The 55433-nt window shown below is 61.6% G+C and carries 58 protein-coding genes and 1 pseudogene (2 of these 59 cut by a window edge); 33 read left to right on the forward strand and 26 right to left on the reverse strand.

What is annotated here, in order from left to right; translation table 11 throughout:
• Both GR197_RS22380 and GR197_RS22385 read right to left on the reverse strand, forming a co-directional pair.
• On the reverse strand, positions 1–268 hold the 5' end (the start) of the coding sequence (locus GR197_RS22380) for a response regulator (protein WP_018073989.1). The gene continues 434 nt to the left of window position 1, outside the view; 268 of the gene's 702 nt are visible here — the first part of the coding sequence; its start codon is at positions 266–268; its stop codon lies beyond the left edge, outside the window.
• Entirely contained in the window at positions 269–760 is a 492-nt protein-coding gene (locus GR197_RS22385) for a MarR family transcriptional regulator (RefSeq protein WP_164013532.1), read from the reverse strand.
• Between the two features lie 166 nt (positions 761–926).
• Between GR197_RS22385 and GR197_RS22390 the strand changes: the two are divergent.
• Positions 927–1514, forward strand: a pseudogene (locus GR197_RS22390) (aminotransferase class IV); the annotation flags it as partial.
• A gap of 91 nt (positions 1515–1605) precedes the next feature.
• Here the strand turns inward: GR197_RS22390 and GR197_RS22395 are convergent.
• Together GR197_RS22395 and GR197_RS22400 are read right to left on the reverse strand one after the other, a co-directional pair.
• Entirely contained in the window at positions 1606–1875 is a 270-nt protein-coding gene (locus GR197_RS22395) for a hypothetical protein (protein ID WP_164013534.1), read from the reverse strand.
• Positions 1876–2064: 189 nt separating this feature from the next.
• The gene (locus GR197_RS22400; protein ID WP_164013536.1) at positions 2065–2682 is read right to left on the reverse strand and encodes a DUF1236 domain-containing protein; all 618 of its coding nucleotides are present in this window, start codon (positions 2680–2682) and stop codon (positions 2065–2067) included.
• 287 nt (positions 2683–2969) lie between these two features.
• Between GR197_RS22400 and GR197_RS22405 the strand changes: the two genes are divergently transcribed.
• Positions 2970–3614 (forward strand): MBL fold metallo-hydrolase, encoded by a 645-nt coding sequence (locus GR197_RS22405; protein ID WP_164013538.1) that lies wholly within the window; start codon positions 2970–2972, stop codon positions 3612–3614.
• 62 nt (positions 3615–3676) lie between these two features.
• Here the strand turns inward: GR197_RS22405 and GR197_RS22410 are convergent, their stop codons facing one another.
• From GR197_RS22410 to GR197_RS22425, 4 genes are all read right to left on the reverse strand, one after another.
• On the reverse strand, positions 3677–4018 hold the full coding sequence (locus GR197_RS22410; RefSeq protein WP_164013540.1) for a tRNA-binding protein: 342 nt from the start codon (positions 4016–4018) through the stop codon (positions 3677–3679).
• A gap of 10 nt (positions 4019–4028) precedes the next feature.
• On the reverse strand, positions 4029–4856 hold the full coding sequence (proC, locus tag GR197_RS22415) for a pyrroline-5-carboxylate reductase (RefSeq protein WP_164013542.1): 828 nt from the start codon (positions 4854–4856) through the stop codon (positions 4029–4031).
• Position 4857: 1 nt separating this feature from the next.
• Positions 4858–5358 carry a YbjN domain-containing protein gene (locus tag GR197_RS22420; RefSeq protein ID WP_003541709.1) on the reverse strand — a complete coding sequence of 167 codons (501 nt, stop codon included), beginning with the start codon at positions 5356–5358 and terminating at the stop codon, positions 4858–4860.
• A gap of 492 nt (positions 5359–5850) precedes the next feature.
• Positions 5851–6111, reverse strand: a complete 261-nt coding sequence (locus GR197_RS22425) for an accessory factor UbiK family protein (RefSeq protein WP_164013544.1) — start codon at positions 6109–6111, stop codon at positions 5851–5853.
• A gap of 202 nt (positions 6112–6313) precedes the next feature.
• Here GR197_RS22425 and lgt point away from each other — a divergent pair, with 202 nt between their 5' ends.
• The 6 genes from lgt (at position 6314) to GR197_RS22455 (ending at position 12297) form a co-directional block, all read left to right on the forward strand.
• Positions 6314–7162 (forward strand): prolipoprotein diacylglyceryl transferase, encoded by an 849-nt coding sequence (gene lgt, locus GR197_RS22430; protein WP_164013546.1) that lies wholly within the window; start codon positions 6314–6316, stop codon positions 7160–7162.
• A 19-nt stretch (positions 7163–7181) separates the two neighbouring features.
• Positions 7182–8282, forward strand: coding sequence for a class I SAM-dependent methyltransferase (locus GR197_RS22435; RefSeq protein ID WP_164013547.1), 1101 nt, complete (start codon positions 7182–7184; stop codon positions 8280–8282).
• Between the two features lie 111 nt (positions 8283–8393).
• On the forward strand, positions 8394–9188 hold the full coding sequence (pgeF, locus tag GR197_RS22440) for a peptidoglycan editing factor PgeF (RefSeq protein WP_164013549.1): 795 nt from the start codon (positions 8394–8396) through the stop codon (positions 9186–9188).
• A 5-nt stretch (positions 9189–9193) separates the two neighbouring features.
• Positions 9194–10345, forward strand: coding sequence for a M24 family metallopeptidase (locus GR197_RS22445; protein WP_164013552.1), 1152 nt, complete (start codon positions 9194–9196; stop codon positions 10343–10345).
• 86 nt (positions 10346–10431) lie between these two features.
• On the forward strand, positions 10432–11259 hold the full coding sequence (locus tag GR197_RS22450) for a hypothetical protein (protein WP_164013554.1): 828 nt from the start codon (positions 10432–10434) through the stop codon (positions 11257–11259).
• Positions 11260–11364: 105 nt separating this feature from the next.
• Positions 11365–12297: a ribose-phosphate pyrophosphokinase gene (locus GR197_RS22455; RefSeq protein WP_007631088.1), complete on the forward strand. Its 933-nt coding sequence runs from the start codon at positions 11365–11367 to the stop codon at positions 12295–12297.
• Between the two features lie 346 nt (positions 12298–12643).
• Here the strand turns inward: GR197_RS22455 and GR197_RS22460 are convergent, their stop codons facing one another.
• The gene (locus GR197_RS22460) at positions 12644–14182 is read right to left on the reverse strand and encodes a hypothetical protein (protein WP_164013556.1); all 1539 of its coding nucleotides are present in this window, start codon (positions 14180–14182) and stop codon (positions 12644–12646) included.
• Positions 14183–14527: 345 nt separating this feature from the next.
• On the opposite strand from GR197_RS22460, the gene GR197_RS22465 reads away from it, so the two are divergent.
• The 5 genes from GR197_RS22465 to GR197_RS22485 all read left to right on the forward strand — a co-directional run bounded on the left by GR197_RS22465 (position 14528) and on the right by GR197_RS22485 (position 19681).
• Positions 14528–15136: a 50S ribosomal protein L25/general stress protein Ctc gene (locus tag GR197_RS22465; RefSeq protein WP_164013558.1), complete on the forward strand. Its 609-nt coding sequence runs from the start codon at positions 14528–14530 to the stop codon at positions 15134–15136.
• A 187-nt stretch (positions 15137–15323) separates the two neighbouring features.
• Positions 15324–17675, forward strand: coding sequence for an EAL domain-containing protein (locus GR197_RS22470; protein ID WP_164013560.1), 2352 nt, complete (start codon positions 15324–15326; stop codon positions 17673–17675).
• A 13-nt stretch (positions 17676–17688) separates the two neighbouring features.
• On the forward strand, positions 17689–18402 hold the full coding sequence (locus GR197_RS22475; RefSeq protein WP_164013562.1) for a substrate-binding periplasmic protein: 714 nt from the start codon (positions 17689–17691) through the stop codon (positions 18400–18402).
• An 89-nt stretch (positions 18403–18491) separates the two neighbouring features.
• Positions 18492–19223, forward strand: a complete 732-nt coding sequence (pth, locus tag GR197_RS22480) for an aminoacyl-tRNA hydrolase (protein WP_164013563.1) — start codon at positions 18492–18494, stop codon at positions 19221–19223.
• The gene (locus tag GR197_RS22485) at positions 19220–19681 is read left to right on the forward strand and encodes a GNAT family N-acetyltransferase (protein ID WP_164013723.1); all 462 of its coding nucleotides are present in this window, start codon (positions 19220–19222) and stop codon (positions 19679–19681) included. The genes pth and GR197_RS22485 overlap by 4 nt, the downstream gene beginning before the upstream one ends.
• 8 nt (positions 19682–19689) lie before the next feature.
• On the opposite strand, the gene clpS is transcribed toward GR197_RS22485, so the two are convergent.
• On the reverse strand, positions 19690–20001 hold the full coding sequence (clpS, locus tag GR197_RS22490) for an ATP-dependent Clp protease adapter ClpS (protein WP_164013565.1): 312 nt from the start codon (positions 19999–20001) through the stop codon (positions 19690–19692).
• Positions 20002–20316: 315 nt separating this feature from the next.
• Here clpS and ychF point away from each other — a divergent pair, with 315 nt between their 5' ends.
• Entirely contained in the window at positions 20317–21420 is a 1104-nt protein-coding gene (ychF, locus tag GR197_RS22495) for a redox-regulated ATPase YchF (protein ID WP_164013567.1), read from the forward strand.
• An 18-nt stretch (positions 21421–21438) separates the two neighbouring features.
• Here ychF and GR197_RS22500 read toward each other — a convergent pair whose 3' ends face one another.
• Positions 21439–22518 carry a hypothetical protein gene (locus tag GR197_RS22500; RefSeq protein WP_164013569.1) on the reverse strand — a complete coding sequence of 360 codons (1080 nt, stop codon included), beginning with the start codon at positions 22516–22518 and terminating at the stop codon, positions 21439–21441.
• A gap of 193 nt (positions 22519–22711) precedes the next feature.
• Between GR197_RS22500 and GR197_RS22505 the strand changes: the two genes are divergently transcribed.
• Positions 22712–23176, forward strand: coding sequence for a MaoC family dehydratase (locus GR197_RS22505; RefSeq protein WP_164013571.1), 465 nt, complete (start codon positions 22712–22714; stop codon positions 23174–23176).
• On the forward strand, positions 23173–23640 hold the full coding sequence (locus tag GR197_RS22510) for a MaoC family dehydratase (protein WP_164013573.1): 468 nt from the start codon (positions 23173–23175) through the stop codon (positions 23638–23640). Before GR197_RS22505 ends, GR197_RS22510 begins: the two co-directional genes overlap by 4 nt.
• A gap of 125 nt (positions 23641–23765) precedes the next feature.
• Here GR197_RS22510 and GR197_RS22515 read toward each other — a convergent pair whose 3' ends face one another.
• The 4 genes from GR197_RS22515 to petA form a co-directional block, all read right to left on the reverse strand.
• Entirely contained in the window at positions 23766–24311 is a 546-nt protein-coding gene (locus tag GR197_RS22515) for an adenine phosphoribosyltransferase (protein WP_164013575.1), read from the reverse strand.
• Between the two features lie 110 nt (positions 24312–24421).
• On the reverse strand, positions 24422–25306 hold the full coding sequence (locus GR197_RS22520; RefSeq protein ID WP_164013577.1) for a cytochrome c1: 885 nt from the start codon (positions 25304–25306) through the stop codon (positions 24422–24424).
• Positions 25307–25331: 25 nt separating this feature from the next.
• Complete coding sequence (locus GR197_RS22525) at positions 25332–26612, reverse strand: cytochrome b (RefSeq protein ID WP_164013579.1); 1281 nt, start codon at positions 26610–26612, stop codon at positions 25332–25334.
• 14 nt (positions 26613–26626) lie between these two features.
• On the reverse strand, positions 26627–27205 hold the full coding sequence (gene petA / locus GR197_RS22530; RefSeq protein ID WP_164013581.1) for a ubiquinol-cytochrome c reductase iron-sulfur subunit: 579 nt from the start codon (positions 27203–27205) through the stop codon (positions 26627–26629).
• Positions 27206–27490: 285 nt separating this feature from the next.
• On the opposite strand from petA, the gene GR197_RS22535 reads away from it, so the two are divergent.
• Positions 27491–28423: an endonuclease/exonuclease/phosphatase family protein gene (locus GR197_RS22535; protein ID WP_164013583.1), complete on the forward strand. Its 933-nt coding sequence runs from the start codon at positions 27491–27493 to the stop codon at positions 28421–28423.
• Here the strand turns inward: GR197_RS22535 and GR197_RS22540 are convergent.
• Complete coding sequence (locus GR197_RS22540) at positions 28379–30292, reverse strand: ABC transporter ATP-binding protein (protein ID WP_164013585.1); 1914 nt, start codon at positions 30290–30292, stop codon at positions 28379–28381. The genes GR197_RS22535 and GR197_RS22540 overlap by 45 nt on opposite strands.
• A gap of 162 nt (positions 30293–30454) precedes the next feature.
• Here GR197_RS22540 and GR197_RS22545 point away from each other — a divergent pair, with 162 nt between their 5' ends.
• Complete coding sequence (locus GR197_RS22545) at positions 30455–30685, forward strand: ribbon-helix-helix protein, CopG family (RefSeq protein ID WP_164013587.1); 231 nt, start codon at positions 30455–30457, stop codon at positions 30683–30685.
• Positions 30686–30721: 36 nt separating this feature from the next.
• Here the strand turns inward: GR197_RS22545 and GR197_RS22550 are convergent, their stop codons facing one another.
• From GR197_RS22550 to GR197_RS22560, 3 genes are all read right to left on the reverse strand, one after another.
• Positions 30722–30940 carry a type II toxin-antitoxin system RelE/ParE family toxin gene (locus GR197_RS22550; protein ID WP_246724656.1) on the reverse strand — a complete coding sequence of 73 codons (219 nt, stop codon included), beginning with the start codon at positions 30938–30940 and terminating at the stop codon, positions 30722–30724.
• Between the two features lie 91 nt (positions 30941–31031).
• On the reverse strand, positions 31032–31301 hold the full coding sequence (locus GR197_RS22555) for a ribbon-helix-helix domain-containing protein (RefSeq protein WP_164013589.1): 270 nt from the start codon (positions 31299–31301) through the stop codon (positions 31032–31034).
• Between the two features lie 98 nt (positions 31302–31399).
• Positions 31400–33256 carry an ABC transporter ATP-binding protein gene (locus GR197_RS22560; RefSeq protein WP_164013591.1) on the reverse strand — a complete coding sequence of 619 codons (1857 nt, stop codon included), beginning with the start codon at positions 33254–33256 and terminating at the stop codon, positions 31400–31402.
• A 389-nt stretch (positions 33257–33645) separates the two neighbouring features.
• Between GR197_RS22560 and GR197_RS22565 the strand changes: the two genes are divergently transcribed.
• On the forward strand, positions 33646–34107 hold the full coding sequence (locus tag GR197_RS22565) for a tRNA (cytidine(34)-2'-O)-methyltransferase (RefSeq protein WP_164013726.1): 462 nt from the start codon (positions 33646–33648) through the stop codon (positions 34105–34107).
• 213 nt (positions 34108–34320) lie between these two features.
• Positions 34321–35967, forward strand: a complete 1647-nt coding sequence (locus GR197_RS22570; RefSeq protein WP_164013593.1) for a Na/Pi cotransporter family protein — start codon at positions 34321–34323, stop codon at positions 35965–35967.
• A 3-nt stretch (positions 35968–35970) separates the two neighbouring features.
• Here the strand turns inward: GR197_RS22570 and GR197_RS22575 are convergent, their stop codons facing one another.
• Positions 35971–36231: a hypothetical protein gene (locus GR197_RS22575; protein WP_164013595.1), complete on the reverse strand. Its 261-nt coding sequence runs from the start codon at positions 36229–36231 to the stop codon at positions 35971–35973.
• Positions 36232–36408: 177 nt separating this feature from the next.
• Here GR197_RS22575 and hemF point away from each other — a divergent pair, with 177 nt between their 5' ends.
• From hemF to GR197_RS22590, 3 genes are all read left to right on the forward strand, one after another.
• Entirely contained in the window at positions 36409–37320 is a 912-nt protein-coding gene (gene hemF, locus GR197_RS22580; protein ID WP_164013597.1) for an oxygen-dependent coproporphyrinogen oxidase, read from the forward strand.
• A 103-nt stretch (positions 37321–37423) separates the two neighbouring features.
• Positions 37424–37693 (forward strand): hypothetical protein, encoded by a 270-nt coding sequence (locus tag GR197_RS22585; RefSeq protein WP_164013599.1) that lies wholly within the window; start codon positions 37424–37426, stop codon positions 37691–37693.
• Positions 37694–37808: 115 nt separating this feature from the next.
• Positions 37809–37994: a DUF1059 domain-containing protein gene (locus tag GR197_RS22590; RefSeq protein ID WP_164013601.1), complete on the forward strand. Its 186-nt coding sequence runs from the start codon at positions 37809–37811 to the stop codon at positions 37992–37994.
• On the opposite strand, the gene GR197_RS22595 is transcribed toward GR197_RS22590, so the two are convergent.
• Genes GR197_RS22595 through GR197_RS22605 form a run of 3 tightly spaced genes read right to left on the reverse strand, consistent with a single transcriptional unit; the run spans position 37995 to position 40539 of the window.
• Positions 37995–39272, reverse strand: coding sequence for a CCA tRNA nucleotidyltransferase (locus tag GR197_RS22595; protein ID WP_164013603.1), 1278 nt, complete (start codon positions 39270–39272; stop codon positions 37995–37997).
• The gene (locus GR197_RS22600) at positions 39269–39919 is read right to left on the reverse strand and encodes a CoA pyrophosphatase (RefSeq protein ID WP_164013605.1); all 651 of its coding nucleotides are present in this window, start codon (positions 39917–39919) and stop codon (positions 39269–39271) included. Before GR197_RS22600 ends, GR197_RS22595 begins: the two co-directional genes overlap by 4 nt.
• Positions 39916–40539, reverse strand: coding sequence for a DUF1285 domain-containing protein (locus GR197_RS22605; protein WP_164013607.1), 624 nt, complete (start codon positions 40537–40539; stop codon positions 39916–39918). Before GR197_RS22605 ends, GR197_RS22600 begins: the two co-directional genes overlap by 4 nt.
• Positions 40540–40697: 158 nt before the next feature.
• Here GR197_RS22605 and GR197_RS22610 point away from each other — a divergent pair, with 158 nt between their 5' ends.
• The 5 genes from GR197_RS22610 to GR197_RS22630 are packed head-to-tail and all read left to right on the forward strand — an operon-like array spanning position 40698 to position 47944.
• Entirely contained in the window at positions 40698–41708 is a 1011-nt protein-coding gene (locus GR197_RS22610) for an AAA family ATPase (RefSeq protein ID WP_164013609.1), read from the forward strand.
• A gap of 13 nt (positions 41709–41721) precedes the next feature.
• Positions 41722–42642 carry a DUF58 domain-containing protein gene (locus GR197_RS22615; RefSeq protein ID WP_164013611.1) on the forward strand — a complete coding sequence of 307 codons (921 nt, stop codon included), beginning with the start codon at positions 41722–41724 and terminating at the stop codon, positions 42640–42642.
• Positions 42639–45452, forward strand: coding sequence for a DUF4159 domain-containing protein (locus GR197_RS22620; RefSeq protein WP_164013613.1), 2814 nt, complete (start codon positions 42639–42641; stop codon positions 45450–45452). The genes GR197_RS22615 and GR197_RS22620 overlap by 4 nt, the downstream gene beginning before the upstream one ends.
• Position 45453: 1 nt before the next feature.
• Positions 45454–47523, forward strand: a complete 2070-nt coding sequence (locus GR197_RS22625; protein ID WP_164013615.1) for a hypothetical protein — start codon at positions 45454–45456, stop codon at positions 47521–47523.
• Positions 47524–47527: 4 nt separating this feature from the next.
• Positions 47528–47944 carry a GNAT family N-acetyltransferase gene (locus GR197_RS22630; protein ID WP_164013617.1) on the forward strand — a complete coding sequence of 139 codons (417 nt, stop codon included), beginning with the start codon at positions 47528–47530 and terminating at the stop codon, positions 47942–47944.
• On the opposite strand, the gene GR197_RS22635 is transcribed toward GR197_RS22630, so the two are convergent.
• Positions 47945–48445, reverse strand: coding sequence for a GNAT family N-acetyltransferase (locus tag GR197_RS22635; RefSeq protein WP_246724657.1), 501 nt, complete (start codon positions 48443–48445; stop codon positions 47945–47947). It lies immediately after the preceding gene.
• Between the two features lie 290 nt (positions 48446–48735).
• On the opposite strand from GR197_RS22635, the gene GR197_RS22640 reads away from it, so the two are divergent.
• Positions 48736–49734 (forward strand): glutathione S-transferase family protein, encoded by a 999-nt coding sequence (locus GR197_RS22640; RefSeq protein WP_164013619.1) that lies wholly within the window; start codon positions 48736–48738, stop codon positions 49732–49734.
• A gap of 152 nt (positions 49735–49886) precedes the next feature.
• On the opposite strand, the gene GR197_RS22645 is transcribed toward GR197_RS22640, so the two are convergent.
• Positions 49887–50366 (reverse strand): NUDIX domain-containing protein, encoded by a 480-nt coding sequence (locus GR197_RS22645; protein WP_164013621.1) that lies wholly within the window; start codon positions 50364–50366, stop codon positions 49887–49889.
• Between the two features lie 70 nt (positions 50367–50436).
• Here GR197_RS22645 and GR197_RS22650 point away from each other — a divergent pair, with 70 nt between their 5' ends.
• The 4 genes from GR197_RS22650 (at position 50437) to GR197_RS22665 (ending at position 53607) form a co-directional block, all read left to right on the forward strand.
• The gene (locus tag GR197_RS22650) at positions 50437–51345 is read left to right on the forward strand and encodes a metallophosphoesterase family protein (RefSeq protein ID WP_164013623.1); all 909 of its coding nucleotides are present in this window, start codon (positions 50437–50439) and stop codon (positions 51343–51345) included.
• Positions 51346–51504: 159 nt separating this feature from the next.
• Positions 51505–52065, forward strand: a complete 561-nt coding sequence (locus GR197_RS22655; protein WP_164013625.1) for a tetratricopeptide repeat protein — start codon at positions 51505–51507, stop codon at positions 52063–52065.
• A gap of 187 nt (positions 52066–52252) precedes the next feature.
• Positions 52253–52762 carry an RNA polymerase sigma factor gene (locus GR197_RS22660; RefSeq protein WP_164013627.1) on the forward strand — a complete coding sequence of 170 codons (510 nt, stop codon included), beginning with the start codon at positions 52253–52255 and terminating at the stop codon, positions 52760–52762.
• A gap of 2 nt (positions 52763–52764) precedes the next feature.
• Complete coding sequence (locus tag GR197_RS22665; RefSeq protein WP_164013629.1) at positions 52765–53607, forward strand: anti-sigma factor family protein; 843 nt, start codon at positions 52765–52767, stop codon at positions 53605–53607.
• 336 nt (positions 53608–53943) lie between these two features.
• Here the strand turns inward: GR197_RS22665 and leuA are convergent, their stop codons facing one another.
• Positions 53944–55433, reverse strand: partial view of a 2-isopropylmalate synthase gene (gene leuA / locus GR197_RS22670; RefSeq protein WP_164013631.1) — the 3' portion only. The gene runs 241 nt beyond the window's last position; the window shows 1490 of its 1731 coding nt (coding positions 242–1731); its start codon lies beyond the right edge, outside the window; the stop codon is at positions 53944–53946.

Consider the following 55433-nt stretch of genomic DNA (forward strand, 5'->3'; position numbering starts at 1 on the left):
CCGTCAGCATGATGATCGGCACATTCTTGATGGCGCGAAGCCCGCGGGTGACGTCTATGCCCGATTCGCCGGGCATCATCACATCCATGATGATCAGGTCGAAATCGAGACCCGTAAGCTTGCGTTGCGCCTCGGCGCCGTCGGCAGCGACAGTGACGCGGAAGCCGTTCTCGGCGAGATAACGATTGAGCAGCGCGCGGATGCGCGAATCGTCATCGACCACCAGCAGGTGCGCCGCATCGTCGGAAATACCTGTCTTGACCGCCATTCAATCCGCCTTCTGTCTGTCCCGCATGCCCCTGAGGAAAGCTTTTACGCCCTCCCGCGACTCCGCAGAAGCCCCTTCGAATGCCCGCTCAATGCGGCGCGATTGCGGCTCGGCAAGAGCAAGCGCCAGCTCTCGCCCCGATTTCGTTGGATAGAGCTTGCGCTGCCGCCGGTCCTCGGGGCCTGCCACCTGGCGAATATACCCTGAATCGATCAGCTGTTTCAGCACCCTTGCAAGGCTCTGCTTGGTAATCCTCAGCGTATCGAGAAGATCGGCAACCGTCATGCCGGGGTTGCGGTTGACGAAATGCACGACGCGGTGATGCGCCCGCCCGAAGCCGCTTGTTTCGAGGATGGCGTCAGGATCCGAAACGAAGTCGCGATAGGCGAAGAAGAACAGCTCGATGATCTCGAAATCGATGATGTCGGTATCTTCCATCGGCATGGCCAGCGGCTCCGGCTTGCCTGTTTTCGGGCCGGTCTGTCGTGACACGCGGCATTTCCTTTCTCTTCCCGCCCCCGCGGGAAACTTTCGCCAAGATATGTCAGCTTGTTAGTTTTCCGGCCTCTGCGGGAGGCCCGCACGGGCTTTTATATCCTTAGCATTTCCCTGGAAACCAAGGCCCGCCCGGCACTCCGACGCAATACGTGATTTTCCCTTGCGTCTGTGGATAAAACGTAATGGGGACAACAATCAACAGGCATGGCGCGTGAAGCGCCGGAGGAGACTAGGGATGGCTTCAGTTAACCCGACCGAGAAGCTGAAGGGCATCCGCCTCGATGTCGCCGAATACCGCCGCCCCGATCCGAAGACGGCGCCCTGCGCCTCCAAGGCCACCGGTCTTTATGTGATCCGCACCATTTCCAAGCATGCTGCCGAAGCCAAGGGCTATGCCGATGCGATGATGCTCGATTATCGCGGCCAGGTCGCCGAAGCGACAGACGCCAACATCTTCTTCATCAAGGACGGCGTCATTCACACACCGACCCCGGATTGCTTCCTCAACGGCATCACCCGCCAGACCGTCATCGAACTTGCCAAACGCCGCGGCAGCGAGGTCATCGACCGCGCGATCCTGCCGGAAGAACTTCCCAGCTTCAGCGAGTGCTTCCTCACCGGCTCGGCTGCTGAAGTGACGCCGGTTTCCGAAATCGGCCCGCATCGCTTCACGCCGTCGACGATTTCCGAGACGTGGATGAACGACGACAGGAAGGAAGTCTATCCGGCGGCGGTTGCTGCCGGAGAGACCCTTCAAGCGATTAGCTCAGCAATTCAAAGCGTTACGGCGCCGCACGGCCCAAAGACGCGCGGCGCGAAGCTGAACGCCGGCCGGGCATTTACCGATGCGCCCGCGACATGACCAGTCCGGCGAGCGTCGACAGAATGCCGCCGCCGATCAGGCCGCCGATACCGTCGGCGATCAGGCCGGTCACAGCCGCCTCCCCGCCAACCATGCTGAGCAGCATGCCGCCGCCGATGCCGCCGATCGCGCCGGCGATCGTACGGGCGACGACGTTGATCGCATTCTGCTTCAAGGCGGCGCTCGCAGCATTGCCGCCGATGGCACCGGCAATCAACTGTGTGACGAGTGGAAGTAGCGCTTCCATGACTTTCCTCCTCTGGCGATCTCCCCGATCGCCGTTTATATGCCGAACCTTCGGCATGTTAGCATTTTATCATATTCAGGAGGAAAGCGTTAAGAAAAAATCAACCCATGCGGGAGGCAAGGGATGAAGCAGACGGGGCTGGAAACGAGGCTGCCAGCCGACCGCCTCGTTGTGTTTTTACCGGTTACATCACTGATAAACGTAGACGATCCGGCGTGTACCGGGATCGACCAGCACCGGCCGATCGTTGATCCTGGTATAGCGATACTCGTAATCCGGGATCGTCTGGAAGGTGACGTCGCCAGGGACTTCGGCGCCGACGACGACATCGCCGCCGAGCTGCACCGTCTGGCCGGGATTGGCGTCGATATAGGTGCGGACCGTTTCGGGCGGAGTAATGGTCTCGACAGCCCCGACCGGGCCGAGCAACTCATCGCCCGGCGCCGGCTGCGGATCAACCGGGACGACACTGGCGGTCGATTCGTAGGTCACGACGGGAACGCCGATCTCGGCGCGGTGCTGTTCGACGATGACCTGGCTGCCGCCTTGGTCGACCTGCAGATAATCGGCATACACCCAGCCGCGCATGCCGTTGACGTCGACACGGCACCAGCGGCTGCCTTCGATGCAGCCATCAAGCACCGCGGTCGAGCCGCGCGTGGCAAGACCAACTGCCGGATATTGCGGGCCGGGGCCGGCGCGGACGTTGAGATCGTTGACGGTCGTCGCCGTCATCTCCGCCTGCGCAAGGCCACCGGTCGCCAGGAGCGCGACCCCCGCCAGCAGAATGTTTCTCTTCAAGGTCATGTGAGCGTCTCCTTAGTTTCGATGGGCTGACAACGCGCGGCATTCCACGATGTTCCCAGGCGCTCCGCAGTGCAAAGCGCTACGCTCAGTCGGCATTAGGCAAGCGATTGAATTTTTAGGATAAAATCCGATTTCAATGACATCCAGCGACAGGGTGGAGATCCATAAACTCTTGTTTCAGCGCGTCTTTTTGCCGTGAACCGCGCCTCTAAGGCAGAAGATTCCGGCTGTCCTTCGCACGGTTTCGGACTATACCCTGAGCATCCGAGACACCAAGCGAGGCACTTATGGGCATGCTCCAGGCCGGCATCATTCCGGTGACACCCTTCCAGCAGAACTGCACGATCTTCTTCGATGCAGACACCAAGGAAGGCGTCGTCGTCGATCCGGGCGGCGATGTGCCGCTCATCCTGCAATCGATCGCGGAGAACGGTTTGGTCATCAAGGAAATCTGGCTGACGCATGGACATCTCGACCATGCCGGCGGTGCCACCGAATTGAAGGAGGCCCTCGGCATCGACGTTGTCGGCCCGCATCAGGACGACCTGCCGCTGCTGCAGCGGATCGAGACCCAGGCTGAAAAATACGGCATATCGGGCTTGCGCAACACCCTGCCCGACCGCTGGCTGAAGGATGGCGACAAGATCGCGTTCGGTACCCACGAATTCGAGGTCTACCACACGCCCGGCCACGCCCCCGGCCACGTCATCTATTTCAACCGGACGCAGAATTTCGCCCATCTCGGCGACGTGCTCTTCAATGGCTCAATCGGCCGCACCGACCTGCCGGGCGGCAATCATCAGCAGCTTCTCGATTCGATCCGCGACAAGGTGCTGCCGCTCGGTGACGACGTCGGTTTCATCTGCGGCCACGGCCCTGGCAGCCGCATCGGCGACGAACGGCGAAGCAATCCGTTTCTAAAGGGTATTTAAGCCGGTGAAGATCCGGCAAGAGCGCATCGGACGAAAAGCCGATGAATGGTGTGAGCTTACGCTCACATTATCTTGCTACCGTTCGGCACCGGCCGTTCGACGGCAGCAAGCACGATCGCGCCGCTCTCATCCTCGAAGCCCAGCGTCAGTACCTCCGAGCGGAACGGCCCGATCTGGCGTGGCGGGAAATTGACGACGCCGAGCACCTGCCGGCCGATCAGGCTTTCCGGCGTATAATGCACGGTGATCTGGGCCGAGGATTTCTTCGTGCCGATCTCGGGACCGAAATCGATCACCAGCTTGAATGCCGGCTTTCGCGCTTCCGGAAAGGGGCTGGCCTCGACGATCGTACCGACACGGATGTCGACACGCTCAAAATCGGCGTAGGTGATCTCTTCGGCCATATCGTCTCCGTCAGCCGGCCAGCTCTTCGGCCCGCTTGCGCGCCGCCGCCAGCGCTGCGTCGAACAGAGGCTGCATGCCGTCTTCGGCCATCAGCACGGCGAGTGCCGCCGCCGTCGTGCCGCCGGGAGAGGTCACATTCTGCCGCAGCCGCGAAGCGTCGTCGGGGGACTGGTGCAAGAGTTCACCAGCCCCCGCGACTGTTTCCCGCGCAAGACGCATGGCGAGGTCCGCCTGCAAGCCGAGTTTACGGCCCGCTTCCGCCATACATTCGACGAGATAAAACACATAGGCAGGACCGCTGCCCGAAAGCGCCGTCACGGCATCGATATCGGCCTCTGCAGGCACCCATTCGACCGGACCCGAGACGCTGAGAAGGGAATGGACACGCTCGCGCTGCAGATTGCTCACCCCCGAATTGGCAAAGGCGCCGGTGACGCCGCGCCCGACCATGGCCGGCGTATTCGGCATGGCCCGCACCATGGCGGCTTTGCCCAGATGTTTCTCGAGGAAACCGAGCGTCTTGCCGGCCGCAACCGAGACGACGACAGTTTCCGGCCCGACGACACTCTTCACCGCCGGCAACACCGTCTCCATTACCTGCGGCTTGACCGCCAGAAACAGCACGCTTGCCTTCAAATGCGCCGGAGCCGCGATCACATGGGTCGCGCCGGCCTCGTTGATCGTCGCCAGCATCGCCGGCGACGGGCTGGGATCGACGACAAGAACGGCCGAGCCCGGAACACCGCTTTTCAGCCAGCCGGAGAGCATCGCCCCGCCCATGTTGCCGGCACCGATCAGGACGACGGGGTTTGTCGAGGAAAAAGCGTTCGCCGGCATCTTATGCCTCGCCGACTGTTTCGAACAACACGGCTTCCATCGCCTTCGTCGCTTCCATGCCGGACCAGACGACGAACTGGAATGCCTGGAAATAGGCTTCGCAGGTGTCGAGCGCGCTGGAAAGCAGCACTTCGACCTGGCGATTGGTCGGCTCCGCGCCGCCGGCAAGCAGCAGCGATTGGCGGAAAATGACGACATCTTCCTGGCGCCAGAGGTCGAAATGCCCCATCAGCACCTGCCCATTGATCGCCGAGAGCAGCTTGACCACCTCGTTGACCCTGATGTCGGGAACTTTGATATCGAAGGCGCAGCCAAGGTGCAGCGCCTCGAATTCCTCCATCCAGGAGAAGGAGACGTGGTAGTCCGTCCAGCGCCCCTCGACCGTCATCGCGATCTCGTCCTCGCCGGACCGTTCGAACGACCAGTCGTTGTTGGAGGCAACGTACTCGATCATATCGACCGGGTTCGACTGACGCTCGACTTCCAATTCCATCAGGTTCATGCAGCACCTTCTTGACCGGAACGAATGCGACCTAACTTGGTGTACACACACAAGAAAAGACACACGCAAATACCGGAACCACCACTCGGATGATCGTTGAACCGCTGCCAGACTTAACGCAGATAACCTGCCCGGAGCTTACCAAGTCACTTCGAATCATCATTTAAAATCAGTGTATAATGCGCCTTGCCCCCTGCCAGCCCCCTGAGGGGAAAATAGGCCGGACCACTGTGGAAAGGCTCTTCGAAATTCAATTCAGAAGGGAGAATAAGCGACTCTGCGAATTGGCTTTTTTGGCAGTGTCCACAGGTGGAAAAACTCACCTGAATTTTTTGTGACGGATGCGGTGTGTGGCACGAAGGCAACGCCGCATCTGCGTCATATCGGGACTTTCAGCCATGTCGCGCAAAAGTGTTCAGCGGCTTTGCGCGACATGCGGGAAAACGAAGACCTGAAGCGCACGGAGCGAATCTAAAAAGACCGCGACGCGCTTTAGTGACCGTCGCCGGCAAGCCTCGCCTCGAGCGCCGCGATGCGGGCGGCAAGCGCCTCGTTCTCGTCGCGCGCCTTGATCGCCATCTCGCGCACCGCCTCGAACTCCTCGCGCTTGACGATATCCATGCTGTTCAGCCAACGCTCCGCCTGAGCGTTGAAGGCGGTCTCGATCTCCTTGCGGACGCCCTGGGCGGCGCCGGCCGCATCGGTCATCAGCTTGGCGAATTCGTCCATGATGCGGTTCGTTCCGGTCGTCATGGCGGTTTTCTCCCTTCGCATGAGGTGAATTCAGCCCTTCGGGGCCTCGAAGATTGAGGTAGGGCTTCGCTAGCCGCGATGCAAGCGCTTTGCATGGGATAACCGTGGCTGAACCGGCTGCGAAAGGGCCATCACGAACAATGGACTTGACCGTCCGGGATCGCGGCGGCATGTTCCGCGCAAACAAACAGGTGGGAAAACCTTGCCGACAGCAGCCAATCTCCTTGCCATCATGCCTTTCCCTGACATCGATCCGATCGCCTTTTCGGTCGGCCCGTTGGCGATTCATTGGTACGGTCTTGCTTATGTCGCCGGCATCCTGCTCGGCTGGGCCTATGCGCGCCGCCTGGCCGCCAATGACGGACTCTGGCCGGGCAATGTCTCGCCGATCTCACGGACGCAGCTTGACGATTTCATTGTCTGGGCAGCCCTTGGCGTCGTCCTCGGCGGTCGTCTCGGCTATATTTTCTTCTATGATCTCCCCGCCGTCCTGCGCAGTCCCGTGCGCGCGCTCGAGATCTGGAACGGCGGCATGTCCTTCCATGGCGGCCTCACCGGCACGACGATCGCCATGATCTTGTTTGCCCGCCGCAACGGCATCCCGATCTGGAGCTTGTTCGACATCGTCGCCACTGTCGTTCCCTTCGGCCTCTTCTTCGGCCGCATCGCCAATTTCATCAATGGCGAGCTCTGGGGCCGGTTGACCGACGTGCCCTGGGCCGTGGTCTTCCCGAGCGGCGGTCCGTTCGCCCGCCACCCAAGCCAGCTTTACGAAGCCGGCCTCGAAGGCATCGTTCTTCTGCTGGTGTTGGCCGCTCTCGTTTACGGCATGCGCGCGCTGAAAAGCCCCGGCTTTATCACCGGTGTTTTCGTCTGCTGTTATGCGCTGTCGCGCATCTTCGTCGAATTTTTCCGCGAGCCTGACGCCCAGCTCGGTTACCTCCTCGGCACGAACTGGCTGACTATGGGCATGGTGCTCTCCTCCCCGATGATCCTGCTTGGCCTCTGGGCGATGCTCAGAGCCCGCCGCCAGGCTGCGCTGCAGCTCTGAAAATTCCAGGACGCGCGACATGACCACCGCTCTAGGCGAAAAGATCAAGGCGATCATCCAGGCCAACGGCCCGATCAGCGTCACCGATTATTTCTCGCTCTGCCTGGCCGATCCCGAACACGGCTATTACCGCACCCGCGAGCCCTTCGGCCGTTCGGGTGATTTCGTTACCGCGCCCGAGGTCAGCCAGATCTTCGGCGAAATGATCGGCGTCTTCATCGTCCATGCCTGGCAACGTCATGGCGCGCCGGCGGGCGTCCGCCTCGTCGAGATCGGCCCCGGCCGCGGCACCATGATGGCCGACATGCTGCGCGTCATCTCCCGCATCGCCCCGCCGCTTTTCAACGCCATGACCGTGCATCTCGTCGAAACCAGCGAACGCCTGCGCGACGTCCAGGCCCAGACGCTCGAAGCTTACGGCGAAAAGATCGCCTGGCACGACGGCTTCGACGAAGTGCCGCCAGGCTTCACGCTGATAGCCGCCAACGAATTGTTCGATGCCATCCCGATCCGCCAGTTTGTCCGCATGCCGACGGGTTTCCGCGAGCGCATGATCGGCATTGATGCCGATGGCGCGCTGAGCTTTGCCGCCGGCGTCGCAGGCCTCGATCCGGCCCTTCTCCCCGAACCGGTGCAGAACCTGCCGCTCGGCACGCTCTTCGAGATATCACCTGCCCGCCAGGCCGTAATGATGGCGATCTGCGAGCGGCTGCGCGCCTCCGGTGGAACGGCGCTCGCGATCGACTATGGCCATCTCGTCACCGGCTTCGGCGATACGCTGCAGGCCGTGCGCATGCATGAATTCGACCCGCCGCTCGCCCATCCCGGTGAAGCCGATCTGACGAGCCATGTCGACTTCCAGCAGCTCGCGGAAACGGCGCTTGCGGCCGGCGTTCATTTGAACGGCGCCCTGCATCAGGGTGATTTTCTGAGCGGCCTCGGCATCCTCGAGCGTGCCGCTGCCCTCGGCCACGATCGCGAGCCGCAAACCCAGCAGGTCATCCAGACGGCAGTCGAACGGCTCGCCGGCGCCGGTGAAGGCCGGATGGGCGAACTCTTCAAGGTGATGGCGGTCTCTCATCCCGCAGTCGACCTCATGCCCTTTCGTCCGGTGGATTGACAGGGCGCACGCGGCTGGTTCAACATCCGCACGAACAAGAACTTGAAGCGCGCCGCCTGTGCGATGCGCTCGGGATAATAACAAACCCCTTAAAAAACCCCGGAATCACAGATGCAGGACGCGGCCTCTCCCGCACCGATCGAAAGCGCGCTGCTGAACGACGCGGCGGGCAGCACTATCCTCCACGGTTATTTCACCCGAGCCGGAGGCGTTTCCGAAGGGCTGTATCGTGGCCTCAATGTCGGCCTCGGTTCCAGTGACGAACGCGACAAGGTTTTGGAAAACCGCCGCCGCGTCGCCGCCTGGTTCGACCTGCCGGTCGAGCGGCTGGCAACCGTGCATCAGGTCCATTCCCCTGATGTCGTGACGATCGATGCCGATTACGACGGCGCTCGCCCCGAGGCGGATGCGATGGTAACGCGCACCCCCGGTATCGTGCTTGGCGTGCTTGCCGCCGATTGCGGGCCGATCCTGTTTGCCGACCCGGACAATCGCGTCGTCGGCGCCGCCCATGCCGGCTGGAAAGGCGCGCTGACGGGCGTGCTCGAAAATACCATCGCCGCCATGGAAGCATTGGGCGCCGACCGCACGCACATTGTCGCCTGCCTCGGCCCCTCGATCAGCCAGGCAAGTTATGAGGTCGGCCCCGAATTCGTCGAGCGCTTCGTCGCCGGGAACCCGGCGGACGCGCGTTTTTTCGTACCGTCCGAAACGTCCGGCCGCGCCATGTTCGACCTGCCGGCGCTGACCGTCGACCGGCTGACGAAAGCCGGCGTACGCGCCGAAAGCCTCGGCCTTTGCACCTATCCGGACAGCGAGCGCTTCTTTTCTTACCGCAGGACGACACATCGCAAGGAGCCGGACTACGGCCGCCAGATTTCCGCGATAGCAATCAGGGAGACGTAAGCAGAATGGCACTGCACTTCGAAAAGGCCGAATTCGCAAGCCGGCTTGCGCGCCTCACCGAGAAGATGAAGGAAGAAAAGCTCGACGCCCTGCTGCTCTTCGCTCAGGAAAGCATGTATTGGCTGACCGGCTACGACACCTTCGGCTACTGCTTCTTCCAGACGCTGGTTGTCAAGAGCGACGGCACCATGGCGCTGATCACCCGCTCTGCCGATCTTCGCCAGGCCAGGCATACCTCGATCCTCGAGGACATCCATATCTGGGTCGACCGGATCAACGCCGATCCGACACTCGACCTGAAGAACCTGCTGGTCGAGATGGATCTGCTCGGCGCCCGCATCGGCGTCGAATATGATACGCACGGCATGACCGGCCGCGTCGCCCGCCTGCTCGACGCGCAACTGACCACCTTCGGTCAGATCACCGACGCTTCCTACCTCGTCAGCCGCCTGCGCCTCGTCAAAAGCCCGACCGAGGTCGCCTATGTCGAGCGCGCCGCCGTCCTCGCCGACGATGCGCTCGATGCCGCGATCGGGTTGACAAAACCCGGCGCCGACGAGGCCGATATCCTCGACGCCATGCAGGGCGCGATCTTTTCCGGCGGCGGCGACTATCCCGCCAACGAGTTCATCATCGGATCCGGCGCCGATGCCCTGCTTTGCCGCTACAAGGCCGGCCGCCGCAAACTCGACGCCAGCGACCAGTTGACGCTCGAATGGGCAGGCACTTACGCGCATTACCATGCCGCCATGATGCGCACGATCGTCATCGGCGAGCCGATGCAACGCCACCGCGAGCTCTATAATGCCTGCCGCGAAACCATCGAGGCGATTGAGACCGTTCTGAAGCCCGGCTACACCTTCGGCGATGTCTTCGACATGCATGCCAGGATCATGGACGAGCGCGGCCTCGCCCGCCACCGGCTGAATGCCTGCGGTTATTCGCTCGGCGCCCGCTTCTCGCCCTCCTGGATGGAGCATCAGATGTTCCATGTCGGCAATCCGCAGCCGATCGAGCCGAACATGTCGCTCTTCGTGCACATGATCATCGCCGATTCCGACACGGGCACCGCGATGACGCTCGGCCAGACCTATCTGACGACGGCGGATGCGCCACGCGCGCTGTCCCGCCATCCGCTCGATTTCATCGGTCTTTGACCCTTGAGAATCCGGAATTGACAGACGCCTGCCCCCACCCGCATAAATTTGGGCGGGGCTGATGCGATGGGAAGGACGGAAAAGGGATGACGCGAGCTGCGATTGTGCCCACGCTCCTGGTCGTCACGGCGCTGCTGACCGCCTGCAATACCACCGATGCGCTGACACCGCAGGTCGATATCGGCGATTCTTCCGGCCGCGCGTCGTCGAGTCCGGTGACGCAGAGCGAGGCCGAGGATCTGGCGGGCTCCCGTCAACGGGTCTTCGCCGGAAATTCGCAGCCGCGCACCTACCATCCAGCCTATGATCAGTCGCAGCAAGCCTATCGGGCGGGCACCGGCGCACCGCCGACGACAATGCAGGAGCAGGCAGACGCCCTGTCGCGGAGCAGTTCCTCGCCCGCCGCCTCCGCCCCGATCGAGGGACAATCGCTGCCACCGCCGGCCTCCGACGGACAACAACTTCCCGCACAGTCGACGCAGCAACCGGCCGAGGCGCAACAGCCGCAACAGACCGCCGCTCTCAACGCCGGCGCCTCCTCTAGCCGGGGCAACACGGTGCGCTTCCTGCCGATCATCGGCGCACCGGTGCAGGCGGTGACGCCGCTCTCGCGCCAGCTCGGCGCCGAGGCCCGCGCGCACGGCCTTTCCATCAAGAGCTCGACAGACGCGAGCAGCGACTACATTCTCAAAGGTTATCTCTCCGCCTTCAGCGACGACGGCAAGGTCACCGTGGTCTATGTCTGGGACATTCTCGACAATGGCGGCGGCCGCCTGCACCGCATCCAGGGGCAGGAAAGCGTGCCAACGGCGGCGGCCGACCCCTGGGCGGGCGTTCCTGCCTCGGTGATGCAACAGATCGGCTCGAAAACCATCGCGGAATTCTCCTCGTGGCGGCAGGCGCAGGGCGGTTAGTCACAAACTTTTTGCAAATATGAATGCCTGTGGCGCCTTTCCCCTTGCATTCACGGGGAAGCTGGCTAAAAAGCGCGGCTATCAGCGCATAACAGGCGGACCAAAATGAAGGTTTTCGCAGGCAATTCGAACCGGCAACTCGCCGAAGCGATCTGCACCTATCTCAACGTTCCCTTGGGGAGAGCCAGTGTTCGAAGGTTTGCCGATCAGGAAATCTTCGTGGAAATCCAGGAAAATGTGCGCGGCGAGGACGTTTTCCTCGTACAGCCCACCGCCTTTCCCGCTAACGACCACCTGATGGAACTGCTGATCATGATCGACGCGATGCGTCGGTCCTCGGCCCGCCGCATCACCGCGGTGCTTCCCTATTTCGGCTATGCGCGTCAGGACCGTCGGGCTTCAGGCCGCACGCCGATCTCCGCCAAGCTGGTCGCAAACCTCATTACCGAAGCCGGCGCAGACCGCGTCATGACGCTCGATCTTCATGCCGGGCAGATCCAGGGCTTCTTCGATATCCCCACAGACAATCTCTTCGCCATGCCCGTGCTGACGCGCGACATCAAGAGCCATTACGACCTCAGCAACGTCATGGTCGTCTCACCCGATGTCGGCGGCGTGGTTCGCGCCCGGGCGCTTGCCAAGCGGCTGGACTGTCTTCTCGCCATCGTCGACAAGCGTCGCGATCGGCCGGGTGACTCAGAAGTCATGAACATCATCGGCGACATCACCGGCAAGGACTGCCTGCTGATCGACGACATCGTCGATTCCGGCGGTACGCTCTGCAACGCGGCCGACGCGATGTTGGCCAAGGGGGCCGCCAGCGTTACCGCCTATATCACCCACGGCGTTCTCTCTGGCGGCGCCGTCACCCGCGTCACCTCCTCGAAGCTTCGCGAACTCGTCATCACGGATTCGATCCAGCCGACCACGGCCGTGCTCTCGGCGCACAATATCCGCATCGTGACGACGGCGCCGCTGATCGGCGAAGCCATCAGCCGAACGGCCCAGGAAGAGTCCGTCTCCAGCCTCTTCGATTAAAAAGAGCCGGCATTTGACCGGCTCTTTCAATCTCTGCATCAGATGGATCAGGCTATTTCCGATTCTCCCCGCACGCGGGGCGAAAGGATGTGTCGCACCGGCTTTCCGTACCCTCGACGCTGCGTTTGGCACGTCCCCTCGCCCCGTTTACGGGGGTCCGAAGGACGGGTCGAGACCAGCGGCTCGACCCCGGTCGCGAGCTAGCTAGGGCGAGGGCAGCCATCCGCGAGAACCGGACAGCAGTCGCACTAGGCGGTGGATGACGCCGGGTAAAGAACGGAGTTGGTCAACAGGCTGAAGCCGGCACAAGGCCGGCCTCTTTATTTCTTATCCGGATTGATAACGCTCAGGGCTGCTGCGGCGGTACCGCGTCCTGACCCTGATCCGGCTCCTGCTCCTGGTCTGGCTCCAGGCCCTGCTCTTGATCCGGACCGTCCGGCCCCTTGACCACCTGCCCGTTGACGGCGATCGCGCCATCGCGGCTGATGCTGATATCCCAGCGCGAGCGTCCATCCGCATCGGTCTTGGCAAAGCCCTTCACCATCATGATGCCGAAGGAGACCTGGTTGAGATCAGGATCCGTCTTGGCAAGCTCCTGGACCGCGGCGATCGTCTTGTCGAGATCGCGGGCAAGGATGGTCGCCTCCATCGAATAGTCCTTCTGGCTATCGACTCGTCCTTCGATCTTGCCAGTCATGTCGATATCGTAGACATCCGACTTGGCGCTGATCTTCGGAAATTCGACTGTCAGCTGGCCGTCGCGGAAGAGCTTCTTGCCCATCTCCTCGCCGCTCGTCTCCGGTGCCTTGTCATTGAAATCCATCGCCATGAAGGCATCGCCAAAACTTGCGAAATCCAGGTTAGGAACAGCAAGCTGCAGATCGAAGCTGGTCGGCATGAAGGCCGAATAGCTTGCCGGCATCAACGGGCTGTCGAGGCTGATGTCTTGCGCATTCATGCCGAAGCCGAAACGCATGGCGTCGCTCGGCCCATCCATGGCGACGTTATAGCCGAACGCCTTGACGCCGCCATTGCCCATCTGGGTGTTGACGGTCAGATTGTTGACCCCGATCGTCTCACTGAACGAGGTGAGAAGTGGGAAGGCCTCCTTGAGGATTCCCTTGATCTTGCCGCTGTTTTCGGGGCTCAACTCCTTCTCTTCGACATGATCGAGAATGAAGAAGACCATCTCGCGGATCTGCTTAACCGGCAGGTCGTTCACCTTGGCCTCGACATTGATCGAGTCGGCACGGATTTCAACGGGCGGCATCTGCGCGCCGGAAACCTGCTCGACGAAAGTCGACATCGAGCCGCTGCCCGTAAGATCGATACGCCCGTTGCCGCCTGCGCTGTCCGTCGAACTCAGCTTCTGGTCCATGCTGGCGATGCTGGCGTTGACTTCGTCGGTGTCGGATTTGCTGGTGAGCTTGATGTCCTTGGCCGTAGAGGTGCCGGAGCGCAGATAGCTGATCGCAGGGTCGAAGACGCCGGCGTAAACAAGCGACGCGATGGAATAGGAGAAATCCGTCGGCTTCTCGTCCTTGCCCTTGAAATGGCCGGAGACGTTGAATTTGTTGTCACCCTCGATGTTCCAGAGGCCGCTATCGAGCGGTGTGGCGAACGTCGAGAACGGCGCCAGGCCGTTGATCGTGAACGTCGCCGGATCGACCTTGGTCAGCAGCTTCGCCAGATCGTAGATGATCTCGTAGCGCGTGCCCGCCGGATTGACGGTGACCAGGCCGCTCTTCGCCAACTCCTTGGGAAGCAGCTTCGTCAGAGTATCCTTGACCGCATTGGCGCCGTCCTGGTTGATCTCGACGCTCTGCGCCGTAGTGACAAGGCAAAGTGCCAGCAAGCTCGTTGCCGTGACAAGTTTGAGACGCATAGTCCGATTTCTCCTCAACCGCTTTTTGAATGCGGCATCCAAAGAGGTGAAGCGCGCCGATGTCAACCTCGACCGCAGTGGGAATAGCAATTTTGCCGCTTCCATCACCGTCGATGTCATCACTCGATGTCGAGTGCAGCTACGCTTGCCGAAGGGCGGATACCAGCGGAAAACACCCTCAATCCGTAACTTGCGTTTCCGAGCGACTTATAATATAGGCCACCGGTCCGCGTAGACACCCTTGGAGGCAATGCGGATGAGGTTGGGTCATACCCGCCTCCGGTTCGTCGGAGCAAGGCTTTTGCCCGCCGTCGAACTCTCCAAATAACCTCGAAAGGAATAGCCATGAGCCAGGAAACTTACGAGCTCAAGGCCGAGGCGCGCGAACGGGTTGGTAAGGGGTCCGCCCGTGAACTTCGCCGCAACGGTTTAATTCCCGCTGTCATCTATGGTGACAAGCAGGCCCCCATTGCCATCGCTCTCAACACCAATGAGGTGACGAAGCGCATTCATGCCGGTGGTTTCATGACCACCGTGGCGACGATCGAAGTCGACGGCAAGACGTACAAGGTTCTGCCGAAGGACTATCAGCTCGATCCGGTCCGTGACTTCACGATGCATGTCGATTTTCTGCGCGTCTCCGGCAACACCCAGGTGACCGTCGAAATCCCCGTTCACTTCATCAATGAAGCGAAGTCCCCGGGCATCAAGGTCGGCGGCGTTCTGAACATCGTTCGCCATGAAGTCGAAGTTCATTGCCCGGCCGATGCGATCCCTGAATTCTTCAACGTTGACCTCAACGGCAAGAAGATCGGCGACAGCATCCATATTTCGGAAGTCACCCTGCCGAAGGGCGTCACCCCGGTCATCGACCGCGACTTCACGATCGCGACCATCATTGCCCCGGCCGGCGGCATTGACGAGACCGCTGCAGAAGGCGGAGCCGAAGCCTGATCGCTTCGACCAATTTGTAAAGCATATGGCCCGCTTTCCCCTGGAGAGCGGGCTTTTCATTGCCCAGCAAAGGCCTGCGTTTCAGCAAATTTAATATATTCGTGAAAGCATGCCCCGTCAGCTGCGAAGAAGCCTGCCCGAACACGCAGCAGCAAATTTGGCCGGCCTGGGGGAGTAGACGGAACCGATGAACAATTCCGTTGAGAACAGATTTTTTGCGATAGTTTGCGGAGCGCTGCTTGTTTTTGTCGCTCCCCTCTTTGTTCTCTTCCTTTTTCTTTCCTCGGAACGAGCCGACAAGGAAATACGCGATCATATTTCCGTTCTTCTTGTCGCCAATGCCCAGGCGCTGGCAAAGCCGCTCTGGGATCTCGATGAGGAGAGCGTCACCCAGATCAGCGCGACGGTCGTTTCGCAGGGTGCCATCGTCAAGGTCGAGGTGCGCGACCAGTCGGGCCAGCTCGACATCAGTCAGTCCACCATTCCGCGCTCCTTCGACGGCAAGCTCGTCCAGGTGTCGCGTGCCATCATCTACAACACCGTCGACGGTCCGAAGAACCTCGGCAGCATCAGCGTCTATTATCCGGCGCTCGGTCTGTTTTCCGGCCTGAAGCAGGAAGAGGTCGTCTTCATCTCGATCTTCATCTTCGCGGTGCTGACCGTTTTCGGCACCGCGCTGATCGGCAACCGTTTCTTCGTCATCCAGCCGCTGATGCGGCTGACGGCAGCCATCGAGGCCACCCGCCAGCTGGGCTCCCGTCATCATGTCGACTGGCAGTCGAATGACGAGATGGGGCGGCTTGCCCGCAGCTTCAACGAGATGCAGACCAAGCTTGAAAGCGAGGAAAAGGAGCTGAAGCTCGCCCACCGCCGCGCCACCGACATCTATAATTTGACGCCCGCCATGCTCTTCTCGCTCGATGAGGAAGGTCGCATCACCGCCGTCAGCGATTACTGGCTGCTTGCCACAGGATATAACCGCGCCGCCGTCATCGGCCGCAACTTCGCCGATCTGGTCACATCAACCACCCGCGACAAGTTCCTCAAGCGCCGCTTGGCTGAGAGCGGCATGACCGTCACGGTCAAGTTCGTCTGCCTGGATGGCCGCATCATGGACGTCCTCATCATGGAATCGGAGGCGGAAGCCGGCGTTCACGACCGTCTCTCGCTATCGGTCATGACCGATGTGACCGAACTCAAGGCCTCCGAGGATCGCAACCACCGCCAGGCGATCACCGACCATTTGACCGGGCTTCTCAATCGCCAGGGCTTCGAAGCCGTCCTCGACAACAAGATCGCCGCCGCCGACGCGGCAGGCCAGGAGCTCGCCTGCCTCTTTGTCGATCTCGATCGCTTCAAATGGATCAACGACAATATGGGCCATGCCGCCGGCGACATGGCGCTGATCGAACTCGTCGAGCGTCTGAAGACCTATCTTGCCCCCTCCGATGAGGCGGCCCGTCTCGGCGGCGACGAATTTGCCATCTTGCTGCCGGCCAAAGACGCCGAAAAACGCGCCAAGGTGATGTGCGAGCAGATCGCCTCGATCTTCGAAACGCCGTTCGCCCCCGACATGCATCTGAGTGCCTCCGTCGGTATCGCCATCTATCCGCACCATGCTGCAACCGCGGCCGAACTGCTGCAGAAATCCGACCTGGCGATGTATGCCAAGAAACGCGACGGCAAGAATGGCGCGCAGCTCTTCGACAACGCCATGCTCGACCGGGCCCGCAGCCGCGCGGAGATCGAGGCCAATATCGAAGCCGGCCTCGTCGACAACTGGTTCGAGGCCTTCCTGCAGCCGATCGTCAATCTGAACGGTCGCGGTATTGCCGGCTTCGAAGCGCTGATGCGCCTCAACCATCCGCACAAGGGCTTGATGCCGCCGGCCGAGATCATCAGCGTCGCCGAAGAGACGGCAAAGATCGTCCGCGTCGGCAACGTCATCATGGAAAAGGCGATCTGCAATCTCGCCAAGATCTCCCGCATACCAGGCATGCAAGATACCTATCTCGCCATCAACTTCTCGCCGCTGCAGTTCGAGCCGGCGCTGCCGGCCCGCCTCGCTGCCATCGTCGGTCGCCATGGCATCCGCCCCGAGCGAATCGTCGTCGAGATCACCGAAGCCGTGTTGATGCACGACAACCCGCAGATCCGTATGATCGTCACCGAGCTTCGCCGCTTCGGCTGCCGCATCGCGCTTGACGATTTCGGCACCGGCTATTCGTCGTTGAGCTACCTCAACCGCTTCCCTGTCGACATCATCAAGATCGATCAGTCCTTCACCCGCGCCATCAACGACGGTGATGACGACGTGCGCCAGAAGAGCCGCATGCTGATCGAAGGCATTACCACGCTCTCCCACAAGATGAACTGCACCGTCATCGCCGAGGGCATCGAGACCGAAGAGGAATGCCGCACGCTTCACCAGATGGGGCTTGATTATGGCCAAGGCTACCTCTTCCATCGTCCGCAGCACGCAGCCATGCTGATCGAGCAACTGATGGCCTCGGAATCGGCCGTCGCACGCGCCTCATGAAGGAAATGATATGATGAAAAAGCTGCTGCTTCTCGCATGTCTGGCGCTGCCCGGCGCCGCCCACGCGCAAACGGTGACCTTCACCACCGAGGATTACGCACCCTTCAACTATCGCGACGGCAAGGAGATCAAGGGCGCGACGGTCGAGCAGGTCGAAAAGGTGATGGCCGCGATCGGCGTCGACTACACGATCGAGATCATGCCGTGGGCGCGCGCCTTCGGCCTCGCCCGCACGGCGCCGATGACCTGTGTCTTCGCGACCGCCCACAATGGCGCCCGCGACCCGTTGTTCAAATGGGTCGAGCCACTGCTCATCGATCGCAACATCCTGATCACCCGCAAGGGTTCGGGTGTCACCGCCAACAATCTGGACGAGGCGAAGAAATACACCATCGGCACGCAGCGCGAGGATTATACCGAGACGATCCTGAAGGAGAAGGGTTTCACCAAGCTCGATGTCGCCAGCGACTTCAACGCGACGCTGCGCAAGCTGCTCGGCGGACGCATCGACATGATGCCGATCTCCGAACTCTATTTCGAAAAGCTGAAGGCCGACCAGCCGGTGGAAATGGTGACCGTACTTTCCGCCCAGCCGATGAGCATCGCCTGCGAGAAGAACTTTCCGGACGATCTGCTTGTCAGGATGCAGGCTGCCCTCGACAAGCTCATCGCCGATGGCGACCAAAAACAGATCTTCCTGAAATACGGCATGAACCTTTCGGAGTGACGCGGCGGGCGGGCTTGCCCTTTCCGCTTGACTTTGCTTTCGTTTCCGGGTGGTGAACGTGGGCAAAAGTTAAGCGAGGACGACAGGCCATGCTGATCATCGCGGGTCTCGGCAATCCCGGCGGTAAATACGCCGGCAACCGCCACAATATCGGCTTCATGGCCGTCGACGCCATTCATCGGCGTCACAGCTTCTCGCCCTGGTCGAAGAAATTCAGGGCCGAGATCGCCGAGGGCGAGCTCGGCGGCGAGAAGGTTCTGCTGATCAAGCCGCAGACTTTCATGAACCTCTCCGGCGAGGCCGTCGGCGAAGCGATGCGCTTCTACAAGCTCCAGCCCGCCGATCTTGTCGCGATCTATGACGAACTCGACCTTCCCTCGGGCAAGGCACGGCTGAAGACCGGCGGCGGCCATGGCGGCCACAACGGCATCAAGTCACTGGATGCCCATTGCGGCAAGGAGTACCGGCGGCTACGCCTCGGCATCGGCCATCCCGGCATCAAGGAAATGGTGCAGAACCACGTGCTCGGCGATTTCGCCAAGGCCGACAAGGTCTGGCTGGAGCCGCTTCTCGATACCCTCGCCGACAATGCCGACATGCTGGTGCGAAACGAAGATTCGCAACTGATGAACAAGATCGCGCTGGCGCTCGGCGGCAAGGCCGAGGAGGAGAAGCCGCGGAAGGACACCAAGACGACCGAAAAGAAGCCGGCCGGCCAGTCGCATATCCACCAGGCCCGCAATCACAATCAGCCGAAGGTGCTGGCCACCGGCCCGATGGCCGATATTCTGAAGAAGATGTTCGGCAACAAGGGGGAATAAGGCCGGTGCCGGAGCAGAATGTCGCCATCCGCGCCGCCGTTGCAAGCGATCTACCGGGATTGACCCTCCTCTATCAGCATTTGAACCCGGCCGATCCGGTTCTCGACCAAGCCATGGCCGAAGAACGCTTCTCCGCCATCCTCGCTCAGCCCGGCATGACCGTATTCATCGGCTTTGCAGGCGATCTCGCCGCTGCCACCGCCACGTTGATCGTCGTGCCGAACCTGACGCGGAACGGCGCCTCCTATGCGCTGATCGAAAACGTCGTCACCCATGCCGATCACCGCCAGCGCGGTTATGCCGGCGGCGTCATCGGCCATGCTGTGACTGAGGCTTGGAGGGCCGGCTGCTACAAGGTGATGCTGCTCACCGGCTCGACGAACCCGGCAACGCATCGCTTCTACGAAAACTGCGGCTTCGTGCGAGGTAAGACCGGCTTTCAGATCCGCCGGCCCTGAATCCGAACTTATTCCTCCGGCTCCGTCGTGAACATCAACGGAAAGCCCATTTCCTTCGCAAGGTCTATGCCCTCCTTGGCCTTGGTCTCGGCAATATCCCTGGCGCAGACCACGACCACGCAGGAGCCGAGCTTGTGCGCAGTCATCATCACCCGGTAGCCAGCCTCCTCGCTCATACGGAAGACGGACTTCAGGATCACGATGACCAACTCACGCGGGGTATAATCGTCATTGACGAGAATGACTTTGTAGAGCTTCGGCTTGTCCAGCTTCAGCTTCACCTTGGTCTTCGGCTTAAGGGCAATGTCATTGTCACTCATCGGAAAAATCCACCCGTTGACATGGGTCAGGAAATGTCAAAACCATTTCGTCATTGTCGATGACGAGTTTTCGACGGACCGTCGCCGCAATTCCCCGTTTTAAATGCAGCAGCGCCAGTCTGGCATCGAGAGGGTCAAGTGGTAACCGGCATAGTGGCGACATACGCCGTGCGCCGAAATCCCCGTCGCCGTCAAGAATAGGTCAGCACCAATCCATCGGCAAGTGAGCAAGGTAAAAGCTCTCTAAGACTTGACCACATTGCTCCTTTATCCCATAGGCACCAGCAACGAATTTAAGAACAGCAGGTATTCGCCATGGGTTTCAAATGCGGCATCGTCGGCCTGCCGAACGTCGGCAAATCGACCCTCTTCAACGCACTCACCAAGACGGCCGCGGCACAGGCGGCGAACTATCCCTTCTGCACCATCGAGCCGAACACCGGCGAAGTCGCCGTGCCCGATCCGCGCATGCGCAAGCTTGCCGACATCGCCAAGTCGAAGGAGCTGATCCCGACCCGCATCTCCTTCGTCGACATCGCCGGCCTGGTGCGCGGCGCCTCGAAGGGTGAAGGCCTCGGCAACCAGTTCCTCGCCAATATCCGCGAAGTCGATGCCATCGTCCATGTGCTGCGCTGCTTCGAAGACAGCGACATCACCCATGTCGAAGGCCGCATCAACCCAGTCGCCGATGCCGAGACGATCGAGACCGAGCTGATGCTCGCCGACCTCGAAAGTCTGGAGCGCCGCACCGAGCAGACGCGCAAGCGCGCCACCGGCAAGGACAAGGAATCGATGGCGATGCTGCCGATCATGGACGCGTCGCTGAAGCTCCTGAATGAAGGCAAGCCGGTGCGCACGCTGCTGTCGACGCTCGATGCCGAGGAAATCGCAATCCTCAAGAGCCTCAACCTTTTGACCTCGCATCCTGTGCTCTACGTCTGCAACGTCGCCGAGGCCGAGGCCTCCACAGGCAATGAATTCACCGAGGCCGTCGCCGTCATGGCTCGGGAACAGGGCGCTGAGACCGTCGTCATCTCGGCGGCGATCGAGGCTGAGGTCGCTCAGCTTCCCGAGGATGAGGCCAAGGAATTCCTCTCCGCCCTCGACCTTGACGAGGCAGGCCTCGACCGGCTGATCCGCGCCGGTTACAAGCTGCTCCACCTCATCACCTATTTCACCGTCGGCCCGAAGGAAACGCGTGCCTGGACGATCGAGCGCGGCACCAAGGCGCCGCAGGCCGCCGGCGTCATCCATTCGGATTTCGAGCGTGGCTTCATCCGCGCCAATACCATCGCCTATGACGACTACATCAAATACAACGGCGAAGCCGGCGCCAAGGATGCCGGCAAGGCGCGTGACGAAGGCAAGGAATACGTCGTCCAGGACGGCGACGTCATCCACTTCCGCTTCAACACCTGATAGGAATTGGCTGCCGCCTCAACCCGGCGGCAGCCTGTTTGCGATCGCCTGCGGCAGTGCTCGCAGCACCAGCCGCCGAAGCGCCATCCAGCCGGTGCCGATGATCAATACGATCGCGCCGACGACGATCAGCGTCGTGAAGATGTAGGTATCGGCTGTGGCGCTTCCCTGCCGGAAGACGCTGAAGATCGCGACGCCAAGCGACAGCAGCCCCGACGTCACGAAGGCGCGCCGGTCGATGACGAGACCGATCAGCATCAGCGCCGCCACCGTCGTGACGACCACGGGTGTCCGCGCCGACATGTTCCCGACGTCAAAGATACGGACGCCTGCCCCGAACGACAGCAGGGAAACGGTGCTGTAGAGCAGCGCAGGCGCCGCGCCGAGATGCAGCCAGAAAGCGATATCCGAACGCGTTGTCCGCCGCAGCCGGTCGCCGAGATCGAAAAAAAGCGCCAGAGCAAACAGTCCGAGCGCGCACATCAGGGCAACCAGCGCCAGCACGACGGGATGATCGAGGAAAAACGCCGGATTGCCGCTTGCCCATTGCACCAACCGCAACAGCAGGGTGAGGACGAAAGCAAGCGCCGACATGATAGAGAGCGCCAGCGACAGCGGCACGCGGTAGCGGGCATAATAGGCGCCGAGAAGGATCGGGAAACCGGCAACGAACTGCGTCGCCTCCGCTCCGAAGGATTGGGAGGTCGGCGTCCACGGCGGGAAGAAATGGGACATCAGCAGTCCTGTCCAGCAGAACAGCGCGATCGTCAGGCTGACAGCCGGCAAAGCGAGACGCTGGCGGTGCACCAGGATTTCCGAAAGCACGATGATGGCAGGCAGCACAGCATAAAGTGCGGCAAGCCCCCAGAGGCCGCAAAGCGCCACGATGACTCCGATGGTGATCAGCACGTCGTGGAACCCTCGCACGAAGCGCGGCGTCTCCGTATCCGACCAGGCCGGCCCCTCGGCGCTCGTTGCCCGCTCTTCGACGACAGCGACGCCGCGCTCGCTCAAGAACGGCAAGAGGCGCCCGCCAGCCTCTGGCGAAATCAGGTCCTGGCGCACGGCCTCGTCGAGTATAGACCTTAGTTCCGTCATGCCGGTTTATCTCCCCGGAATCATTGAGCCCACGCGGATGCTATTGTAAGCAATAGAGCATGATGCCGAAAAGTGTGAGCGGTTTTCGGGCGACATCATGCTCTAACTCTTTAATGTACAACAGGATTCAGATTTTAGGCTGATCCGGCTAAAATCATCCTGTTCTAGGCGCTGCATATGGCGGGAGAAGCGAATGTCGGCAGAAAAGCTTTCCCTAGAGGATTTTGAGCCCGGTCGACGCTTCGCCCTCGGCCCGAAGTCGGTGCTCGCCGAGGAGATCATCGAGTTTGCAGCGGAATTCGACCCGCAGCCCATGCATCTCGACGAGGCTGCCGGCCGCGCCAGCATTTTAGGCGGGCTCGCGGCCTCCGGCTGGCACACCTCTTCGATGCTCATGCGCATGATGGCCGACAGCTACATCCTGAACGCGCTCTGCGAGGGAGCCCCGGGCATAGACCTGATGGAATGGCGCAAGCCGGTGCTGGCAGGCGACACGTTGCAAGGCCGCTCGACCGTGCTCGAAGCCCGGCCGATGCGCTCGCGCCCCGGTATGGGCATCGTCAAGTTCCGTCACGAGGTGGAAAACCAGCGCCGCGAACTCGTCTGCCTCTCGGAAAATTCGGTCATGATCCGCATGCGCACGGAGATTACAGCATGAGAATGTCCGAACTTTACGCCATCGGTGAAAAGGCCGAGATCGGCAGCTACACCTTCACCGAGGAAAATATCATCCGCTTCGCCAAGCGCTTCGATCCGCAGCGTTTTCACGTCGACAGGGAAGCAGCCAAGGATACCCTCTTCGGCGGCCTTTGCGCTTCGGGCTGGCACACCACCGCCGCTTGGATGCGGACCTTCCTCGCCTTCTGGAAAAGCCAGAGCGTCGCCCTCGCGCAAAGGGGCATGACGGCGCCGAACCTCGGCCCCTCACCCGGCTTCCAGAAACTGCAATGGCTGCGGCCGATCTTCCCAGGCGACGTCGTAAGTTACTCCGTCGCCCTCCTCTCCAGCCGGCCGCTCGCGTCGCGGCCGGGCTGGCACCTCAACGCCATCCTCTGCGAGGGCGTCAATCAAAACGGCGATCCCGTCATGCGCTTCGAAAGCGGCGTCTTGGAATTCGACTGACGCCGCGTGTGGAATGCCTAAAGCGCGTCGCGATCTTTCAGATTCGCTTTTCGCGCTTTAGCTCTGTGTTTTTGCGCATGTCGTTGCCGCAAAACCGCTACACACTTTTGCGCGATATGCTTTAGTCAATGGCCGGAGAATTCGACCAGCGTGTGAACGACGACGCCGAACTCTTCCAGCTTCTTGCGACCCCCAAGGTCCGGCAGATCGATAACGAAGCAGGCGCCGACCACTTCCGCGCCGATCTGGCGCAGCAGCTTCGTGGCACCCACTGCCGTGCCGCCGGTGGCGATCAGGTCGTCGACCAGGATCACCTTCTCGCCGGGCTGCACCGCATCGCGATGCATCTCCATCTCGTCGACGCCATATTCCAGGCTGTAGGCGATGCGCACGGTCTCGTGCGGCAGCTTGCCCTTTTTGCGGATCGGCACGAAGCCGGAGGAAAGCTGATGCGCCACCGCACCGCCGAGAATGAAACCGCGTGCCTCCATGCCGGCGATCTTGTCGATTTTCGTGCCCGCATAGGGTTGCACGAGTTCGTCGACCGCCCGGCGGAAAGCGCGGGGGTTGCCAAGCAGCGTGGTGATGTCCCGGAAGATGATGCCGGGCTTGGGGTAGTCGTGGATGGAGCGGATGCTGGCTGCCAGCTCCGAAGTCATATTCTTGTCCATCGAAAGTCCATATCTGCGAGCGAAATTCGCCGCACCCTATCAATTGCCAGGGGCGGAACCAACAAAAAAGGCGGCTCGCAAGCCGCCTCTAAGATTCCGGCAAGGAGCGCTCAATGCTCCTTGCTGGCGTAGACCGAGCGCTTCGTCAGGTAGATCAGCACAGTGAAGATCGCCAGGAAGATCATGACCATGAAGCCCATGCGTTTGCGCTCCTCGAGATGCGGTTCAGCGGCCCACATCAGGAAGGAGGAGACGTCCTTGGAGTACTGGTCAACGGTCTGCGGCGCGCCGTCGTCATAGGTCACCTGGCCATCGGAAAGCGGCTTCGGCATGGCGAGAACGGCGGCAGCATGGAAATACGGGTTATAATGTCCGCCCTGCGGCACCTGGAAACCGGCCGGCGGCTCTTCGTAGCCGGTCAACAGCGCGTGGATATAGTCCGGGCCGTTTTCCTGATACTGCGTGAAGATGTCGACGACGAAACGCGGGAAGCCGCGCTCGACTTCGCGGGCCTTGGCGATCAGCGAAAAGTCAGGCGGAGCCGCACCATTGTTGGAAGCGGCAGCCGCCTCCACATTGGCGAAAGGCGCCGGGAAGTGGTCGGAGGGAACCGCTTTGCGGGTAAACATCTCGCCGGCCGCATTCGGGCCGTCCTGGACCTCGTAGTTCGCGGCGAAAGCCTTTACCTGCGCCTCGGAATAGCCCAGCTCGTCGAGCATGCGGAAAGGCACGAGGTTCATCGAATGGCAGGCGGAACAGACCTCGGTGTAGACCTTGAGGCCGCGCTGAAGCTGAGCCTTGTCGTAATGGCCGAACGGACCGGCAAAACTCCACTCTTCCTCCTTCGGCTCCTTCAGCGGATAGTGCGGCGTCGCACCTTCCTCGTGATGGGCGGGTGCCGCGCCCTTGGCGGGCGTGGCTTCCTCGGCGAAGGCAGCGCTGCCGAGAACAGCAGCGACAGCGAGCGAAAGAATGCTTGTAACAAGCGTTTTCATATTTTTGTTCCCTTCCGCCGTGCGCTTACGCATTGGCCGCTGCACTGGCAGCAGCTGTCTTGTTGCGCTTTTCGAGCACCGCTTCGGTGATCGAGTTCGGAATGCGGCGCGGCGTTTCCACCAGGCCGAGAACTGGCATGGCGACCAGGAAGAAAGCGAAGTAGAGAAGCGTGCAGATCTGCGAAATCGTGGTGAACAGGCCCTCCGCCGGTTGCGAACCCAGCCAGCCGAGGATGATCGCATTGATAACGAACAGCCAGTAGAACAGCTTGTACCAGGGACGGTAGACGGCCGAACGGACCTTCGAGGTGTCGAGCCAGGGCAGGAAGAACAGCACGATGATCGCACCGAACATCACCAGAACGCCGCCGAGCTTGGAGTCGATCGGGCCGACGTTGAAGGTGATCGAACGCAGCATCGCGTAGAACGGCAGGAAGTACCATTCCGGAACGATGTGAGCCGGCGTCTTCAACGGGTCGGCCGGGATGTAGTTGTCGGCATGGCCGAGGAAGTTCGGCAGGTAGAAGACGAAATAGGCATAGACCAGCAGGAAGACGGAAACGCCGAGCGCATCCTTCATCGTTGCATAGGGCGTGAAGCGCACCGTGTCGGTCTTCGTCTTGACCTCGACGCCCGTCGGGTTGGTCTGGCCGGTGACGTGCAGCGCCCAGATGTGCAGGACCACCACGCCGGCGATCATGAAGGGCAAAAGGTAGTGCAGCGAGAAGAAGCGGTTCAGCGTCGGCTGATCGACGGCGAAGCCGCCAAGCAGGAACTGCTGGATCCATTCGCCGACCAGCGGGAAGGCCGAGAAGAAGCCGGTGATGACGGTCGCGCCCCAGAAGGACATCTGCCCCCAGGGCAGAACGTAGCCCATGAAGCCGGTCGCCATCATCAGCAGGTAGATGACCACGCCGAGGATCCAGAGGATTTCGCGTGGCGCCTTGTAGGAACCGTAATAAAGGCCGCGGGCGATGTGCAGGTAGACGGCGACGAAGAAGAAGGAGGCGCCGTTGGCATGCATATAGCGCAGCAGCCAGCCATGATTGACGTCGCGCATGATCTTTTCAACGGAGTTGAAAGCCAGCGTCGTATCGGCGGCATAATGCATGGCGAGCGTGACGCCCGTCAGGATCTGCACGATCAGCATGACGGCGAGCATGGCGCCGAAGGTATAGGCATAGTTCAGGTTCCTGGGAACCGGATAGGCAATGAAGCTGTCATAGACCATGCGCGGCAAAGGCAGGCGCGCATCGACCCATTTCTCAAGGCCGGTTGACGGCTCGTAGCTGGAATGGCCACTCATTAATCAGTCTCCCCTCAACCGATCTTGATCTTGGTATCGGATATAAACGAAAAGGTCGGAATCGCCAGGTTCTGCGGCGCAGGCCCCTTGCGGATGCGGCCGGCCGTATCATAGACCGAGCCATGGCAGGGACAGAACCAACCGTTGTATTCGCCGGCCTGACCAAGCGGCACGCAGCCGAGATGGGTGCAGGTGCCGATCATGACGATCCAGTTTTCCTTGTCCTTGCCACCTGAACGGTCGACACCCGTTGCCTGAGCGTCGGGCGGCAGGTTGGCATTGCGGGCGATCGGATCCTTGAGATCCGCCAGCGCAACATCGGCGGCAGCCTTCACTTCTTCAGGTGTGCGGTTGCGGATGAAGATCGGCTTGCCGCGCCACTTGACCGTCAGCGACATGCCGGGCTCGAGGCTCGCAACATCGACTTCGATGGAGGCCAGCGCCAGCGTCGACGCATCCGGGCGCATCTGGTCGACGAACGGCCAGGCAACCGCGACGGCGCCGACAGCACCCGCCATACCAGTGGTGAGATAAAGGAAATCACGGCGAGTAGGCTCTGTTGAAGCCTCGCTTGTCGTTACGTGTTCGCTCACGGCCTAACCATCCTCTGCGCAATTATCGCGGAATTCCGCCCTGCCCCCTCTGCCGGCGAATCGATCCAGACACAATTCGGCCATAGATTCCCCGGCAATCCGGCGCGTTCTAAGCTTGATCGCAAATTATGTCCAGCCTTGGCAAGGGGATGAGGGCACAATGTCGCGGGAATTTCCGATGAATTTTTTAAGGCAAACACAAGCTTGCTACTATGCTGCATTGCAACAAAAGGGTCGCCGTGATAGGCGCGATGGCAGCCACGCCAGCGAGCCGGACCGGAACGAATGAGAGACACGATTTTTTGCGTATTCAGCGTCCTCACGACGCTCGTCCTTGCCGTCGTCTCGCTGCGCTACGTCAGAGATTTCTATCTGCTTTCCTTCTTTTACAGCTTCCAGGTCCATCTGGCGGTGGCCGCAGCGGCGGCGTCTATCGCAGCCCTTCTCGTCAAGCGGCACTGGTATGGGGTGCTGACACTTAGCGTATCCGTGGTCCTTGCCGTCCACGGCGTCATGATGATGCGCGAATTCGCCGAGCCCGCTGTGGAAGAGAACCGCCCGGCCCTCTTCAAGCTAATGTCTTTCAATATCGAGAACGATAATTTCGCGAACGGCCGCGCAATCGCCGACATGGCCATCGCCTCCGGCGCCGATGTCGTCAACATCCTGGAGGCCGAACCGGTTTTGTCGGAACTGCCGCGGCTCTTGAAGACCTATCCCTATTACATCGGCTGTGGCGTCGGCATGCAGGAATGCGATACGCTGGTGCTGTCGAAGCGTCCGCTCATCGAACCCCGCATCCGCAACCTCGGCCTGCTCTGGCGCAACCGGCTGACGATATCGACCATCGATTTCGATGGTCAGAAGGTCAACTTCCTCGCGGCACACCTCACCAAACCCTATTATGACGAATTCCACGGCCTGGAGATCTGGGATCTCGCGGAGATAATTCCCTCCCTGCCAGGGCCGCTCGTCCTTGCCGGTGATTTCAATACGTCGATCCTGGCGCCCGACGTGCAGTGGCTCATGCGCGGCCAGGGCCTCGGCACGGTATCGCTGGAGCCGGCGACATGGCCGATTAAGGCAGGCGCCTTCGGCATTCCGATCGATCACGTCTTCAGCAAAGCACCGCTGCGGCTGAAATCTGTCCGCCGCATCCAGGACAGTTTCGGTTCAAATCATTTTGGCCTGATGGCGGAATTCGTCGTCGACCCCTGAGTTCTGATCGTCGCCCGCCGCCAGGAAGCCGCCGGACTGACGCGCCCAGAGCTCGGCATAGAGCCCGCCGCGGCGAAGCAGTTCGTCGTGGCTGCCCTCCTCGATGATCCGGCCGAGATCGACGACGATCAGGCGGTCGAGGGCTGCAATCGTCGACAGCCGGTGGGCGATCGCAAGCACCGTCTTGCCTTCCATGATCCGATGGAGATTGGACTGGATCGCTTCTTCCACTTCCGAATCGAGCGCCGACGTGGCTTCATCGAGGACGAGGATCGGCGCGTCCTTGAGCATGACGCGGGCAATGGCGATGCGCTGCCGCTGGCCGCCTGACAGTTTGACACCGCGTTCGCCGACATGCGCATCGAAACCTCTGCGGCCCTGCTGATCCTGCAGCCGCTCGATGAAGTCGATGGCTTCGGCGCGCCTGGCTGCCTCGACCAACCGCTCCTCGCCGGCATCCGGCCGTCCGAACAGGATATTGTCGCGCACCGAACGATGCAGCAGCGAAGTGTCCTGGCTGACGACGCCGATCTGCATCCGGAGCGATTCCTGCGTCACGGCCGCGATATCCTGGCCGTCGATGAGAATGCGACCGTCCTGAATGTCGTAGAGGCGCAGCAGCAGGTTCATCAGCGTCGATTTTCCCGCCCCCGAACGGCCGACGATCCCGACCTTTTCGCCCGGGTGGATGGTCAGTGAGAAATTCTCGACGACCGGCAGGTGACCCTTGCCGTAGCGAAAAGAAACATTGTCGAAGCAGATGCCGGGCTGCCGGATCAGCAGGCTCTTTGCATCCGGCCGGTCGACGAGCCCCAGAGGTTGGGATATCAGCTCGGCGGCGTTCTGAATGGTGCCAAGATTGCGCATGATACCGTTAAACTGTGTCATCAGCCGCCCGAGCAGGAAATTCAGCCTGAGCACCAGCGCCAAAGAGAATGCCACGGCACCGGAGCTGATCAGGCCGCGCAGCCAGAGATCGACGCTCAGCCCCGCCATCGTCACGATCATCAGGCCGGAGAGCAGCGCCATCGAAGCCCTGACGCCGGTGATGAACCGGGTGAAGCGCAGCACCGTATCCTGAAAGATATCGAAGCCCTGCCGCATATATCGATCGGTTTCCTCGTCGCGCGCAAACAGCTTCAGCGTCTGCATGTTGCTGTAGGAATCGACCATCCGGCCGTTCAGCATCGATCCGGCCTCCGCCGTTTCGCGGGAATGAAGCCGTATCCGTGGAACGAAGTGGCGGGCAAGCAGGCTGAAGGCGCCAAGCCAGAACAGCACGACGGCGGCAAGGGAAAAGTCCAGCCGGGCGACCAGCACCAGCGTCGTCACGGCATAAATTCCGACGAACCAGACGCTTTCCATCAGTGAAGTGACGAGATCCCCGGTTGCCTGCCCGGCCGACCAGACCTTGGTAACGATGCGTCCGGAGAAATCGCTCTGGAAGAACGATAAAGACTGCCTGGAGACATGGAGATAGGATTGCCAACGTGCTAGATTGTAGAAACCCGGCGTGATCACCTGCTGATCGACGAGCGCGATCAGGAACGCGACGACGAAACGCACCAGCCCGATGAGCGCGAGCATGCCGAACAGCTCGCCGCCATGGGCCGCGAGAAGACCGCTCCAGCCGGCGCCGGGCTTGATACTGCCAAGGATATCGACGAGCCGGCCGACGAACCAGAAAAGTGCGGCCTCGATGGCCGCCGATGTGCCGCCGAGAATGAGCATGGCGACGAACGGCATCTTCGCCTGGCCGATATAAAAACGGATGAAGCCGAGCGTCGAGCCCGGCGGCTGAAGATTGGCGCGCGGACGGAACGGATCGATCCAGGTTTCGAACAGGCGAAGGATGGGGCGCAGGAACATGGAAGCGATATAGGCGGATTGAGCCGAGCGGCAAAGGGAATGAAAAGCGGACGCAACCTTATATTTTGGTAATGAACGATAACATCGGCGGCATCGCCATTGATTACCCCCGAACCCGTCACAATCTGACGATACGATCGCGCTTCACCGGAGAGAATATCCATGGAACCGAAAATGCTCGATGTGCATATTCCGCTTCCGCTCGCGGAAAGGCTCGATGCCCTGGCTCTCGACCTGGCATTGCCGCGCGACGAAATCGTCACCGAGGCCGTTACCGCCTGGCTCGACCAAGAGGAGCGCCGCCGTATCGTCGCGCTGCGCACGCTCGCCGCCGCCAATACCATCATCCTCGTCGAACATGACCGCGTCATCGACTGGGCCGACAGTCTTTAAGCGGAGAGCACGCGCGGCATCGTCGCCAGGAGGGCATCAATTCCCGCCGAGAATACCGACAACATCTTGACGGCCGTGCAGAACGCGCAAGATCGTAACCGATTCATTTTCAACAATATAATAGGCGCGAATATCCTCGAAGCCCGGAACAGGCCATGATCTCACGCCAACGAGATTTGAATTGCTGAATGTCTTCGGTGTGCCGGAATTCGGATATTCGAGAAGACGTGTGAAAGACTGCTCGGCAGCACGCAAAAACCGCAGACCGAGCTCCTCTCCGCCATGCTCCGCAAGATGGAGAGCTGCAACAGCATGTCGTTGCGAGCTGCCGGTTTGACGGCAAGCTTCACGGCGACTTCTTATTGCTCTGCGCCGCCAGCAACTGTGCAGCTTCTTTTCTCAGATCACTCCAGAACGCGGGCGTTGCCTCCACAGCATTGCCCGATGCCAGGCCCTCAAGCAGCAAAGCCTCCAGCCGCGCCTCGTTTTCACGCTCCTGCGCATCCCGAACGAGGCCTCGAAAATACTCGCTGACATTGCCATAGCCCTTGCTGGCCATCTGGCTTTCGACAAAAGCCTTGAGGCTGTCCGGCAATGAGATCGTCACGGTCGCCATAAGCAACATTCCTCGTTCAGATAAAGAAATGCAACACGTGTTCTTAACTGTTCTCAACTGTTAAGAAGCCCTCCCGGCTTCCGCCGGGAAGGCTTTTATCATTCCGCCGCCTCTTCCGCCTCTTCGGCGTGATCGGAGAGGAAGCCGCCGGACTGGCGGTTCCAGAGGTCGGCGTAGATGCCGCCTCCTTCGACGAGTTCAACATGCGAGCCGGCCTCGATGATCCGGCCCTTGTCGAGCACGATCAGCCGGTCCATCTCCGTCAGCGTCGAAAGCCGATGGGCGATCGCGATCACCGTCTTGCCCTCCATCAGGGCAAAGAGGTTTTCCTGGATCGCCGCCTCGACTTCCGAATCGAGCGCCGAGGTCGCCTCGTCGAGCACCAGGATCGGCGCGTCCTTCAGGAAGACGCGGGCGATCGCGACGCGCTGCCGCTGGCCGCCGGAGAGCTTGACGCCGCGTTCGCCGACCTGCGCGTCGAGCCCCTCGCGGCCCTGCATGTCGACCAACCCTTCGATGAACTCCCAGGCATTGGCGCGCTTGGCGGCCTCGATGATCTCGATGTCCGAGGCATCGGGACGGCCATAAGCGATGTTGTCGCGGATCGAGCGATGCAGCAGCGAGGTATCCTGCGTCACCACGCCGATCAGCGAGCGCAGGCTTTCCTGCGAGACGCCGGCGATGTCCTGCCCGTCGATGGTGATGCGCCCGCTCTCCAGGTCGTAGAAGCGCAACAGCAGGTTCATCAACGTCGTCTTGCCGGCGCCGGAGCGGCCGACGAGACCGACCTTCTCGCCCGCCTTGATGTCGAGCGACAGGTTGTCGATGACCCCCTTGCTCTTGCCGTAGTGGAAGCGGATGCGGTCGTAATGGATCGCGCCCTTCTTCGCCGTCAAACTGGGAGCGCCCGGCTTGTCGACGATGTCGTGCTGTTTGCTCATCATCTCCATGCCGTCATAGACCGTGCCGATATTCTCGAACAGCGCCGAGACTTCCCACATGATCCATTGCGACATGCCGTTGACGCGCATCGCAAGTCCGATGGCGATGGCAATGGCGCCGACCGAGATCGCCCCGTTCAGCCAGAACCAGATCGACAGACCGGAGATGACGAAGAGCGCGACACAGTTGTTCAGATAGACGCTGATGTGGAAGAGCGTCACCTTGCGCATCTGCTTGTGCACGGTCTGCAGGAACTCGTCCATGCCCTCCTTGGCATAGACCTCCTCGCGGCCGGCATGCGAAAACAGCTTGACGGTGGCGATATTCGTATAGCTGTCGACCACGCGCCCCGTCATCATCGAGCGCGCATCCGCCTGCGTCGCAGCGATCTTGCGAAGCCGCGGCACGAAATAGGCGACGATGCCGATATAGACGGCGAGCCAGACGAGGATCGGGATCATCAGCCGCCAGTCTGCCGCCGCAATGACGATGATCATCGTCAGGAAATAGGTCACGACGTAGACGAAAACGTCGAGGATCTTCATCACCGTTTCGCGCACGGCAAGCGAGGTCTGCATGACCTTGGTCGCCACGCGCCCGGCAAACTCATTGGCGAAGAACGTCATGCTGTGACGCAGCAGGAAGCGGTGCATCTGCCAGCGTGCGATCATCGGATAATTGCCGAGCATCATCTGATGCATGATCAGAGAATCGAGCCCCGCCGTCAGCGGCAGGCCGATCAGCACCAGCGCCGCCATCCAGAACAGCTTATGGCCCTCCCTGTCCAGGAAGTTGGCGCGATCGGCATTGGTCAGCCAGTCGACGATGTCGCCGAGGAACTGGAAGAGCGCCACTTCGCCGACGGCGATCAGCGCGGTCAACAGGGCCATCAGCCCGAGCCATGGCGCCGCCGGTTTGCTGTAGTGCCAGCAAAAGGCAAAGAGACCCTTCGGCGGAGCAACGGGCTCCTCGCTCGGAAAGGGATTGAGTCGCTGTTCGAACCAGCCAAACATGAAATTGCTCCGAAACGTCAGCGTTCCGGCTCCCGGCTTCGCGCCATCCCGGCGCATGCAAGCACATATGGGAACCGAACGTTCAAGGGGCGAGGCTGAAAACAGCCGCACAATGGATCAAAAGGGGGATTTCAGAAAGAAACGCGCGCTAGCGGCGCCATGTCGCCTTGATCGGCATCACGGCGGGAAAGCGCATATTGAGCAAAATATTCATGACGGCCCTCCCTGCTGGCGGCTGAAGACATGCATGGATAACGCGAAAATCGCGAAATTTCCAGCCCCATTATGGCGCAAATTGAACGTTTCAGGGCCAAACTGCGCCCTGTTGCGCCGAAAGCAAGGTTGCATTAGGCCTCTCGCGTAGAAACGGAACCCAAGAAGCGGGCATGATGACGGACCTGAGACTGGCACTCTATCAGCCGGATATTCCCGGCAATACCGGCACGATCCTGCGTCTTGCAGCCTGCCTGGGCTTCGCCGTCGATCTGATCGAGCCCGCCGGCTTCGACGTCTCCGACCGCAACCTCAAACGATCAGGCATGGATTATATCGCCGCAGCCAGCCTCACCCGCCATGTCAGCTGGGACCGCTTCGAGGCGTGGCGTCAGACCAGCGGCCGCCGCCTGATCCTCGCCTCGACCAAGGCTGCGGATCGTTACACCGATCTTGCCTTTCGCCCCGACGATATCCTGCTTTTCGGTCGCGAAAGCGCCGGCGTGCCGGATCAGGTCCATGAGAGGGCCGATGCCCGCATCCTGATCCCGATGGTCGAAGGCCAGCGCTCGATCAACGTCGCCGTCTCGGCTGCGATGATCGTCGGCGAGGCAATGCGCCAGACCGTCTGGGCCTGACCGCTGCTGGCGCGGGCAGAGCAAAAAGCCCGCAGAATTGCGGATCTGCTGAGGAATATGTCGCAAAATAGCGTTGTCTATCCGTCAAACCGGCGTATATTTATTAGCCGAGCAATCAAAAATGCTGCATAGCCTCCATGATTCCAATAGGTTGGACGCCATGTGAGGAAAGCACCACTTCTCAAGACTACGAAAGAAGAATAAAAACAAGAAATGGATTCCACAATCATCATGATCAACCTGTTCGGCGCCGTGGCCTTGCTGCTGTTCGGCCTTGCGCAGGTGAAGGACGGCGTGTCTAGGGCCTTCGGCGCGCGGCTGAGAACAGGGCTGGCAAGCGGTACGCGCGGTGGCTTCCGTTCCTTCCTGTCGGGGTTGGTGGCGACCATCGCGCTGCAGAGTTCAACGGCAACGGCGCTGATGACCGCATCCTTCGTCGAACGTGACCTGATCAAACCGCGCATGGCGCAGATCGTCCTGCTCGGCGCCAATGTCGGCACCGCGATCACCGCCTGGATCGTGGCGACGGGCATCGAATGGCTCTCTCCGCTGCTGATTCTGACCGGCATCGTGCTTTACCGTGGCCGCTCCAGCGCCCGCCAGGGCGGTGGCGGCGCGCTGATCGGCATCGGTCTGATGCTGCTCTCGCTGCATCTCCTAGGCCTCGCCACGGAACCGATGCGCGACTCTCCGGCCCTCGCCGCCTTCATCGGCCTGCTGGACGGCGCGCTTCCCGTAGCACTGTTCTTCTCGGCAGGCCTCGCCTTCCTCTCCTCGTCGAGCCTGGCAGTGGTCGTGCTTATCCTGTCGCTCGCCTCGGCGGGCCTGGTCTCGGCTGAACTGGTCATCGTGCTCGTGCTTGGCGCCAATCTCGGCGGCGCGATACCGCCTGTCATCGCGACATTGTCCGGCCCGGTTTCGGCGCGGCGCGTCACCCTTGGCAATCTGGCCGTCCGGACGCTCGGTTGCTTCATTGCCCTGCCACTGGCCGGTTATGGCGCCGAACTCATCCAGATGCTGCCCTTCGGCCCGGCCAAGCTGCCGGTCGATGCGCATCTCGCCTTCAACCTTCTGCTCGCAGCACTCGCCTGGCCATTCTCCCGGCCGCTCGCCACCCTGATGGCCCGGCTGGTGCCGGATCAGCCGGAGCCTGATAACGCGCCGAAATATCTCGATGCGCAGGAGCTTTCGACACCGGTCATTGCCCTTGCGAGCGCCACCCGCGAAGTGCTCGGCGTCGGCGACCTCATCGAGCGCATGCTGGTTAGGGTCTCCGAAGCCTTCGAGCAGAATGACGCCAGTAAACTTGCCGAAATCCCGGCTCTCGAAGAGCGCGTCGACCGGCTGCAGCAGGCAGTGAAGATCTATCTCTCGAAGCTCGGCCGCGAGGGACTCACCGACGAGAACGCCCGCCGTTCGATCGTCGTCATCGATTATGCGATCAATCTCGAACATATGGGCGACATCATCGAGAAGGGCCTGCGGGAACAGGTGGCGAAGAAGATTTCACTTGGCCTGAAATTTTCCGATGACGGTCATCAGGAACTGCGCAAGCTGTTCGACCTGACGATCGACAATCTGCGCGTCGCCCAGACGATCTTCGTCACCCGCGACTTCAATCTCGCGCGGCAGATGATGGAGATAAAGGTTGAGGTGCGCCGGATGGAGAAGCAGTCGGCCGAACGCCATCTCGAACGCCTGCGGGACGGCCGCGCCGACAGCCTGCAGACCAGTTCGCTGCATCTCGACATGCTGCGCGACCTGAAACGCGTCAACGCCCACATTGTCTCTGTGGCGCATCCGATCATGGACGAGAGTGGCCTGCTGATCGAAAGCCGTGTGCGACCCGCGGCGGAATGACGATTAATCTGCCGAAGGCAGGCGGCGCATGGTGAATTCGATCTGGTCGCCGTCGAGCTGGCGCCAGCTCTCCACCTCTGTCCAGTAGGCGGCTTTCGGATATTCGTCGAACCATTCGCGCGCCTTGGCGCGTGCGTCGGTCAGGCCGAGGCAATAGGTCTCACGCACGAAGTGGCCTTTCCTGGGCGTTGAAGTTTCCGCTCGATGTTTGGCAATCCTGCGCTTCAGGCCGTCAAAGGACGGAGGTCCTGGAACTTTTTTCATCAAACCTACCTCTTTGGAAAAGGTAGTATCGAAATTCGCGATTTGCGAGTCGAATCTTGGAAGCGCTTGGGCATGCTGCCTTGGCTTGGCGAGATGCGGCGCCACCTGCTAAACGGGGCGGGCAATCGAGAATGAGCGAGTCGCTTCCTATGGAGATGCCGACCGCCGGAGGCGCGAATGGAAAGACCCGAACTGCCGATCGGCTTGCCTGAAGATATAGAAGATAAGAAAGCGGCCGCGCGCAACTGGTTCGAAGGACTGCGCGATACGATCTGCGCCTCCTTCGAAGCCCTTGAAGACGAGCTGGAAGGCCCGCTCTCCGATCAGGAGCCCGGCCGCTTCGTCGCCAAGGACTGGTCGCGCGAAAACGGCGCCGGCGGCGGTGGCCGCATGTCGATGATGGAGGGCCGTGTCTTCGAGAAGGTCGGCGTCCACACCTCCACCGTCCATGGCGAGTTCTCCACGGACTTCCGGGCGCAGATACCCGGCGCCAAGGACGATCCGCGTTTCTGGGCCTCGGGCATTTCGCTGATTGCCCATCCCGTCAATCCCAACGTCCCGGCCGTGCATATGAACACCCGCATGGTCGTCACCACCAGCCGCTGGTTCGGCGGTGGCGCCGATCTGACGCCGGTGCTGTCGCGCCGCCGCACCCAGGAGGACGAGGACAGCCAGCTCTTCCACAAGGCCATGGAGATCGCCTGCCGCAATCATGCCGTCGCCGACTACGATGCCTACAAGGCCTGGTGCGACGAATACTTCTTCCTGAAGCACCGCAACGAGGCCCGCGGCATTGGCGGCATCTTCTACGACTGGCTGCATTCGAGCGCGGAAGCTGGCGGCTGGGACGCCGATTTCGCCTTCACGCGCGATATCGGCCGGGCCTTCGCCATGGTCTATCCGAAGATCGTCCGCTCCAACTTCAATAAGTTGTGGACGGAGGCTGACCGCGACGAACAATTGATCCGCCGGGGCCGCTACGTCGAATTCAATCTGCTGTATGATCGCGGCACGATCTTCGGCCTGAAGACCGGCGGCAACGTTGAATCCATTCTCTCATCGTTGCCCCCCGTCGTCCGCTGGCCGTGACACTGTGATAACTCATCGATAAATTCGAGTTGATGGGCCTTCACGAAAATTAAGCGTGTCCTAACTTTATATGTATGTGCGTAACAATCGGAGGAGGATTGTCATGACGATACAAAGTGGCTCGCCTGCGTCCACGGATGTCCAGGAAACATCCCACACGATCGACACATCCGAGTTTCTGACGCGCATCGCCGAGAAATTGCGGACCAAGAGCGGCTCGGATCTGCCGCTGTCCTGCTTCATCGAGCAGGTCAAGCTGCAATTGGCTGGCGGGAAGTCGCCGGAACAGCTGCAGAACGAAGCAGCCGCCGCCAACAGCAACATGCCCGGCCAGCTTTCGGATACCTACAAGGCCTGGGCGATGCCCGACTGACATTGCCTTTACCGGCCGGCATATCGATGCCGGCCGGAACCTTCCCTCCCCCCCGCACATTCATAAATCGCGTGAGATTGCGATCGTCTTTGTGTTTCGAACAGAGGAGAAGACCATGCGACTTTTCGAATGTGGCAGCCTCGTGCCGGGCTGCGCCTGGCATACACGGGCGGACAGCGACGCCGAGGTGGTCCGCCGCGCCGTCGAGCACCTGAAAAACGCTCACGGCGAAACCACGATCCGCGAGAACATGGTGGATAATATCAAGGCTCGCATTCGTGACGAGGTGAATGCAGCCTGATTATTGTACCTGTTCCAGCAGCCGGGCGAGCAGCGCCGCCCGGTCGGAAACGAAGTTTTCCTCCACCCACTGGTTTTCCAGGCCGGCAAGCAGCGCCCCGACGCGCGGGCCGGAGGCGATGCCGACCGACATCACGTCGCCGCCGTTCAGCGGAAATTGCGGCTTCTTCCAGTTCGCGGCATAATCCAATAGCTTGGTGAGCCGCGCCGATCGCGCCATTTCATCGAAATCCCCTTCGGCCTTGCCGCGCGCAACGCCGAGCGCCAGCTTGAGCCGCGTCATGATGCCGTCGGCTCCGTTGCGGTAAAGCAGCCGTTCGAAGGCGGCCGACGACATGTCGTCATTGGCGGGCGCGGCCATTGCCCAGGCCTTGAGGGTAGCCGCTTCCGCATTCGAGAGCTTGAGCCGGCCTGACAGCGCCTCCAGCCGCGCTGCATCGGGCGGCACGATCGCCGCAAGCCGTAGCAGCGGATCGGGCGTCCAGCCGAGCGCCTTTTCGGTGGCGACCAGCGAAGGAATGGCATCGATCCCCCATAGTTCCGATTCCGGCAGGATTTCCGTCAGCACTGCCACCTGCCGCATCCAAAGCAGCGCTCTGCCTGGATCGGCAGCACCGAGCAGCTTCCGCAGTTCCGACCAGAGGCGTTCTGCGGAAAGCGTCTTCAGTTTCGACCGCGCCGCCGCACACGCCTTCAGCCCCTCTGAATCCGGCCGTCCGGAGCCGTAATAGGCAAAGAAGCGGAAGAACCGCAGGATGCGCAGATGATCCTCGGCGATACGCTTTGCCGCATCGCCGATGAAGCGGATGTTGCGCCTCTCGATATCGGCAAGCCCGCCGACCAGATCCACCACCTCGCCCTTGGCATCGGCATAAAGCGCGTTGATCGTCAGATCCCGCCGTTCGGCATCTGCCTTCCAGTCGGTGCTGAAGGCAACCTTGGCATGGCGCCCGTCGGTCTCGACGTCGGTGCGAAGCGTCGTCACCTCGAAGGGCTTGCCGTCGATGACCAGCGTCACCGTGCCGTGCTGCAGGCCCGTCGGTACCGCCTTGATGCCGGCCTCAGCCGCCCGCTCCATCACCGCCTCCGGCCTGAGTGTCGTGGCAATGTCGATATCGCTGACCGGCAGATCCATCAGGCTGTTGCGCACGGCGCCGCCGACGATCCGCGCTTCCCCGCCACTGGCCCCAGCATCGGCCCCACCGTCGTCATTGAGAAGTGCCAGGATCCGGCCGAGCGCCGGGTCGCGGAACCATGCTTGGTCGGCAAGACCGGTCATGCATAAAGCCTTTCGTAAAGCGTGCGGACGATGCCGGCTGTGATGCCCCAGATCATTCTGGTTTCATAGGGCACGCGGTAGAAATGCCGGTCGATGCCGTCGATGACACGCCGGTCGCGGGTATGATTGGCAGGGTCCATCAGGAAGGAAAGCGGCACCTCGAACACGTCGTCCACCTCAGCCGGGTTCAGCGTCAGCGCAAAGCCCGGCGTGACGACGCCAAGCACCGGCGTGATGCGGAAGCCGGTCGAGGCAAGATAATTCGGCAGCCGCCCGACCGTCTCGACGAAGGAACCGGAGAGCCCGATCTCCTCCTCCGTCTCGCGGATTGCCGCCATCTCAGGTGAGATATCGGCAGGATCGATCGAGCCGCCAGGAAAGGCGATCTGCCCGGAATGTTTGCGCAGCGTCGCCGTGCGCTTGGTGAAAATCACACGCGCCTCCTCACCATCGTCGACGACGGGCACAAGCACGGCGGCGTCGCGCAATTTGAAGGTCTCGACCTCGGCGACGATATCGGGATTGAGGATGTGGTCCCCGTGATCACGCCAGGCATGATCGACCGGGCCGCCATTCTGGTTGAGCGCGCGGCGGCGGAATTCGGCTGCTGAGAACAGCGGATAACGGTGGGTGATCGCATCATTCATCGGCAAAGAGCATCCAGTTCGTCGGCCGGCATGACCGGGAAGACCTCGCCGGCGGAACGGATCGCAAACATCGCCCGCCCCTCCACGTCGAAAATCTCGCCCAGCGCGACCAGTTCATACATCACCGCACGCGACACCAGCGCCTCCAGCCGCCCGCGCACATGCAGATAGGGTTTCAGTTCGGCATTCTCGCCCGCAATCGCAAAGCGCAGCCGATGCTCTCCTCCCGCCTCCACGACATCGCCGACATTGGTGCGGAAGGTCAGCACCCGTTGGCCTTGCCCCTCCGTCACGCTCATCTCAACGGCGATGAACGGAGCATCGACGACCCTTATCCCGACCTTTTCCACAGGAGTTACGAGATAGGTCTTCTGGTCGTCATCCTTCCTCAAAACCGTCGAAAACAGCCGCACCAACGCCGGCCGGCCGATCGGCGTGCCCATGTAGAACCAGGTGCCGTCGGCCCTGATCTCCATATCGATGTCGCCGCAGAAAGGCGGATTCCACCGCTCGACCGGCGGTAACCCACGTTTTTTTCCGCCGCTTTCATCAGACGCGCGCGAAATCAGCGCAGCAAGTCCCGCCGCATCCGCCCGTCCGCTGATTTCCTCGGCTGCCATTCTTCCGTCCCGGTTTGTCCTTAACGAAGTGATGTCACGAGATAGTCATTCGCAACGAACTTGTCAGCCCGTCACATCTCCATAACTCTATCGGGTATGAGGCACATGTATAAGTCCGCCGATTCGCTGCCGAATGATTTCAGCCGTTGGAGATGCCCATGGGTATGATGAAGACCGAAGCCAGCCTCGATGAAAAGGCGATCGTCGCCGCAGCCGAAAAGGCGCTCTCCGATATCGCCGCCATCCGCGGAGAAGTCTCGAAAGTGATCTTCGGTCAGGAAAGCGTCGTCGAGAACACCATTCTTGCCGTTCTGTCCGGCGGTCATGCTCTGCTCGTCGGCGTTCCCGGCCTTGCCAAGACCAGACTGGTGACGACGCTCGGCGAAGTGCTCGGCCTCGCCGCCAATCGCATTCAGTTCACGCCGGACTTGATGCCCTCGGATATTCTCGGATCCGAGGTGATGGACCAGGACGACAGTGGACGCCGCTCTTTCCGCTTCGTCAAGGGCCCTGTTTTCGCTCAGCTGCTGATGGCCGACGAGATCAACCGCGCCTCGCCGCGGACCCAGTCGGCCCTTCTGCAATCGATGCAGGAATATCACATCACCATCGCCGGCCAGCGGTATGATCTGCCGGCCCCCTTCCATGTGCTCGCCACCCAGAACCCGCTCGAGCAGGAAGGCACCTATCCCCTGCCCGAAGCCCAGCTCGACCGCTTCCTGCTGCAGGTCGACGTCAACTATCCCGAGCTCGCCGCCGAGCGCCAAATCCTGCTCGAGACGACGGGCTTGGGAGAAACCCGGCCGGAAGCCGTCATTAACGCGCAGCGGCTGATCGAGATTCAGACCCTGGTGCGTCAGATGCCGGTAAGCGACACGGTCGTCGATGCCATCCTGGCGCTGGTGCGTTCCGCCCGTCCCGGACAGGGCAATGCCTCGACCGACAAAAACGTCGCCTGGGGTCCGGGCCCGCGCGCCGGCCAGGCGATGATGCTCTGCGCCCGCGCCCGGGCGCTCTATGAAGGTCGTCTCGCGCCCTCGCTCGACGATATCTTTGCGCTCGCCGAACCCATTCTCCAGCACCGCATGGCATTGACTTTCGCTGCCCGCGCCGAAGGCATGTCGGTGCGCGACGTCATCGCCGGACTGGTCAAGCAGGCAAAGGGATAAGGAAGCCGGACGCGTGGCATCTATCGGACAGATCGTCAACCCGACACCCGGCAGCGATGCCCTTTCCCGCGCCAGGCAGCGGGCCGCCCTGGTGCCGGACTGCCTGGTGGAAGCCAAGCGCATCGCCAACACAGTGATCGCCGGCTGGCATGGCCGCCGCAAGCGCGGCATCGGCGAGAATTTCTGGCAGTTCCGTCCTTACACCGAGGGCGAAAGTCTGTCGCGCATCGATTGGCGCCGCTCCGCCCGCGACGACCATACTTATGTGCGCGAGCGCGAATGGGAAGCGGCCCACACGATCTGGCTCTGGTGCGACATGTCGCCCTCGATGATGTACAAGTCGAGCTATGGCAGCGTCTCAAAGGAAAGCCGCGCGCTGGTCGTCATGCTGGCGCTGGCTGAAATCCTTGCCCGCTCCGGCGAGCGCATCGGCTGCCCCGGCATCATGGAACCCGCCTCCGCCCGCAACGCCGCCGAGCGCCTTGCGGCTGCGCTCATGCATACGCCGCTGACCGGCGGCTTGCCGGAAACGGCGATGATCCGCGGCTGGAGCGACCTCGTCCTCATCGGCGATTTCCTCGATGATGCGCCGGCGATCATGGAGCGCCTCGGCCCCCTTGCCCGCCGCGGCCTGCGCGGCCACGTGGTCGAGATAGCGGATCCCGCCGAAGAGATATTCCCTTATAGCGGCCGCACCGAATTCACCGACCCGGAGAGCGGCGCCAAGCTGATTTCCGGCCGCGCCGAACACATCCGCGATGCCTATCGCAACGCCTACCTCGCCCGCAGGGACAGCCTCGGCCAGTCGCTGCGCCATCTCGGCTGGACCTTTGCGACCCACCGCACCGATCATCTGGCGTCGGAGGCGCTGGTTGCTGTGCACATGTATCTGTCCGGCATGCCGGCCAAGGCAACGCATGGAGGGCAGCTATGACCGCCCTTCCCTTCGCTTTCGCCTTTCCCGCCATTCTCGGCGCGCTCGTCGCCCTCCCCGTCATCTGGTGGCTGCTGCGGCTGACGCCCCCACGTCCGAAGACCGAGGTCTTCCCTCCGCTCAAGATCCTCGCCTCTGTGTTGAAGCGCGAGGAGACGCCGGCGCAGAGCCCGTGGTGGCTGACGCTGCTGCGCATGCTGCTCGCCGCCACCATCATCCTTGCGATCGCCGATCCGGTTTTCAATCCGCGCACCAGTTCGCTCGCATCCGGTGGCCCGCTCGTCCTCTTCGTCGACAACAGCTGGGCGGCAGCGCCCGACTGGCAGCGCCGCATCCAGACGGCCGACGCGCTGATAGACGACGCCGAATCCGCCGGCACACCTGTGTCGATCGCCTTCACCGCCGATCCGACCAACAACGCCGTTCCAGGTAGTGCCGCTGCCGCCCGCGACAAGCTGCGCGCCGCCGAGCCGCGGCCGCTGGTGCCGGACCGCGAGCGCGCCTTCCAGGCGCTGCGCGCCGCGCTGAACGGCATAAAGCCTGGCACCCTCGCCTTCCTGGCCGACGGCGCCGCCGCCAAGACCGACGACGCGACAGTGCGCAGGCTCGCCGAACTCCAGCCCGCCGATCTCCGCCTGATCGAGGGTGATGCCGAACGGACGGTCGCCATCACCGCGGCCAACAATGCCGCCGATGCCATGACCGTCAAGGTCACACGGCTCAACAGTTCGCACGCCGCATCCGTGGCACTGAACGCCGTCGATACCCAAGGCCGCTCGATCGCCAACGGCAGGGTGGATTTCGCCCCAGGCCAGAGTATCGCGACGAGTTCGATCACCGCACCCTTCGAGATGCGCAACGATTTCGCCCGCGTCAGTGTCGATAACGCTGCGACAGCCGGCGCCGTCCACCTTCTCGACGACGCATTCAAGCGCCGCCGCGTCGTTTTGCTGTCCGGTGGAGGTGGGGATGAATTTCAACCGCTGCTCTCGCCGCTCTATTATATCCAGCGGGCGCTGCAGCCTTACGCGGATCTGATCCAACCGGCCGATTCCGATCTTTCGATCGCCATTCCGAAACTTCTCGCCAGCAACCCCTCCATCATCATCATGGCCGATATCGGCCGGCTGCCCGAGGACACCTACGAACCTCTGACGCGTTGGATTTCGAATGGCGGCATGCTCTTGCGTTTCGCCGGCCCGCGCATGGCCGCAGCCCCTGCGGACGATCCACTGATCCCTGTCATCCTGCGCCAGGGAGAGCGGGCGCTGGGCGGCACATTGTCCTGGAGCGAGCCGCAGTCACTTGCCGAATTTCCGAGTTTCGGGCCCTTCGCCGGCATAGCGCGTCCCACCGATGTCGTCGTCAAGCGGCAGGTTCTTGCCGAACCGACGCCTGATCTTGCCGAACGCACCTGGGCGAGCTTGGCTGACGGCACACCACTCGTCACGATGAAGCAGCTCGCCTCCGGCCAGATCGTCCTGTTCCATGTCACTGCGGAAGCGACTTGGTCCGATCTGCCGATCTCAGGCACTTTCGTCGACATGCTGCGCCACCTCCTGCAGATATCGCGCTCGGGCGGCGTGACGTCGGAGGCGCGCGGCAATGCGCGTGTCGCTGAAACCCTACCGCCATTCCGTATGCTGACGGCCAAGGGCACACTCGTCTCCGAGACGGGTTCGGCGCGGCCGCTCATTCCACAGGCCGGAGCCGAACCGACGGCGAATTTCGACAATCCGCCCGGGCTCTACGGTTCGGAAGATGGTTTCACCTCGCTGAACGTCCTGCCTGAGAACGCCGAACTGACGCCGCTCGACACAACAGGGACCAATGCCGTGCGCGAGGGGCTGATCGGCGGCGAAAGCTGGTCGGCAAAGCCCGCGCTTTTTCTCGCAGCCTTTCTGCTGCTGCTGGCCGATAGCCTGGTCGTCCTGTTCATGAATGGCGCCTTCTCGCGACTACGCCCGGCTACCCGCACAGCGGCGATGATCGCCATTGCGCTCAGTGCCGGCTTTCTCATGCAACCCGGCACGCTTCATGCCAACGACTCCCAGCCCGGCGACGACCTCATCCTGCAGAGGCTCGACAACACGCACCTCGCCTATGTCGTCACCGGCGAACAGGAGGTGGACGATATATCCGAGCGCGGTCTCGAGGGCCTCACCCAGTTCCTGACTTTCCGCACGACGCTGGAGCCGGCGCCGCCCGTGGGCATCGACCTCACCAAAGACGAGCTCGCCTTCTATCCGATCATCTACTGGCCGGTTTCGGCAACGGCGCCGGTGCCGTCGACGGCAGCGATCAGCCGGATCGACGCCTATATGCGCAATGGCGGCACTGTGCTTTTCGATACGCGCGATCAGATCAGCGCATTGGACAATGGCGGCAATGTCAGCGCCAACGGCCAGAGGCTGCAGGCAATCCTCGCCAATCTCGACATTCCGCCGCTGGAACCGGTGCCCTCCGATCACGTGCTGACGAAATCCTTCTATCTTCTGTCGAGCTTTCCCGGGCGCTACACCGGCAGCCCCCTTTGGATCGAGGCCCGGCAGGGCGGTCGCGAGCCGAGTGAAAAATCGGCGGCGACGGCCGACGGCGTTTCGCCGATCCTGATCACCGGCAATGATTTCGCCGGCGCCTGGGCAATCGACGACAACGGCATACCGATCCTGCCGACCGTGCCCTCCGATGAAGCGCAGCGTGAATATGCCTACCGTGCCGGCGTCAACATCATGATGTACATGCTGACCGGCAACTACAAGACCGACCAGGTCCATGTTCCCGACCTTCTCGAACGGTTAGGACAATGAGATGACCTTCGACTTTTCGCCCTTCTTGCCCTGGCCGGTTCTGGCCGCGCTGGCCGCCGTCAGCGCCATTATCGCCGCCTTCGCGATCTGGCGCGGCATTCGCGGCGCCTGGATCAGAACGCTGGCAGCCCTCGCCATGCTGGCAGCCCTTGCCAATCCTGTGCTGCTGCAGGAGGACAGGGATCAGTTGTCGACGATCGTCCCGGTTCTCATTGATCGAAGCCAGAGCCAGCAGACACCCGATCGCGTCAAGATGACCGACGATGCGCTTGCGGCCTTGAAGGGGCAGCTCGCCCGCTTTCCCCAGATAGAGCCGCGCTTCGTCGACGTCGAAGGCGACCCTAATTCCGACGTGCCGTCGACGCGCTTGTTCGACGCGCTGTCGGCCAACATTGCCGATGTCCCGCCTGCCCGCATTGGCGGCGCCATCATGCTGAGCGACGGTGAAGTCCACGACGTTCCGGCCGCCAATCAGGCGCTCGGTTTCGATGCACCGATCCATGGTCTCGTGACTGGCAAGGCCAACGAATTCGATCGCCGTATCGAAGTCATCAAGGGGCCGCGCTTCGGCATCGTCAACGAGGAGCAGCAGGTCGTTCTGCGCGTCTTCGACGACGGCCCGAGCCCCGGTGGCACGGCCAATGTCACGGTGAAGCTGAATGGTGACGAGATCGCCAACCTGCAGGCGACGCCCGGCCAGGATACGCCGTTCTCCTTCAAGGTGCCGGCCGGCGGCAGCAACGTGCTTGAATTCGCCGTTGCAGCGCTCCCCGGCGAGGTCACCATCGCCAACAACCGCGCCGTTCATGTAATCGACGGTATCCGCCAGAATCTCCGCGTCCTTCTCGTTTCCGGCGAGCCGCATGCCGGCGAGCGCGCCTGGCGCAACCTGCTGAAATCCGATGCCTCCGTCGACCTCGTCCATTTCACCATTCTGCGCCCGCCGGAAAAGCAGGACGGCACGCCGATCAACGAGCTGTCGCTGATCGCCTTCCCGACGCGCGAGCTCTTCGTCGACAAGATCAAGGATTTCGACCTGATCATCTTCGATCGCTACCAGCACCGTGGCGTGCTGCCGCTGCTCTACTACGATTACATCGCGCAATATGTCGAAAACGGCGGCGCGCTGCTGATCGCGGCCGGTCCCGAGCATGCCGGCCCGGATTCCATCGCCCTGACGCCCCTTTCCTCGGTCCTGCCGGCAACGCCCACCGGAGAGATGATCGAGAAGGCCTTCTATCCCCGCCTCTCCGAGGAAGGTCGCAAACATCCAGTCACCCGCGGCCTGGACGGCTCGGGCGAGGAACCGCCGCATTGGGGCCGCTGGTTCCGTAGCGTCGATGTCGACCGGCCGCAGGGCGAGACGATCATGCTCGGTGCCGACAACCACCCGCTGCTGGTGCTGAACCGCGCCGGCCAGGGTCGCGTCGCCATGCTGCTTTCCGATCAGGGCTGGCTCTGGGCGCGTGGCTTCGAAGGCGGCGGTCCGAACGTTTCGCTCTATCGCCGGATTGCCCATTGGCTGATGAAGGAGCCGGCGCTCGAGGAAGAAGCGCTGACGGCGCGCGCCTCCGGCCGGACACTGGAAGTCACCCGCCAGACGATCGGCGACAATCCGGGCAACGCCACCGTACGTTACCCCTCAGGCAAGACTGAAACCCTGCCGCTCACCCAGTCCGAACCGGGGCTCTACAAGGCCGAAAAGAGGATGGACGAAATCGGCCTCTTCGAAATCCGCAACGGCAAGCTGTCGACGCTCGTCCATATCGGCGCCGTCGACGCGCCTGAATTCAAGGCGATGATCTCGACGACCGATGTGCTGAAGCCGGTCGCCGACAGAAGCAAGGGTCTCGTCACCCGCGTCTCCAACGAAAATGGCAGAATCACTATCCCGCCGATCCTGCCGGTGCGCGGCCAGGTTCGCGTCGCCGACAACGATCGCATGATGATCCGCATGACCAGCGAAACAGTCTTGAAGGGCATCAACACGCTGCCGCTCTTTGCCGGTTTTGCCGGCGTCGGCATTCTGCTGCTCGCCTTCGGAACCATGTGGTGGCGTGAAGGGCGATGATCGCATGCCGGAATTCGAGCTGACCGCTTCACCCTCGCCGGAGGAACTGGCTGCGATCACCGATGCGCTCTTAGCCTTCAACGCCAGCGATGTCGGCCCCTCCGATCGTCGGCCGCTCACCGTTCTCATCCGCGACACCGACGGCAAGGTGACCGGTGGCCTGTCTGGCTTCACCGCTTGGGGCTGGCTCTTCACCCAGATGCTCTATATTCCGGATACGCTGCGCGGCACCAGTCTCGCCGGCAAAATCCTCGCAAAGGCGGAAGAAGAGGCCAAGGCGCGCGGCTGCCGCGGTGCCTGGATCGACACCTTCAGCCCGCAGGCTTTGCGCGCCTATCTGCGTCAGGGTTATGAAGTCTTCGGCGAGCTTGAGGATTTCCCGCAAGGTCGCACACGCAGCTTTCTCCGCAAAAGCCTCTAATCAACCGTGCCAGGCGATGATGCCCTTCAGCCGTTCGTGCACGCCCTCGGCGATCGGAACGACGAGTACGCGGCCGGGATCAACAGGTCCCGGGAAGGAAAGCGCGTTGTAGGCGACCTTCTCGAAGCCGAGCGGGCCGTAATAGGGCGGATCGCCGACGAGGATCACGGCTTCCGAGCCCTTGCGTCTTGCCGCCTCCACCGCGATCCGCACCAGTTCCCGGCCGATGCCCTGGTTCTTATGGGAGGGCCGGACGGCGAGCGGGCCGAGAAGATGGCCCTTCACCGTGCCGGCCAGCACCGGCGTCATGCGCACCGAGGCGATCGTCTCGCCGTTGTCGGTGCAGATGAAGGAGAGCGACAGATCATGCGGCCCCTGCTCGCGAATGCGCGCGGCAGCACGCGTGAAGCGGCCCGGACCGAAAGCTTCTTCGTTGATGTGTTCGATGGCGGCGTCATGGGACGCGTCTTCGGTGAGGTAGACGAGATCGTGCTTGTACATGATGACAGAAACCGGATTGACAGATTAATGGGTCTCGAACACGCCTTGGGCGTTCGGGAGCATCAGCGTCGTCGCGGGTTTCTGGAAATGAACATCAGGCAGAGATCCCAAAATCGTGACGTGGCCGATAGCAGGAAAAATTTCCGCCGTCCAACGCAAAATGCAGGCTACAACGCTCGGAACGATGCAGTGCCAAACCGCGTGACACACTGTTCAACCTTTACCGCCTGCAAAGCCCCGCTATCTCAGCTAACTTCGGCCCCGACACGCAACCAAAGGAAATGAAGATCATGGGAATGCTGGTGGACGGCGTCTGGCATGACGTTTGGTACGACACCAAGGAAAGCAAGGGCCAATTCAAGCGGCAGCCCTCGCAGTTCCGCAACTGGGTGACATCGGACGGTGAGGCCGGCCCTTCCGGCAGCGGCGGCTTCAAAGCCGAAGCCGGGCGTTACCATCTTTATGTCTCGCTTGCCTGTCCCTGGGCGCACCGCACGCTGATCTTCCGCAAGCTGAAGAAGCTGGAGGAGCTGATTTCGGTCTCCGTCGTCGATCCGCTGATGGTCGAGAACGGCTGGGAATTCAAGGTCGGCGACGGCGCCACCGGCGACCAGCTCTTCGGCGCCGACACCCTCTGGCAGATCTACCGCAAGGCCGATCCCCACTATTCCGGCCGCGTCACCGTTCCCGTGCTCTGGGACAAGACCACCGCCACGATCGTCAACAACGAATCGGCCGAGATCATCCGCATGTTCAACAGTGCCTTCGACGGACTGACTGGCTCGAAGGCCGATTTCTATCCGGACGACCTTCGCGCCGAAATCGATGCGCTGAACGCCACCGTCTACGACGCGGTCAACAATGGCGTCTACAAGGCGGGCTTTGCCACCACCCAGGAAGCCTATGAGGAAAATGTCGGCAAGTTGTTCGAGACGCTCGACATGCTCGACGAGCGCCTGGGCAGGAGCCGTTACCTCTTCGGCGACAGGCTGACCGAGGCAGACTGGCGCCTCTTCACCACGCTGGTGCGCTTCGATCCCGTCTATGTCGGCCATTTCAAGTGCAACATCCGCCGCATCGCCGATTACCGCAACCTGTCCGGCTACCTCAGTGATCTCTACCAGACGACCGGCATTGCCGAAACGGTGAACCTGAAGCACATCAAAGAACACTATTACCGCAGCCACAAGACGATCAACCCGACCGGCATCGTTCCCGTCGGCCCCGCGCTTGATCTCGACAGCCCGCGTGGCCGCGCGACTGCGCCCCGCGTCTTTTCAGACGCGTAAAGGACGCTCTAAAGCATGTCGCGCAAAAGTGTGCAGCGGTTTTGCGTCAACGACATGCGCAAAAACAAAGAGCTAAAGCGCGAGGAGCGAATCTGAAAGATCGCGACGCGCCTTAGCACTTCGAATTGCTACGTACCGCCACCTGAACACTCTCACCAGCGGTGGTCGTGCTCCTGCTCGCCGCGAAGCTCGGCGAGGCGGCGATGCGTCGCCTCGGTCGTGCCCTCGGGCAGACTGTCGAGCGGAAAGAAGCCGCTATCGGAGATCTCCCAGTCCGGTGGGCGCGGCGCCGTCTGCTCGACGCTCGCCCGGTAGAACACGACATGATCCCGGCGGGTGTTCGTGGTGTTGAAATAGACCTGCACCAGCTGCGGCTTGCCGATAATCCTCAGGTTGCCCTCCTCGCGCAACTCTTTCGCCAGCGCTTCTTCGACCGTCTCATTGCGCTCCAGTCCGCCGCCCGGCATATGCCAACCGCCGATATAGCTGTGGCGCACCAGGAAAATCCGACCGCCCGAATCGAAGCACGCGGCCCTGACACCCATCGTCATGCCCCGGGCGAAGGAGAAATAGACATGCAGCAGGCGCAAGGCCAGCCTGATGTGAGGGGGCCGCTTCTCTTTATCCACCATCGCTCCGTTTCAGCTCTTCATCGCGCCGGATGTGTTTGATTTGTCAATAAGCTGGTCTATGTCTCGTAGCATGTTTAAGCTCGCGCATATTTCCGACGTCCACCTTGGGCCGTTGCCCCGTCTTTCCATTCAAGAGCTGTTTTCAAAACGCATAACCGGCTTTGTGAACTGGCATCGAAACCGACGCAAGCACCTTTTCGGCAGCACGCTGGATCTGCTGCTCGACGACATCCGTGCCCATCAGGCCGATCACCTGGCCGTCACCGGCGATCTCGTCAATCTGGCGAGCGGCATCGAGATCCGCGCTGCCGCAGCCTGGCTGCGCGAACTCGGCGATCCCGCCGCCACATCGGTCGTCCCCGGCAATCACGACGCCTATGTTCCCGGCGCCTACGAAAAGTCGATGCGCGCCTGGTACGATTATGTCCGCGGCGATCTCTCTCCGCCGCAATGGCAGGAGGATCGCCATATTTTCCCTTATCTGCGCATCCGCGACAAGGTTGCGATCGTCGGCTGCTCAACGGCGGTCGCCACCCCTCCCTTTGCCGCCTCCGGCTTTTTCGGCGCGCGCCAGGCGCGCGACACCGTCAACATGCTGCGAGCGGCCGGGGAAGCCGGTCTCTTTCGCGTTGTCATGATCCATCATCCGCCGATCCGCGGCGCCACCGCCTTCCACAAGCGCATGATCGGCATCCGCCGCTTCGCCGCAGTGATTTCGACCGGTGGTGCCGAACTCGTGCTGCACGGGCATACGCACCTGAACACGCTGCACTGGCTGCGCGGCCAGGTGCAGCCGGTGCCGGTGGTCGGCATTGCGTCGGCCTCGCAGGGACCGGGCAGCATCAAGCCGCCCGCCGCCTATAATCTCTTCTCCATCGACGGTTCTCCGGGCGCCTGGGAGCTCAGCGGCGAGCGCTTCAGCGTCAACAGGTCCGGCGACGCAGTGACGCCGGAAAGCACCGATATTTTCGCGCGTTAGCGCCGGTTCCGGACTCCTTTTATCCAGCACTTGAACCGATCTGAGAGGACGTCTGGCCATCGTCGCAACAATCACCATGGCGGCCGCTTATCCTCTTGGTATTTTGAACGGTAGGCGTACAATCCAGGCGATTGCATCGCCCAAGAACGGAGCCCGCCAATGACGTCTTCTTTCCGTCACCTGTCTAGAATTTCGCTCGCCGCCGGCTTTGCCTTCGGCATCGCCACGGCTGCTTTCGCGGTCGGCGACAATAACGATGACACCAACCCGCCGCCGAAGACCCAGACGACCAAGACCTGCACCGGCGGCAAGGTCTGGGACAAGACCAAGAAGGAATGCGTCAATCCGAAGAAGAGCAGCTTCAACGACGACGATCTCTATAAGTTCGCCCGCGAGTTTGCCTACGCCGATCAGTATGACAATGCCATCACCGTGCTCAATCTCGCCCGCAATCAGAACGACCCGCGCATCCTGAACTATCTCGGCTACGCCAACCGCAAGGCCGGTCGCATGGAGCTCGGCATGTCCTACTATCGTAAGGCGCTGCAGGCGGATGAGAACTACATCCTAGCCCGCTCTTACATGGGCATGGCGCTGGTGGAACAGGGAGACATCCAGGGAGCCCGCGTCCAGCTTGTCGAAATCCGCGATCGCGGCGGCGAAGGCACATGGGCCTATCGGGCTCTGCTGCAAAGCTTGAACGGCTACAAGACATATTGACGCAAGGTTTGCGGGCAACAATACGAAAATCCCTTGAGAAAAGGGGATGAAGACGACCGGATGCTTGCGAAGTGCAGCAGACTTGTTTCATAAAGCACAGGCATCGTCGGCGTCGATAAGGCCGGCTTCGCGTTCGACGGCGAACCCTTCGTCCGCGAAACCATTGTGAATGCTTCTTGGATAGACAATGCGTCAACCCGCAACGACCATCGATCTCCGGCGTGATCTCGTCGGCCTTCTGCCCCGCCTTCGCCGCTTCGCGATCACGCTCGCGGGTGAGGCTGCCGTGGCCGACGAACTCGTTCAGGCCGTCTGTCAGCGCGCCATCGCCAAGGGTCATCAATGGAGCGGTGAAGGCCGGCTGGAAAGCTGGATCTACACGCTTGCCCGCCAGCAATGGACCGACGACAGCCGCAAGCGAAAGCCGAAGGCGTCCGTCCGCGGCAACGTTACCGATATACGCGAGGCCGCGCGCGAACGCTCGGCTGCAGCCGATCCCGACGGCATCCATCACATGATCGCCGATATGCCGGACGGACTTTCCAGCATGTTCCTGCTCGTCGATGTCGAAGGCCACAGCTACCAGCAGGCGGCCGACATCATGGGCACGCCGGTGGCAAATGTCGTCTCCCAGCTTGCGACCGCAAGGCTGCATTTTGCCCGGCTTGCCGGCACCCACCCGATCCACAGGTACTGAATTTGCTCGATCTCAGGAAATTGCCGCTCGAAGCCCAGCTCACCGCCCTTCTCGATGGCGAGGTCTCGCCCGAACAGCGCCACGAACTGGAGCAGCGCCTGGCAACCGACGAGAGCACGCGCCGGCTGCACGAGAAGCTGCGCCACGGCGCCGATTTCGGCCGCCACCGCTTCGACGATATCCTGAAGGAGCCCGTGCCGCTCGCCCTCGTCCGCGCGATCAAAAGCACGCAGCCGCCGAAAACGCCGATCGCCCAGCGCGCGACGCGCCCGCATGTGAAACTGGCGCCGAGCGGCCCGCAAGCGCTGGCCGCCGCTCTCATCCTCTTCGCCGTCGGTTGCGGTATCGGCTATTTCGTCGGCACCGCCCCGGATGCCGACGAAATAGCCACCACGACCTCCGCCACCGCACCGGCCAATACCAGCGACTGGCTGGGCGACGTCACAGCCTATCAGCGGCTGCTGATCCGCCAGCCTCGTCATCTCGTCGAAGTACCCGCCTCGCAGGCCGAGGAAATCTCCAGCTGGCTGACGACCGCGATCGGCGTGCCCTTCCGCGTGCCTGATCTCAGCGCCGAAACTTGGACCTTCCAGGGCGCGCGCGTCATCCTCGGCGACAATCGCCCTGTCGGCCAGCTCGTCTATTCCAACGCCGATGGCGACGTAATCTCCATCTGCTTCCGCAAGGACGCGCAGCCGCCGGAGACCGACGACTTCAAGGAAACGATCAAGGACGAGATCGGCCTCGTGACCTGGCACAATGCCGGCACCTCCTATGTGCTTGCCGGCCCCTCCGCCGAAGCGACGCTCGGCCAGCTCGCCATGAAGATCGCCACCGCGATTTGATGACCGCCAGCGGAGCTGAGGCGGCACCACGGCAAAATCGACTATCAGCGCCAGCCGCCCCCTCATCCGACCCTGTGGGCCACCTTCTCCCCGCTGGGGAGAAGAGGGAGCGAGTGGTGGCCTACCGTCCTTCGGCGCCCTCTTGCGGATAAGAGGAAGCGAGACGTTGCGGCATATCTCTTCTCCCCAGCGGGGAGAAGGTGCCGGCAGGCGGATGAGGGGGCCGCACGGCACGCCTTTCATTGCTTTCGCGTGCGCTCAACGCAGACGCAACGAAGTCAATCTAATTGCCAGGCCGCGCCGTATCGAGACGATCGCGGCTCTGACCCTATTCGATCAGGCCTTGCCGGCCTTCACCTCGAGCACGCGGTTGGCCGCCGAGACGATCGCTTCCAGCGATGCCGCGACGATGTTGGTATTGACGCCGGCGCCGAACAGCTTGCCGCTGGGATAGGAAGTTTCGACATAGGAGATCGCCGCCGCATTCGAGCCGTGTTGCAGCGAATGTTCGGAATAATCCTCGACCGACATTTCGATACCGAGATAATGCGACAATGCATTGATGAAGCCGTCGATCGGGCCGTTGCCGCGTCCTTCGATGCGCTTGATCTCGCCATTGTCGGTGATCTCAGCCGCCACGATCCGCTGGCCCTTGTGCTCGGTGTCCGGATAGGTGTGATGGTCAACGAATTTGAGGCGCGCGCTCGGCTGCGTCACGTAGCGCTCGATGAAACGGTCGTAGATCCGCTTTGAAGGAAGCTCCTTGCCCTCTACGTCGGTAATGCGCTGGATATCCTCGCGGAACTCCACCTGCAGGTTGCGCGGCAGGTTGAGCCCGTAATCCTGCTGCAGGATATAGGCGATGCCGCCCTTGCCGGACTGCGAGTTGATGCGGATGATCGCCTCGTAGGAACGGCCGACATCACGCGGATCGATCGGCAGGTAGGGCACTTCCCAGACGGGATGGTTGGCAACCTGCGCCGCCTTCATGCCCTTGTTGATCGCATCCTGATGCGAGCCTGAGAAGGCCGTGTAGACCAGCTCGCCGACGTAAGGATGACGCTCTGAAATCGCCATCTGGTTCGAGTATTCGAACACTTCCTTGATGCGCTCGATATTCGAGCAGTCGATCTCGGGATCGACGCCTTGCGTGAACATGTTCAGCGCCATCGTCACCATATCGACATTGCCGGTACGCTCGCCATTGCCGAAGAGCGTGCCTTCGACGCGGTCGGCGCCTGCCAGCAAGGCCAATTCGGCAGCGGCGATCCCTGTGCCGCGGTCGTTATGCGGATGCAGCGAAACGATCAGGTTGTCGCGATTATCGAGATTGCGGCACATCCATTCGATCTGGTCGGCATAGACGTTCGGCGTTGCCATCTCGACGGTGGACGGCAGGTTGATGATCAGCTTGTTATCAGGCGTCGGCTTGACGACCTCTATGACGGCATTGCAGATTTCCAAAGCCACCTCGAGCTCGGTGCCGGTGAAGCTCTCGGGCGAATATTCGAAACGATAGCCGCCGCCTGCCTTGGCGGCCATGTCGGTGATCATCTTGGCGGCATCGACGGCGATCTGCTTGATCCCCTGCACATCCTTGGCGAAGACGACGCGGCGCTGCAGCTCGCTGGTCGAGTTATAGAAATGCACGATCGGCCGGTTTGCGCCTTCCAGCGCCTCGAAGGTGCGGGTGATGAGTTCCGGGCGGCACTGCACCAACACCTGCAGGGAGACGTCGGCGGGCACGTTGCTCTCTTCGACGCACCAGCGGGCGAAATCGAAATCGGTCTGCGAGGCCGAAGGGAAACCGATCTCGATTTCCTTGA

It is taken from the genome of Rhizobium phaseoli (genome assembly GCF_010668805.1).
GTDB lineage: Bacteria > Pseudomonadota > Alphaproteobacteria > Rhizobiales > Rhizobiaceae > Rhizobium > Rhizobium phaseoli_A.

What these genes read in the sequence shown, in the direction of transcription:
- GR197_RS22395 (WP_164013534.1), bottom strand. Translation starts at nt 1,875, where the DNA reads ATGGAAGCGCTACTTCCACTCGTCACACAGTTGATTGCCGGTGCCATC.
- GR197_RS22400 (WP_164013536.1), bottom strand. Translation starts at nt 2,682, where the DNA reads ATGACCTTGAAGAGAAACATTCTGCTGGCGGGGGTCGCGCTCCTGGCG.
- GR197_RS22405 (WP_164013538.1), top strand. Translation starts at nt 2,970, where the DNA reads ATGGGCATGCTCCAGGCCGGCATCATTCCGGTGACACCCTTCCAGCAG.
- GR197_RS22410 (WP_164013540.1), bottom strand. Translation starts at nt 4,018, where the DNA reads ATGGCCGAAGAGATCACCTACGCCGATTTTGAGCGTGTCGACATCCGT.
- proC (WP_164013542.1), bottom strand. Translation starts at nt 4,856, where the DNA reads ATGCCGGCGAACGCTTTTTCCTCGACAAACCCCGTCGTCCTGATCGGT.
- GR197_RS22420 (WP_003541709.1), bottom strand. Translation starts at nt 5,358, where the DNA reads ATGAACCTGATGGAATTGGAAGTCGAGCGTCAGTCGAACCCGGTCGAT.
- GR197_RS22425 (WP_164013544.1), bottom strand. Translation starts at nt 6,111, where the DNA reads ATGACGACCGGAACGAACCGCATCATGGACGAATTCGCCAAGCTGATG.
- GR197_RS22435 (WP_164013547.1), top strand. Translation starts at nt 7,182, where the DNA reads ATGACCACCGCTCTAGGCGAAAAGATCAAGGCGATCATCCAGGCCAAC.
- pgeF (WP_164013549.1), top strand. Translation starts at nt 8,394, where the DNA reads ATGCAGGACGCGGCCTCTCCCGCACCGATCGAAAGCGCGCTGCTGAAC.
- GR197_RS22445 (WP_164013552.1), top strand. Translation starts at nt 9,194, where the DNA reads ATGGCACTGCACTTCGAAAAGGCCGAATTCGCAAGCCGGCTTGCGCGC.
- GR197_RS22450 (WP_164013554.1), top strand. Translation starts at nt 10,432, where the DNA reads ATGACGCGAGCTGCGATTGTGCCCACGCTCCTGGTCGTCACGGCGCTG.
- GR197_RS22455 (WP_007631088.1), top strand. Translation starts at nt 11,365, where the DNA reads ATGAAGGTTTTCGCAGGCAATTCGAACCGGCAACTCGCCGAAGCGATC.
- GR197_RS22460 (WP_164013556.1), bottom strand. Translation starts at nt 14,182, where the DNA reads ATGCGTCTCAAACTTGTCACGGCAACGAGCTTGCTGGCACTTTGCCTT.
- GR197_RS22465 (WP_164013558.1), top strand. Translation starts at nt 14,528, where the DNA reads ATGAGCCAGGAAACTTACGAGCTCAAGGCCGAGGCGCGCGAACGGGTT.
- GR197_RS22470 (WP_164013560.1), top strand. Translation starts at nt 15,324, where the DNA reads ATGAACAATTCCGTTGAGAACAGATTTTTTGCGATAGTTTGCGGAGCG.
- GR197_RS22475 (WP_164013562.1), top strand. Translation starts at nt 17,689, where the DNA reads ATGAAAAAGCTGCTGCTTCTCGCATGTCTGGCGCTGCCCGGCGCCGCC.
- pth (WP_164013563.1), top strand. Translation starts at nt 18,492, where the DNA reads ATGCTGATCATCGCGGGTCTCGGCAATCCCGGCGGTAAATACGCCGGC.
- clpS (WP_164013565.1), bottom strand. Translation starts at nt 20,001, where the DNA reads ATGAGTGACAATGACATTGCCCTTAAGCCGAAGACCAAGGTGAAGCTG.
- ychF (WP_164013567.1), top strand. Translation starts at nt 20,317, where the DNA reads ATGGGTTTCAAATGCGGCATCGTCGGCCTGCCGAACGTCGGCAAATCG.
- GR197_RS22500 (WP_164013569.1), bottom strand. Translation starts at nt 22,518, where the DNA reads ATGACGGAACTAAGGTCTATACTCGACGAGGCCGTGCGCCAGGACCTG.
- GR197_RS22505 (WP_164013571.1), top strand. Translation starts at nt 22,712, where the DNA reads ATGTCGGCAGAAAAGCTTTCCCTAGAGGATTTTGAGCCCGGTCGACGC.
- GR197_RS22510 (WP_164013573.1), top strand. Translation starts at nt 23,173, where the DNA reads ATGAGAATGTCCGAACTTTACGCCATCGGTGAAAAGGCCGAGATCGGC.
- GR197_RS22515 (WP_164013575.1), bottom strand. Translation starts at nt 24,311, where the DNA reads ATGGACAAGAATATGACTTCGGAGCTGGCAGCCAGCATCCGCTCCATC.
- GR197_RS22520 (WP_164013577.1), bottom strand. Translation starts at nt 25,306, where the DNA reads ATGAAAACGCTTGTTACAAGCATTCTTTCGCTCGCTGTCGCTGCTGTT.
- GR197_RS22525 (WP_164013579.1), bottom strand. Translation starts at nt 26,612, where the DNA reads ATGAGTGGCCATTCCAGCTACGAGCCGTCAACCGGCCTTGAGAAATGG.
- GR197_RS22535 (WP_164013583.1), top strand. Translation starts at nt 27,491, where the DNA reads ATGAGAGACACGATTTTTTGCGTATTCAGCGTCCTCACGACGCTCGTC.
- GR197_RS22540 (WP_164013585.1), bottom strand. Translation starts at nt 30,292, where the DNA reads ATGTTCCTGCGCCCCATCCTTCGCCTGTTCGAAACCTGGATCGATCCG.
- GR197_RS22545 (WP_164013587.1), top strand. Translation starts at nt 30,455, where the DNA reads ATGGAACCGAAAATGCTCGATGTGCATATTCCGCTTCCGCTCGCGGAA.
- GR197_RS22555 (WP_164013589.1), bottom strand. Translation starts at nt 31,301, where the DNA reads ATGGCGACCGTGACGATCTCATTGCCGGACAGCCTCAAGGCTTTTGTC.
- GR197_RS22560 (WP_164013591.1), bottom strand. Translation starts at nt 33,256, where the DNA reads ATGTTTGGCTGGTTCGAACAGCGACTCAATCCCTTTCCGAGCGAGGAG.
- GR197_RS22565 (WP_164013726.1), top strand. Translation starts at nt 33,646, where the DNA reads ATGACGGACCTGAGACTGGCACTCTATCAGCCGGATATTCCCGGCAAT.
- GR197_RS22570 (WP_164013593.1), top strand. Translation starts at nt 34,321, where the DNA reads ATGGATTCCACAATCATCATGATCAACCTGTTCGGCGCCGTGGCCTTG.
- GR197_RS22575 (WP_164013595.1), bottom strand. Translation starts at nt 36,231, where the DNA reads ATGAAAAAAGTTCCAGGACCTCCGTCCTTTGACGGCCTGAAGCGCAGG.
- hemF (WP_164013597.1), top strand. Translation starts at nt 36,409, where the DNA reads ATGGAAAGACCCGAACTGCCGATCGGCTTGCCTGAAGATATAGAAGAT.
- GR197_RS22585 (WP_164013599.1), top strand. Translation starts at nt 37,424, where the DNA reads ATGACGATACAAAGTGGCTCGCCTGCGTCCACGGATGTCCAGGAAACA.
- GR197_RS22590 (WP_164013601.1), top strand. Translation starts at nt 37,809, where the DNA reads ATGCGACTTTTCGAATGTGGCAGCCTCGTGCCGGGCTGCGCCTGGCAT.
- GR197_RS22595 (WP_164013603.1), bottom strand. Translation starts at nt 39,272, where the DNA reads ATGACCGGTCTTGCCGACCAAGCATGGTTCCGCGACCCGGCGCTCGGC.
- GR197_RS22600 (WP_164013605.1), bottom strand. Translation starts at nt 39,919, where the DNA reads ATGAATGATGCGATCACCCACCGTTATCCGCTGTTCTCAGCAGCCGAA.
- GR197_RS22605 (WP_164013607.1), bottom strand. Translation starts at nt 40,539, where the DNA reads ATGGCAGCCGAGGAAATCAGCGGACGGGCGGATGCGGCGGGACTTGCT.
- GR197_RS22610 (WP_164013609.1), top strand. Translation starts at nt 40,698, where the DNA reads ATGGGTATGATGAAGACCGAAGCCAGCCTCGATGAAAAGGCGATCGTC.
- GR197_RS22620 (WP_164013613.1), top strand. Translation starts at nt 42,639, where the DNA reads ATGACCGCCCTTCCCTTCGCTTTCGCCTTTCCCGCCATTCTCGGCGCG.
- GR197_RS22625 (WP_164013615.1), top strand. Translation starts at nt 45,454, where the DNA reads ATGACCTTCGACTTTTCGCCCTTCTTGCCCTGGCCGGTTCTGGCCGCG.
- GR197_RS22630 (WP_164013617.1), top strand. Translation starts at nt 47,528, where the DNA reads ATGCCGGAATTCGAGCTGACCGCTTCACCCTCGCCGGAGGAACTGGCT.
- GR197_RS22635 (WP_246724657.1), bottom strand. Translation starts at nt 48,445, where the DNA reads ATGTACAAGCACGATCTCGTCTACCTCACCGAAGACGCGTCCCATGAC.
- GR197_RS22640 (WP_164013619.1), top strand. Translation starts at nt 48,736, where the DNA reads ATGGGAATGCTGGTGGACGGCGTCTGGCATGACGTTTGGTACGACACC.
- GR197_RS22645 (WP_164013621.1), bottom strand. Translation starts at nt 50,366, where the DNA reads ATGGTGGATAAAGAGAAGCGGCCCCCTCACATCAGGCTGGCCTTGCGC.
- GR197_RS22650 (WP_164013623.1), top strand. Translation starts at nt 50,437, where the DNA reads ATGTTTAAGCTCGCGCATATTTCCGACGTCCACCTTGGGCCGTTGCCC.
- GR197_RS22655 (WP_164013625.1), top strand. Translation starts at nt 51,505, where the DNA reads ATGACGTCTTCTTTCCGTCACCTGTCTAGAATTTCGCTCGCCGCCGGC.
- GR197_RS22660 (WP_164013627.1), top strand. Translation starts at nt 52,253, where the DNA reads ATGCGTCAACCCGCAACGACCATCGATCTCCGGCGTGATCTCGTCGGC.